54 protein-coding genes are annotated in these 55869 nt (G+C 61.9%); 16 read left to right on the forward strand and 38 right to left on the reverse strand.

Features of this window, described 5'->3' with window-relative positions; translation table 11 throughout:
• The 3 genes from AYB31_RS11395 to AYB31_RS21500 all read left to right on the forward strand — a co-directional run.
• Positions 1-569, forward strand: a 569-nt coding sequence (locus AYB31_RS11395; RefSeq protein ID WP_442961811.1) for a bacteriophage T4 gp5 trimerisation domain-containing protein, incomplete at its 5' end; no start/stop codon positions are given.
• Between the two features lie 56 nt (positions 570-625).
• Positions 626-3802, forward strand: a complete 3177-nt coding sequence (locus AYB31_RS21885; protein WP_068828722.1) for a glycoside hydrolase family 19 protein — start codon at positions 626-628, stop codon at positions 3800-3802.
• The gene (locus AYB31_RS21500) at positions 3799-4674 is read left to right on the forward strand and encodes a tetratricopeptide repeat protein (RefSeq protein ID WP_153020704.1); all 876 of its coding nucleotides are present in this window, start codon (positions 3799-3801) and stop codon (positions 4672-4674) included. The genes AYB31_RS21885 and AYB31_RS21500 overlap by 4 nt, the downstream gene beginning before the upstream one ends.
• 115 nt (positions 4675-4789) lie before the next feature.
• Here the strand turns inward: AYB31_RS21500 and AYB31_RS11405 are convergent, their stop codons facing one another.
• The 22 genes from AYB31_RS11405 to rpmH form a co-directional block, all read right to left on the reverse strand.
• Complete coding sequence (locus AYB31_RS11405; RefSeq protein ID WP_068828724.1) at positions 4790-5020, reverse strand: hypothetical protein; 231 nt, start codon at positions 5018-5020, stop codon at positions 4790-4792.
• A 15-nt stretch (positions 5021-5035) separates the two neighbouring features.
• On the reverse strand, positions 5036-6871 hold the full coding sequence (glmS, locus tag AYB31_RS11410; protein WP_068828726.1) for a glutamine--fructose-6-phosphate transaminase (isomerizing): 1836 nt from the start codon (positions 6869-6871) through the stop codon (positions 5036-5038).
• A gap of 12 nt (positions 6872-6883) precedes the next feature.
• Positions 6884-7654: a DeoR/GlpR family DNA-binding transcription regulator gene (locus AYB31_RS11415; protein ID WP_068828727.1), complete on the reverse strand. Its 771-nt coding sequence runs from the start codon at positions 7652-7654 to the stop codon at positions 6884-6886.
• A 115-nt stretch (positions 7655-7769) separates the two neighbouring features.
• Entirely contained in the window at positions 7770-9134 is a 1365-nt protein-coding gene (gene glmU / locus AYB31_RS11420) for a bifunctional UDP-N-acetylglucosamine diphosphorylase/glucosamine-1-phosphate N-acetyltransferase GlmU (protein WP_068828728.1), read from the reverse strand.
• Positions 9135-9246: 112 nt separating this feature from the next.
• Positions 9247-9672 carry a F0F1 ATP synthase subunit epsilon gene (locus AYB31_RS11425; protein WP_068828730.1) on the reverse strand — a complete coding sequence of 142 codons (426 nt, stop codon included), beginning with the start codon at positions 9670-9672 and terminating at the stop codon, positions 9247-9249.
• A gap of 42 nt (positions 9673-9714) precedes the next feature.
• On the reverse strand, positions 9715-11091 hold the full coding sequence (gene atpD, locus AYB31_RS11430) for a F0F1 ATP synthase subunit beta (RefSeq protein WP_068828732.1): 1377 nt from the start codon (positions 11089-11091) through the stop codon (positions 9715-9717).
• A gap of 30 nt (positions 11092-11121) precedes the next feature.
• Positions 11122-11982, reverse strand: coding sequence for a F0F1 ATP synthase subunit gamma (gene atpG, locus AYB31_RS11435; RefSeq protein ID WP_068828734.1), 861 nt, complete (start codon positions 11980-11982; stop codon positions 11122-11124).
• 50 nt (positions 11983-12032) lie between these two features.
• On the reverse strand, positions 12033-13577 hold the full coding sequence (gene atpA, locus AYB31_RS11440; RefSeq protein WP_068828735.1) for a F0F1 ATP synthase subunit alpha: 1545 nt from the start codon (positions 13575-13577) through the stop codon (positions 12033-12035).
• A gap of 21 nt (positions 13578-13598) precedes the next feature.
• Positions 13599-14135 carry a F0F1 ATP synthase subunit delta gene (locus tag AYB31_RS11445; protein ID WP_068828737.1) on the reverse strand — a complete coding sequence of 179 codons (537 nt, stop codon included), beginning with the start codon at positions 14133-14135 and terminating at the stop codon, positions 13599-13601.
• A 12-nt stretch (positions 14136-14147) separates the two neighbouring features.
• Positions 14148-14618: a F0F1 ATP synthase subunit B gene (locus tag AYB31_RS11450; protein ID WP_068828738.1), complete on the reverse strand. Its 471-nt coding sequence runs from the start codon at positions 14616-14618 to the stop codon at positions 14148-14150.
• A gap of 54 nt (positions 14619-14672) precedes the next feature.
• Entirely contained in the window at positions 14673-14930 is a 258-nt protein-coding gene (gene atpE / locus AYB31_RS11455; RefSeq protein WP_003097235.1) for a F0F1 ATP synthase subunit C, read from the reverse strand.
• Between the two features lie 84 nt (positions 14931-15014).
• Positions 15015-15884, reverse strand: coding sequence for a F0F1 ATP synthase subunit A (gene atpB / locus AYB31_RS11460; RefSeq protein WP_068828740.1), 870 nt, complete (start codon positions 15882-15884; stop codon positions 15015-15017).
• A gap of 16 nt (positions 15885-15900) precedes the next feature.
• On the reverse strand, positions 15901-16308 hold the full coding sequence (locus AYB31_RS11465; protein WP_068828742.1) for a F0F1 ATP synthase subunit I: 408 nt from the start codon (positions 16306-16308) through the stop codon (positions 15901-15903).
• A gap of 152 nt (positions 16309-16460) precedes the next feature.
• Positions 16461-17333, reverse strand: coding sequence for a ParB/RepB/Spo0J family partition protein (locus AYB31_RS11470; protein ID WP_068828744.1), 873 nt, complete (start codon positions 17331-17333; stop codon positions 16461-16463).
• Between the two features lie 8 nt (positions 17334-17341).
• The gene (locus AYB31_RS11475) at positions 17342-18130 is read right to left on the reverse strand and encodes a ParA family protein (protein ID WP_068828746.1); all 789 of its coding nucleotides are present in this window, start codon (positions 18128-18130) and stop codon (positions 17342-17344) included.
• Positions 18131-18143: 13 nt separating this feature from the next.
• Positions 18144-18791, reverse strand: a complete 648-nt coding sequence (gene rsmG / locus AYB31_RS11480) for a 16S rRNA (guanine(527)-N(7))-methyltransferase RsmG (RefSeq protein ID WP_068828748.1) — start codon at positions 18789-18791, stop codon at positions 18144-18146.
• Positions 18791-20683 carry a tRNA uridine-5-carboxymethylaminomethyl(34) synthesis enzyme MnmG gene (gene mnmG / locus AYB31_RS11485; RefSeq protein ID WP_068828750.1) on the reverse strand — a complete coding sequence of 631 codons (1893 nt, stop codon included), beginning with the start codon at positions 20681-20683 and terminating at the stop codon, positions 18791-18793. The genes rsmG and mnmG overlap by 1 nt, the downstream gene beginning before the upstream one ends.
• 463 nt (positions 20684-21146) lie before the next feature.
• Complete coding sequence (gene mnmE / locus AYB31_RS11490; RefSeq protein ID WP_068828751.1) at positions 21147-22514, reverse strand: tRNA uridine-5-carboxymethylaminomethyl(34) synthesis GTPase MnmE; 1368 nt, start codon at positions 22512-22514, stop codon at positions 21147-21149.
• 75 nt (positions 22515-22589) lie between these two features.
• Positions 22590-24260 (reverse strand): membrane protein insertase YidC, encoded by a 1671-nt coding sequence (gene yidC / locus AYB31_RS11495; RefSeq protein ID WP_068828753.1) that lies wholly within the window; start codon positions 24258-24260, stop codon positions 22590-22592.
• 3 nt (positions 24261-24263) lie between these two features.
• A complete protein-coding gene (yidD, locus tag AYB31_RS11500; RefSeq protein WP_068828756.1) occupies positions 24264-24503 on the reverse strand; it encodes a membrane protein insertion efficiency factor YidD in 240 nt (79 codons plus the stop codon).
• Positions 24496-24891: a ribonuclease P protein component gene (gene rnpA, locus AYB31_RS11505; protein ID WP_068828758.1), complete on the reverse strand. Its 396-nt coding sequence runs from the start codon at positions 24889-24891 to the stop codon at positions 24496-24498. The genes yidD and rnpA overlap by 8 nt, the downstream gene beginning before the upstream one ends.
• 13 nt (positions 24892-24904) lie before the next feature.
• Complete coding sequence (gene rpmH / locus AYB31_RS11510; RefSeq protein ID WP_019340723.1) at positions 24905-25039, reverse strand: 50S ribosomal protein L34; 135 nt, start codon at positions 25037-25039, stop codon at positions 24905-24907.
• A 524-nt stretch (positions 25040-25563) separates the two neighbouring features.
• Here rpmH and dnaA point away from each other — a divergent pair.
• Genes dnaA through gyrB form a run of 4 tightly spaced genes read left to right on the forward strand, consistent with a single transcriptional unit; the run spans position 25564 to position 31664 of the window.
• Entirely contained in the window at positions 25564-27003 is a 1440-nt protein-coding gene (dnaA, locus tag AYB31_RS11515) for a chromosomal replication initiator protein DnaA (protein ID WP_068828761.1), read from the forward strand.
• A 29-nt stretch (positions 27004-27032) separates the two neighbouring features.
• Positions 27033-28136 carry a DNA polymerase III subunit beta gene (dnaN, locus tag AYB31_RS11520; protein WP_068828763.1) on the forward strand — a complete coding sequence of 368 codons (1104 nt, stop codon included), beginning with the start codon at positions 27033-27035 and terminating at the stop codon, positions 28134-28136.
• Between the two features lie 7 nt (positions 28137-28143).
• A complete protein-coding gene (recF, locus tag AYB31_RS11525) occupies positions 28144-29244 on the forward strand; it encodes a DNA replication/repair protein RecF (protein ID WP_068828766.1) in 1101 nt (366 codons plus the stop codon).
• A complete protein-coding gene (gene gyrB, locus AYB31_RS11530; protein WP_068828768.1) occupies positions 29241-31664 on the forward strand; it encodes a DNA topoisomerase (ATP-hydrolyzing) subunit B in 2424 nt (807 codons plus the stop codon). Before recF ends, gyrB begins: the two co-directional genes overlap by 4 nt.
• A gap of 378 nt (positions 31665-32042) precedes the next feature.
• Here the strand turns inward: gyrB and AYB31_RS11535 are convergent, their stop codons facing one another.
• From AYB31_RS11535 to glyQ, 10 genes are all read right to left on the reverse strand, one after another.
• Positions 32043-32975 (reverse strand): phosphatidate cytidylyltransferase, encoded by a 933-nt coding sequence (locus AYB31_RS11535; RefSeq protein ID WP_068828770.1) that lies wholly within the window; start codon positions 32973-32975, stop codon positions 32043-32045.
• Between the two features lies 1 nt (position 32976).
• Positions 32977-33600, reverse strand: a complete 624-nt coding sequence (locus AYB31_RS11540; protein ID WP_068828772.1) for a lysophospholipid acyltransferase family protein — start codon at positions 33598-33600, stop codon at positions 32977-32979.
• Between the two features lie 11 nt (positions 33601-33611).
• Positions 33612-34067 carry a hypothetical protein gene (locus AYB31_RS11545; protein WP_068828775.1) on the reverse strand — a complete coding sequence of 152 codons (456 nt, stop codon included), beginning with the start codon at positions 34065-34067 and terminating at the stop codon, positions 33612-33614.
• Positions 34057-35412, reverse strand: coding sequence for a phosphatase PAP2/dual specificity phosphatase family protein (locus AYB31_RS11550; protein WP_153020705.1), 1356 nt, complete (start codon positions 35410-35412; stop codon positions 34057-34059). The genes AYB31_RS11545 and AYB31_RS11550 overlap by 11 nt, the downstream gene beginning before the upstream one ends.
• The gene (locus tag AYB31_RS11555; protein WP_068828777.1) at positions 35412-37163 is read right to left on the reverse strand and encodes a bifunctional alpha/beta hydrolase/class I SAM-dependent methyltransferase; all 1752 of its coding nucleotides are present in this window, start codon (positions 37161-37163) and stop codon (positions 35412-35414) included. Before AYB31_RS11555 ends, AYB31_RS11550 begins: the two co-directional genes overlap by 1 nt.
• A gap of 28 nt (positions 37164-37191) precedes the next feature.
• Entirely contained in the window at positions 37192-37797 is a 606-nt protein-coding gene (locus AYB31_RS11560; RefSeq protein WP_068828779.1) for a CDP-alcohol phosphatidyltransferase family protein, read from the reverse strand.
• Positions 37798-38005: 208 nt separating this feature from the next.
• Positions 38006-38779, reverse strand: a complete 774-nt coding sequence (locus AYB31_RS11565) for a lysophospholipid acyltransferase family protein (protein ID WP_068828781.1) — start codon at positions 38777-38779, stop codon at positions 38006-38008.
• 15 nt (positions 38780-38794) lie between these two features.
• Positions 38795-39325, reverse strand: coding sequence for a D-glycero-beta-D-manno-heptose 1,7-bisphosphate 7-phosphatase (gene gmhB / locus AYB31_RS11570; protein ID WP_068828783.1), 531 nt, complete (start codon positions 39323-39325; stop codon positions 38795-38797).
• A gap of 46 nt (positions 39326-39371) precedes the next feature.
• Positions 39372-41426, reverse strand: coding sequence for a glycine--tRNA ligase subunit beta (gene glyS, locus AYB31_RS11575; RefSeq protein WP_068828785.1), 2055 nt, complete (start codon positions 41424-41426; stop codon positions 39372-39374).
• Complete coding sequence (gene glyQ / locus AYB31_RS11580) at positions 41426-42373, reverse strand: glycine--tRNA ligase subunit alpha (protein ID WP_068829001.1); 948 nt, start codon at positions 42371-42373, stop codon at positions 41426-41428. Before glyQ ends, glyS begins: the two co-directional genes overlap by 1 nt.
• A 165-nt stretch (positions 42374-42538) precedes the next feature.
• On the opposite strand from glyQ, the gene AYB31_RS11585 reads away from it, so the two are divergent.
• The 3 genes from AYB31_RS11585 (at position 42539) to AYB31_RS11595 (ending at position 44389) form a co-directional block, all read left to right on the forward strand.
• A complete protein-coding gene (locus AYB31_RS11585) occupies positions 42539-43090 on the forward strand; it encodes a DNA-3-methyladenine glycosylase I (protein WP_068828787.1) in 552 nt (183 codons plus the stop codon).
• Positions 43091-43177: 87 nt separating this feature from the next.
• Positions 43178-44065, forward strand: a complete 888-nt coding sequence (locus AYB31_RS11590) for a lysophospholipid acyltransferase (protein WP_068829002.1) — start codon at positions 43178-43180, stop codon at positions 44063-44065.
• 57 nt (positions 44066-44122) lie between these two features.
• Complete coding sequence (locus AYB31_RS11595; RefSeq protein ID WP_068828788.1) at positions 44123-44389, forward strand: PilZ domain-containing protein; 267 nt, start codon at positions 44123-44125, stop codon at positions 44387-44389.
• Here AYB31_RS11595 and AYB31_RS11600 read toward each other — a convergent pair.
• From AYB31_RS11600 to def, 5 genes are read right to left on the reverse strand one after another with little or no spacing between them, the layout of a single operon-like run.
• Positions 44386-44727 carry a tetratricopeptide repeat protein gene (locus AYB31_RS11600; RefSeq protein ID WP_068828789.1) on the reverse strand — a complete coding sequence of 114 codons (342 nt, stop codon included), beginning with the start codon at positions 44725-44727 and terminating at the stop codon, positions 44386-44388. The genes AYB31_RS11595 and AYB31_RS11600 overlap by 4 nt on opposite strands.
• Before the next feature lie 24 nt (positions 44728-44751).
• Positions 44752-46125, reverse strand: coding sequence for a Trk system potassium transporter TrkA (gene trkA, locus AYB31_RS11605; protein ID WP_068828792.1), 1374 nt, complete (start codon positions 46123-46125; stop codon positions 44752-44754).
• A gap of 12 nt (positions 46126-46137) precedes the next feature.
• Entirely contained in the window at positions 46138-47451 is a 1314-nt protein-coding gene (gene rsmB, locus AYB31_RS11610; protein ID WP_068828794.1) for a 16S rRNA (cytosine(967)-C(5))-methyltransferase RsmB, read from the reverse strand.
• A 13-nt stretch (positions 47452-47464) separates the two neighbouring features.
• Positions 47465-48394 (reverse strand): methionyl-tRNA formyltransferase, encoded by a 930-nt coding sequence (gene fmt, locus AYB31_RS11615; RefSeq protein ID WP_068828796.1) that lies wholly within the window; start codon positions 48392-48394, stop codon positions 47465-47467.
• 56 nt (positions 48395-48450) lie between these two features.
• The gene (def, locus tag AYB31_RS11620) at positions 48451-48957 is read right to left on the reverse strand and encodes a peptide deformylase (protein ID WP_068828798.1); all 507 of its coding nucleotides are present in this window, start codon (positions 48955-48957) and stop codon (positions 48451-48453) included.
• Positions 48958-49090: 133 nt separating this feature from the next.
• Here def and AYB31_RS11625 point away from each other — a divergent pair, with 133 nt between their 5' ends.
• From AYB31_RS11625 to AYB31_RS11635, 3 genes are all read left to right on the forward strand, one after another.
• Positions 49091-50131, forward strand: coding sequence for a LysM peptidoglycan-binding domain-containing protein (locus AYB31_RS11625; protein ID WP_068828799.1), 1041 nt, complete (start codon positions 49091-49093; stop codon positions 50129-50131).
• Positions 50132-50195: 64 nt separating this feature from the next.
• A complete protein-coding gene (gene dprA, locus AYB31_RS11630) occupies positions 50196-51287 on the forward strand; it encodes a DNA-processing protein DprA (protein ID WP_068828801.1) in 1092 nt (363 codons plus the stop codon).
• Between the two features lie 42 nt (positions 51288-51329).
• A complete protein-coding gene (locus AYB31_RS11635) occupies positions 51330-51887 on the forward strand; it encodes an L-threonylcarbamoyladenylate synthase (protein WP_068828803.1) in 558 nt (185 codons plus the stop codon).
• Between the two features lie 71 nt (positions 51888-51958).
• Here AYB31_RS11635 and AYB31_RS11640 read toward each other — a convergent pair whose 3' ends face one another.
• Positions 51959-52936 (reverse strand): NADPH:quinone reductase, encoded by a 978-nt coding sequence (locus AYB31_RS11640; protein WP_068828806.1) that lies wholly within the window; start codon positions 52934-52936, stop codon positions 51959-51961.
• 118 nt (positions 52937-53054) lie between these two features.
• Between AYB31_RS11640 and hemF the strand changes: the two genes are divergently transcribed.
• Genes hemF through AYB31_RS11655 form a run of 3 tightly spaced genes read left to right on the forward strand, consistent with a single transcriptional unit; the run spans position 53055 to position 55646 of the window.
• On the forward strand, positions 53055-53972 hold the full coding sequence (gene hemF / locus AYB31_RS11645; RefSeq protein ID WP_068828808.1) for an oxygen-dependent coproporphyrinogen oxidase: 918 nt from the start codon (positions 53055-53057) through the stop codon (positions 53970-53972).
• On the forward strand, positions 53969-54790 hold the full coding sequence (gene aroE, locus AYB31_RS11650; RefSeq protein WP_068828809.1) for a shikimate dehydrogenase: 822 nt from the start codon (positions 53969-53971) through the stop codon (positions 54788-54790). The genes hemF and aroE overlap by 4 nt, the downstream gene beginning before the upstream one ends.
• 1 nt (position 54791) lies before the next feature.
• Complete coding sequence (locus AYB31_RS11655) at positions 54792-55646, forward strand: carboxylate/amino acid/amine transporter (RefSeq protein WP_068828811.1); 855 nt, start codon at positions 54792-54794, stop codon at positions 55644-55646.
• The last annotated feature ends 223 nt before the right edge of the window (positions 55647-55869 follow it).

Raw genomic sequence — 55869 nt, forward strand, 5'->3', positions numbered from 1 at the left:
AACTGCGCATCGAAGACCGCAAGGGCCAGGAGCAGATCTATATCCACGCCCAAAAGGACTGGGACGAGAACGTCGAGAACGACCAGAAGATCCGCATCGGCCACGAACGACACGACAGGGTGGAGGCCAACAGCTACACCGAGCTCAAGGCCGAGGAGCACCACACCACCCAGCTTGATCGCAAAGTGGAAGTGAAGGCAGAAGACCACCTGACCATCGCCCAGAACCAGCACATCAAGCTCGGCACCGCCCAGCTGACCAAGGCCGGCCGCGAGATCCACCTCAAGGCCGGGCAGAAAATGGTCATCGAAGCCGGCGTCGAACTCACCCTCAAGGCCGGCGGCAGCTTCATAAAACTCGACCCCGGCGGCATCACCCTGGTCGGCCCCCTGGCCAAACTCAACGCCGGCGGCGCGCCGGGGTCAGGTACCGGGATTGCCCTCAAGCAACCGCTGCAGCCGGGGATGGCGGACAGGGACAAGGCGGGGAATCTGTTGGACGAGGCGGCAGTAAATAGCAGGGAAAACGTTCTTCTATCCCCCCTGCGCATGCTCAACTTCTCCAGCTAAATCAGGACTCGCGCATCACCAGATGCCTCCAAGGAACAGGACAGATTCATATCGCCATGGCAGACAACACACCAATCAAGTGGGCTTATCCCTTCCCAGCCAAACCAACCTCGACTGGCAGCAGCGCTAGCGACACCAGCAACCCTGAGTTGTATTTCCAGGCGCTGGCAAAAGCCAAAGACGGCTTCTATCCGATGGGTGCCAGTGGCTTATGGCATGGCGGCGTGCACTTCGACGAAGGTACGGCTACCTGCCTCGATCAGTCAGAGGTGAAGTGCATTGCCGACGGCGAAGTGGTCGCCTATCGGATCGACGAGCAGTACCCCAGAACTACCTATGGTGAAGGCCCGACAGCAGTACATCTGCCATTCTCGACCGGCTTCGTACTGGTCAAACACCTGCTGAAGTTCCCAGCTCTACCGGTCGAACCGAGCACAGACGAAGCCGCAGTCACCACGCCAACCGCCACACCGGAGCTGACCTTCTACAGCTTGTATATGCACCTGTTGGACTGGGCTGGTTATCAGGCCCAACCCAGCATGAAACGCCCCAGCTTTTGGGGTAATGGCTTGTGCAAGGTAAAAGCCGATGCACCGGACAAGCTGCAGGGACTAAACGTCCGCGCCCACTACAAGGTAGCCCTCGGCCACGCGGATCGATCAGCCTACGAGAATATCCTGGCGACACTGCCTCGCGGCACAATCGTCGAGGCAGAGAGCGGATCTGAAGCCGAGCATGGCAACTGGATAAAACTGGCCAGCATCACGCCGGCTATCGACGGTCTTGAGCCCAGCAACTGCTGGGCTTACAAACCAGAGATGAAAAGTCTGGGCGACAGTCGCTATCTAGTAAGCGAAGGTGCCAAAGACCCTATCGCACCAACGCAGCAGGGGCTCAATGTGCGATCAGCCAGCTCCAAGGGCGACATCATTGCCCTTCTGCCGGTTGGTGCGCAGCTACGCATCAGCTCGGATGGCGCAGCGAGCAAGTACCGCAAACTGGAAGAGATCATCAGCGGCGCCCCTGTACCTGCTCTGTCTGCCGACAGCAGTGGCAAGCTTCCAGGCTATGTCTGGCTGGACTTTCTGGAGACCACCAACGAACCCAAGGCTCATGACGGCAGCGTGGTGGTGCTGGATCAACCGGTAGCCATCAAGGCAGGCGAGCTGATTGGACATATCGGCCAATACCAGAACTTCGACGATGCACGCCCCAGATCGGTGCTGCACCTGCAAACCTTTACCTGCGACGATCTTCCCGCCTTTATCGAGCAGTGCCGCTCTTTAGCAGAGAAGTTGCCAGACGATCAAAAAACCCTGATCAAGGTACATGTCGATACCAAGATGGCCCAGGCGCCTGCAGCGGATAGCACGGTCGCTGCGGAACGGAACGTAAGGCTGTGCAGCGACTCCCCCAAGGAAGGCTGCTGGGCCAAGGTGCAGCAATATGTGGAACTCAAAGCCAAGAAGGCTGGATTCGGTGCTTATGACAGCGCGAAGAACTGCTACCCGATGGATGCCGCCAAGAAGGCCGAGCTGGCCAGCGAGTTTGGCCTTGCCGAGGATGAGCTCCCTGACTCTGCCGAGTTTCTCTTGGAAAGCTACAAGGATGACGGCAGCGACATGCACTCCGGCAAGAGTGGCATCCCGGCAACTCACGTACGGCGCAAAGTCGGACTGCGCCTGAAGACACCGCTTTGGGTACAACGCAGCCAATTGAGCGAAAACGGTCAGCGTGTCAGCACCAGCGGTGAGCTTCCCGCCTGGAAAGACTTCCCTCTGAGTAATGGACTGGACGGTAAATTGTGTGGCTATGAGCGCATTTTGCAGCGCGCATCCTGGAGCAGCCTTGATCATCAACACAAAGCCATAGCCCCCGACAATATTCGCTGGTGGTACGTCAATGTGGCTGACGCCAGTGGTAAGGACATCTCCGGCTGGGCTCCGGAGCTAGACCCAATCATTACGCTGCACTCCCCGTGGGAGTGGGCGGGTTTTACCTCTATCGAGGATCAGCAGCCAATGGACGCACAGCTCGCCCGCCAACTCAATGCCGAAGGCAGCCTCCGTGGCTCGGAGCCTGAGCGCTATCAAGCCAAGATAGACGCCACGGAACGTGGCCCAGTTCTTAGCAAGTTATACGACATCATTGATCTACCAGGTGCCGATAATCGAAAAGACAGGAAATTGACTGCCGATGAAATTCGAACCGCTCTCGGAAAACCTTGGCTCGCTCAGCAGCTTTCGCAGCTAGTGACCAAGTACGAAAGTGAGTGGTTTTGGAATAAAGGTAAATGGAATGCGCTTGATTCATTACTGGCGCCAAACCCAGACCAATCTAACCCTAATTGGGAAGCAGAGAAAAAACGCATTGAAACACTGAGTTGGTGGGAGCAATTAAATAGCAAGCACGCTATAGGCCCTATAAACAAAACCTGGAACATCCATCCAATTGGCATACTGAACAGTTTTTCTAAAGAATCAGCTAACCTTATTACACTTGAAATGCTTAACACGGCGAAACCTAGCACAGATGAAGAATATTATATATCCATACTTCCTTACTTAAACAAGTACGCCAGAGCCTACAACATAGACTCTCCTCTACTAATAGCACACTTCCTCTCTCAGGTCGGCCATGAGAGTGGATTTAAAGTAAAATCAGAAGACCTAAATTATTCTGCAAAAAGAATGAGAGAGGTTTTTGGCTGCAAAAGAAACATAAAAGGATATAACAAAGAAACTGATGAATGCCTTATTCTCCCGCGCCTAAGACCTAAGCTGTGGTCAGAAGAAAGCAAGTATGCTCACAACGCAGAAAATCTTGGAAATTATGTATATGCAGAAAAAAATGGGAATGCTGACGAAGCAAGTGGTGATGGTTACAAATATAGAGGGCGCGGAATAATCCAACTAACCACAAAAAACAATTATATAAGCTATAACAGAATCCATAATGAAAAAAATCCAGAAGACCCTCAAGATTTCATAAACAATCCAGATCTAATAATTGAAAATCTCGAATACGGAATAGAGTCCGCTTTTGTCTGGTGGGACATGAACAAACTAAATATTCAAATAGAGAATTCATACTCCCGGCGAGGCGAAGAAAACATCAAAGAACATGTCGCTGACATTTCTGAAATTGTAAATGGTGGGACCATAGGCTTGCCGGAGAGAGTTAAGTTATTCAATAAAGTAAGAGAAATAGTCAAAAAGGAATTAACACATTGAGATACATATTTCTACTCTTATTTTTTCTCTCATCCAATATAAAAGCCATAGAAATCCAATTAGATCCGAAATTTTTAGAGCGGGAGAAAATTAAACTCAATTATGTAGAAAGCCCAACAGGCGGACATGACTTGAGGGGAGAGCTTGTCTCCCCTAGTGGGAAAATAACAGTCCTACCTGATGACTGCCCCTCAGAAGGAGGAGACCCTCAACTAGGAGAAGTATATACACTAAATTTACCGCATGAATTATTGATAATAAACTGCATATATCAAATAAATCACAGCGGGCTGGGTATAAAGGGAAAGGATTACAAGGCGCTAGTATTTGAAAACAAAGACAAGAAGATATATCAACGCAAGGATATTGAGAAGTTAATTTCTGGCTATGAGGGGTCATCAGAAGACGGAGATTACTATTATTTTTACTACAATGACAAAACACTCGCAACATTAAAAATAATCGAATCATCCGCCAACTCAAACGAAGACTCTCTAATATTAGCGCATAAGGTTATATTAATGAGGCTTAAAAATCATGATTACGGCGCGATAGAGAACTACGCCTCAGTCAATAGAGTTAAAAACCTAATATCAACCCATCCGATAACACTGGAAACATCCGGCGCATACAACGACATCGGATATTCATTATCAGAAATAGGCAAAGAAAAAGAGGCATTAGATTTATTCTATGCAATAGAGAAAATATCTCCAGAAAGAACAGTTTTAATGCTAAACATAGCGGACTCTTTATGGAGAAAGAACGAAAGAAAACAGGCAAAAGAATATTATTTAAAATATAAAAAGAACATGGACAAAACAGGACGAAGTAAACGCATACCTTCGCGCGTTGAGGAAAGAATAAAATAGCAAGACAATAGGAGACGGATCACGCTTTCTGTGCGTAATTTTGGTCCGCCACCTATTTACCAGACGCTGAAAAGCTGACTATCCGAGCATGGTTCAGCGTGGCAAGCAGTAGGGCTCAGAGATGTATCTCTGCGCCTTTGATGCCAAGTAGCCGAAGGTCTTCGATCAAGCTATTAAGGTCGCAAAAAGACTCCACTTGCTCCTGGTCATCGACCAGGAAGAAGCTAGTGCCCACTCCCTTCTTCAACAGCACGATCCATTCCCGGGTATTGGCCGGATTGGCGATGATATGGGTGTCAAAAAGCACACCCTGAGCCTGCTTGCTCTGTATGTCCTCACGTCGCATCAGCTGCCCCCCTGCTTACTCAACCGTCACGCTCTTGGCCAGGTTGCGCGGCTGGTCTACATCCGTGCCCTTGAGCACCGCCACGTAGTACGACAGCAGCTGCAGCGGCAGGGTATAGAGGATCGGCGCCAGTACGTCGTGGATATGCGGCATGGCTACCACGTGGGTGCCTTCGCCGTTGCCCAGGCCGGCCTGTTCGTCGGCAAAGACGATCAGCTGGCCGCCGCGGGCGCGGACTTCCTGCAGGTTGGATTTGAGTTTTTCCAGCAGTTCGTTGTTCGGCGCCACGGTAACTACCGGCATGTCGGCGTCGACCAGGGCCAGCGGGCCGTGCTTGAGCTCGCCGGCCGGGTAGGCTTCGGCGTGGATGTAGGAGATTTCCTTGAGCTTGAGCGCGCCCTCCATGGCCACCGGGAACTGAGCACCACGGCCGAGGAACAGGGTGTGGTGCTTCTCGGCGAACAGTTCGGCGACTTTCTCCACGGTCTTGTCCATGGCCAGTGCTTCGCCGAGGCGAGTCGGCAGGCGGCGCAGTTCCTCCACCAGCTCTGCGGCGACACCGGCTTCCAGTCGACCATTCACCTGACCGAGGGCCAGGGTCAGCAGCAGCAGGCCGACCAGTTGGGTGGTGAAGGCCTTGGTCGAGGCCACACCGATTTCCGGGCCGGCCAGAGTCAGCAGACACAGGTCGGACTCGCGTACCAGCGAGCTGGTGCCGACGTTGCAGATGGCCAGGCTGGCCAGATAACCGGCTTGCTTGGCATTACGCAGGGCGGCCAGGGTGTCGGCGGTCTCACCGGACTGGGAGATGGTGACGAACAGGCTGTCGGGCTGCACGGCGACCTTGCGGTAGCGGAACTCGCTGGCCACTTCGATCTGGCAGGGAATGCCGGTCAACGCCTCCAGCCAGTAACGGGCGACCATGCCGGCGTGGTAGCTGGTGCCGCAGGCAACGATCTGCACGTTGCGCACCTTGGCGAACAGCTCGGCGGCCTGCGGGCCGAAGGCCTGGACCAGCACATGGTCGCTGCCCAGGCGGCCTTCCAGGGTGTGTTGCACGACCTTCGGCTGCTCGTGGATTTCCTTGAGCATGAAGTGACGGTACTCGCCCTTGTCAGCGGCCTCGGCACCTTCGTGGTACTGCACGGCTTCACGCTGCACGGATTGCCCGGCGACATCCCAGATTTGCAGGCTGTCGCGGCGAATTTCGGCGATATCGCCTTCTTCCAGGTAGACAAAACGGTCAGTGACCTGACGTAGGGCGAGCTGGTCGGAGGCAAGGAAGTTCTCGCCCAGACCCAGGCCGATCACCAGTGGGCTGCCGCTGCGGGCGGCGAGGATACGATCCGGCTGCTGGGCGCTGACGACCGCCAGGCCATAGGCACCATGCAGCTCGGGGATGGCAGCCTTGAGTGCGGCGGTAAGGTCACCCAATTCGGCCAGCTTGTGGTGCAGCAGGTGGACGATGGTCTCGGTGTCGGTGTCTGAGGTGAACACATAGCCCAGGCCCTTGAGGCGCTCGCGCAATTCTTCGTGGTTCTCGATGATGCCGTTGTGCACCACGGCCAACTGTTCCGCAGAAAAGTGCGGGTGGGCATTGCGTTCGCTCGGCGCTCCGTGGGTGGCCCAGCGGGTGTGGGCGATACCCAGGTGGCCGGTCAGCGGCTCGCCGGCCAGCGCCTGCTCCAGCTCGGCGACCTTGCCGACACGGCGACGACGCTGCAGTTCGCCGGCCTGGGTAAATACCGCCACGCCGGCGCTGTCATAGCCGCGGTATTCGAGGCGCTTGAGGCCTTCGACCAAGATCGGGGTGATGCTGCGTTCGGCGACGGCGCCAACGATGCCACACATGGCTGTTCTCCTTCAGGGCTGGGCGCTGGCGATGATCAACTGGACCCCGCGCGCACGTATCTGTTCGGCCACCCGGCTATCCAGGCGGTCGTCGGTAATCAGGGTCTGGACGCTGCCCCAGGGCAGTTCCAGGTTGGGAATCTTGCGGCCGACCTTGTCGCTCTCGACCATCACCACCACATCGCGCGCCACTTCGGCCATGACCCGGGACAGGCCGAGCAGCTCGTTGAAAGTGGTGGTCCCGCGCTCCAGGTCGATACCGTCGGCGCCGATGAACAGCTGGTCGAAATCGTAGGAGCGCAGTACCTGCTCGGCCACCTGGCCCTGGAACGACTCCGAATGCGGGTCCCAGGTGCCGCCGGTCATCAACAGCACCGGCTCGTGTTCGATGTCGCGCAGGGCATTGGCCACATTCAGCGAGTTGGTCATCACCACCAGCCCAGGCTTGCGGCCCAACTGCGGAATCATCGCCGCCGTGGTGCTGCCACTGTCGATGATGATGCGTGCATGTTCGCGGATCAGCCCCACTGCGGCGCGGGCGATGGCCTGTTTGATGGGGGAAACGGGTTGTGCCGGTTCGCCGATCAGCTCTTGCGGCATGGGGACCGCACCGCCGTAGCGGCGCAACAGCAGACCGTTGCGCTCCAGCTCGGCCAGGTCCTTACGAATCGTAACTTCGGAGGTGGCGAAGTGCTGCGCCAGGGCATCCACGACCACCTCGCCCTGCTCGGCGAGCAGGGCGAGGATCGCATGACGGCGCTGGGGCGTATTGCGTTTCGACATTTAAGTTTCGATTCGAAAGATAAGTGCACGAATCAAAACCTAATGAAAGCTTTTGGTCAAGCGGCAGATGGACGAAAGGCGGCCAAAGCCGCCTTTCGCTTAAACCGAAGAATTCCTACTTCGGCGCCTTTTGCGGCCGTTTCCAGCTTTCGATATTGCGCTGCTTGGCGCGGCCGACAGCCAGGGTTTTGGCCGGCACATCCTGGGTCACGGTGGAGCCGGCGCCGGTAGTGGCGCCATCACCGAGAGTCAGCGGTGCCACAAGCGAGCTGTTGGAGCCGATGAACACGTCCTCGCCCATTACGGTGCGGGACTTGTTGGCGCCGTCGTAGTTGCAGGTGATGGTGCCTGCGCCGATGTTGGTCCGTGCGCCGATCTCGGCGTCGCCCAGGTAGCTCAGGTGACCGGCCTTGGCACCCTCACCCAGCACCGCGTTCTTCAACTCGACGAAGTTCCCGACATGGGCCTTGGCACCCAGTTTGGCGCCGGGGCGCAGTCGGGCGAACGGGCCGCAGTCGGCGCCCTCGCCCAGCTCGGCACCTTCCAGGTGGCTATTGGCTTTGACGATGGCGCCTTTGCGCAGGGTGCTGTTCTTGATTACGCAGTTGGGGCCGATCTGCACGTTATCTTCGATGACGACCTGGCCTTCGAGAATCACGTTGACGTCAATCAGCACATCGCGACCGACCGTAACCTCGCCACGCAGATCGAAGCGGGCCGGATCGAGCAGGGTCACGCCCTGGACCATCAGGCTGCGCGCGGCGCGCTGCTGGTAGTAGCGCTCCAGCTGAGCCAGCTGGATACGGTCGTTAGCGCCGAGCACTTCCATCTCGTCCTTGGCGGTTTCGGTGGCCACTACCAGGCCGTCGGCCACCGCCATGGCGATCACGTCGGTGAGGTAATACTCGCCCTGGGCGTTGCTGTTGGACAGCCGGCCAAGCCAGTCGCCGAGACGCTTGCCCGGTACGGCGAGGATGCCGGTATTGCCTTCGCGAATGGCGCGCTGGGCCTCGCTGGCGTCCTTGTGTTCGACGATGGCCTGCACCACGCCGGCCTGGTCGCGAATGATGCGGCCGTAACCGGTCGGATCGACCAGATTAACGGTCAACAGGCCGAGCTGAGCGTCGCTGGCCTGTGCCAGCAAGCCTTGCAGGGTCTCGACCCGGGTCAACGGCACATCGCCGTAGAGGATCAGCACCTTGTCCGCCTCGATGTGCGGCAGCGCCTGAGCCACGGCATGGCCGGTACCCAGCTGCTCGGCCTGCAGCACAAAGTCGACGTCATCCGCCGCCAGGCGCTCACGCACCAGTTCCGCGCCATGCCCGATCACCACATGAATCTTGCGGGGAGAAAGCTGACGTGCCGTATCGATGACGTGGCCGAGCATGGACTTGCCGGCGACCGGATGCAGCACCTTGGGCAGGGCCGAACGCATGCGGGTGCCCTGGCCGGCGGCGAGGATGACGATATCGAGGGACATGTGGAGATCCTGAGCAGACACAGGCGCATGAGCACCTGTGGATAAAAACGGCAGAAAAGAAAAAGGGTAGCCAAGGCTACCCTTTCTCCCAACGCTGTTGAAGCCGGAGGCCTTAGCCGCCGAACTTCTTGCGCAGTTGCTGGACGGTGCGCAGCTGGGCTGCAACCTCGGCCAGGTGAGCGGCGGCGGAACCGTAGTCGAACTCCGCGCCTTGCTCGTGCAGAGCCTTCTCGGCGGCCTTGAGGGCCTCCTGGGCTGCAGCTTCGTCGATGTCGGCAGCGCGCTGCACGGTGTCGGCCAGGACCTTCACCATGTTCGGCTGGACTTCGAGGAAGCCACCAGAGATGTAGAACACCTCCGCTTCGCCACCCTGCTTGATCAGACGGATCGGACCCGGCTTGAGGTCGGTGATCAGTGGCGCGTGGCCCGGGGCGATACCGAGATCACCCAGGTTGCCGTGCGCAATCACCATCTCGACCAGACCGGAGAAGATCTCCGCTTCTGCGCTGACGATGTCGCAATGGACTGTCATAGCCATATCTAGCCTCACATGAGCGCCCGTTGCCGGGCGCACAGGGGATTACAGTTTCTTGGCTTTCTCGATTGCTTCGTCGATGCTGCCAACCATGTAGAACGCCTGCTCCGGCAGGTGATCGTAGTCACCTTTCAGAATGCCGCTGAAACCAGCGATGGTGTCCTTCAGGGAAACGTACTTGCCTGGCGAGCCGGTGAAGACTTCGGCCACGAAGAACGGCTGCGACAGGAAGCGCTGGATCTTACGAGCGCGGGCTACCAGTTGCTTGTCGTCTTCGGACAGTTCGTCCATGCCGAGGATCGCGATGATGTCCTTCAGCTCTTTGTAGCGCTGCAGCACGTACTGAACGCCGCGAGCGGTGTCGTAGTGCTCCTGGCCGATGACGTTCGGATCCAGCTGACGGCTGGTGGAGTCCAGCGGGTCAACGGCCGGGTAGATACCCAGGGAAGCGATGTCACGGGACAGAACGACGGTGGCGTCCAAGTGGGCGAAGGTGGTCGCCGGGCTCGGGTCGGTCAGGTCGTCCGCGGGTACGTATACGGCCTGTACCGAGGTGATCGAGCCGTTCTTGGTGGAGGTAATACGCTCCTGCAGAACGCCCATCTCTTCGGCCAGGGTCGGCTGGTAACCTACTGCGGAAGGCATACGGCCCAGCAGTGCGGATACTTCGGTACCGGCGAGGGTGTAACGGTAGATGTTGTCGACGAACAGCAGAACGTCACGACCTTCGTCACGGAACTTCTCGGCCATGGTCAGGCCGGTCAGCGCAACGCGCAGACGGTTGCCTGGCGGCTCGTTCATCTGACCGTAGACCAGGGCCACTTTGTCGAGAACGTTGGAGTCCTTCATCTCGTGGTAGAAGTCGTTACCCTCACGAGTACGCTCACCCACACCAGCGAACACGGAGTAACCGCTGTGTTCCATGGCGATGTTACGGATCAGTTCCATCATGTTTACGGTCTTGCCGACACCGGCACCACCGAACAGACCGACTTTACCGCCCTTGGCGAACGGGCAAACCAGGTCGATTACCTTGATGCCGGTTTCCAGCAGGTCGTTGCCGCCCGCTTGCTCGGCGTAGGACGGCGCAGCGCGGTGGATTTCCCACTGCTCTTCTTCGCCAATCGGGCCAGCTTCGTCGATCGGGTTACCCAGTACGTCCATGATCCGGCCCAGGGTCGCTTTACCGACCGGTACGGAGATGGCCTTGTGGGTGCGGGTGACGTCCAGGCCACGCTTCAGACCTTCGGTCGAGCCCATGGCAATGGAACGAACCACGCCGTCGCCCAGCTGCTGCTGAACTTCTAGGGTGGTCTCGGCGCCAACTACTTTCAGCGCTTCATAGACACTCGGCACTTGATCACGCGGGAATTCCACGTCGATAACGGCGCCGATGATTTGAACGATACGTCCGCTACTCATCTTTGGTTCCTCTGAATATTTGAACCGTTCTTAAACCGCGGCAGCGCCGCCGACGATTTCCGAAATTTCCTGGGTGATCGCTGCCTGACGCGCCTTGTTGTAAATCAGCTGCAGGCCTTTGATCAGATCGCCAGCGTTGTCGGTGGCGTTCTTCATCGCGATCATCCGGGCCGCTTGTTCAGCCGCGTTGTTCTCGACCACCGCCTGGTACACCTGCGACTCCACATAACGCACCATCAGGCCGTCGAGCAGCTGTTTGGCGTCGGGTTCGTACAGGTAATCCCAGTGATGCTTGAGTTCAGCTTCCGGAGTCGCCACCAGCGGAACGAGCTGCTCCACTGTCGGCTTTTGCGTCATGGTATTGATGAACTTGTTCGAGACCACGGACAGACGATCGATGCGACCTTCGAGGTAAGCATCGAGCATCACCTTGACCGAACCGATCAGATCGTTGATCGAGGGTTCTTCGCCCAGGTGGCTGATCGCAGCAACGACATTGCCACCAAAGTTGCGGAAGAACGCCGCACCCTTGCTGCCAATAACGCAGAGATCAATCTCCACGCCTTGCTCGCGATTGCTCGTCATGTCCTTGACCAGAGCCTTGAACAGGTTGGTATTCAGACCACCACACAGACCACGGTCGGAGCTCACCACCACGTAACCGACACGCTTCACTTCACGCTCGATCATGAACGGGTGACGGTATTCCGGGTTGGCGTTGGCCAGATGACCAATCACCTGACGGATACGCTCCGCGTAGGGGCGGCTGGCAGCCATGCGCATTTGTGCTCTGCGCATCTTGCTGACCGCCACCTTTTCCATGGCGCTGGTGATCTTCTGCGTGCTTTTGATGCTCGCAATCTTGCTGCGAATCTCTTTTGCGCCTGCCATGTAACACCTATCAGGTTAGCAAGCGGGGACCTCGCGATCCCCGCTGCGGCTTACCAGGTTTGGGTGGCCTTGAACTTCTCGATACCGGCTTTCAGCTGGCCATCGATGTCGTCATTGAAGTCGCCCTTCTCGTTGATCTTCGCCATCAGAGCGGCGTTCTCACGGTTGAAGTAGGCGATCAGGGCCTGCTCGAAGCTGATGATCTTGGCGACTTCGATGTCGACCAGGAAGCCACGCTCGGCGGCGTACAGCGACAGGGCCATGTCGGCAATCGACATCGGCGCGTACTGCTTCTGCTTCATCAGCTCGGTTACACGCTGACCATGCTCAAGCTGCTTGCGGGTGGCTTCGTCCAGGTCAGAAGCGAACTGGGCGAAAGCCGCCAGTTCACGGTACTGAGCCAGAGCGGTACGGATACCACCGGAGAGCTTCTTGATGATCTTGGTCTGCGCAGCACCACCCACGCGGGATACCGAGATACCGGCGTTGACGGCCGGACGGATACCCGAGTTGAACATGGCCGATTCCAGGAAGATCTGACCGTCGGTGATGGAAATCACGTTGGTCGGAACGAACGCGGAAACGTCGCCAGCCTGGGTTTCGATGATCGGCAGAGCGGTCAGGGAACCGGTCTTGCCAGTCACGGCGCCATTGGTGAACTTCTCGACGTACTCTTCGGAAACGCGGGAAGCGCGCTCCAGCAGACGGCTGTGGAGATAGAACACGTCGCCCGGGTAAGCTTCGCGGCCCGGCGGACGGCGCAGCAGCAGGGAGATCTGGCGGTAGGCTACGGCCTGCTTGGACAGGTCGTCGTACACGATCAGGGCGTCTTCACCGCGGTCGCGGAAGTATTCGCCCATGGTGCAACCGGCGTACGGAGCCAGGAACTGCAGAGCAGCCGACTCGGAAGCGCTAGCAGCAACAACGATGGTGTTGGCCAGGGCGCCAGCTTCTTCCAGCTTGCGCACTACGTTGGCGATGGTCGATTGCTTCTGACCGATGGCTACGTAGACGCAGCGGATGCCGCTGTTCTTCTGGTTGATGATGGCGTCGACGGCCAGGGCAGTCTTACCGATCTGACGGTCACCGATGATCAGCTCGCGCTGGCCACGGCCTACCGGGATCATGGCGTCAACCGACTTGTAACCGGTCTGTACCGGCTGGTCGACCGACTTACGCCAGATCACGCCCGGTGCAACTTTTTCAACGGCGTCGGTGGCCTGAGCATTGATCGGGCCTTTGCCGTCGATCGGGTTACCCAGTGCGTCGACGACGCGACCCAGCAGTTCCGGACCAACCGGGACTTCCAGGATGCGGCCGGTGCACTTGGCACTCATGCCTTCGGCGAGGCTGGTGTATGCACCCAGCACTACGGCACCGACGGAGTCTTGCTCCAGGTTCAGCGCCATACCGTAGACGCCGCCCGGGAACTCGATCATTTCGCCGTACATGACGTCGGCCAGACCGTAGATACGCACGATACCGTCAGAAACGGATACCACGGTACCTTCGTTGCGGGCTTGGGAAGAGACGTCGAGTTTCTCGATACGTCCCTTGATGATTTCACTAATTTCGGAAGGATTGAGTTGCTGCATTGCTCTGCTGCCCCTTCAAACTCAAGATTTCAACGCTTCGGCAAGCTTCGCGATTTTGCCGCGAACCGAGCCATCGATAACCAGGTCGCCTGCGCGGATAACCACACCACCGATAAGGGCGGCGTCTTCCGTCACATGCAGACGCACTTCTCGGCTGAGCCGTGCGTTGAGAACCTTGGCGAGTTTGTCTTGCTGTTCTGTGCTCAATGCAAAGGCACTGGTCACTTCCACGTCCACCGACTTTTCCTGCTCGGCCTTGTACAGGTCGAACTGGGCGGCGATTTCCGGCAACAGGTCGAGACGACCGTTTTCGGCTACCACGGAAATGAAGTTACGTGCCTGGGCGTCGAACTTGTCACCACACACTTCGTTGAAAGTGGTGGCCTTGTCTGTACTCGTCAAACGCGGGGCCTTGAGTACGCGCTGCATGGTGTCGTCTTGCGACACTGCCGCAGCCAGGCCGAGCATGGCTGACCAAGAGGCCAGTTGCTGGTGGGCCTGAGCGTGCTCGAAGGCCGCCTTGGCGTAAGGTCGGGCCAGCGTGGTCAGTTCTGCCATGATCGCCCTCGCTTAGATTTCGGCGGCCAGTTTGTTAACCAGCTCCGCATGCGCGTTTTGATCGATGGATGCACCCAGGATCTTCTCGGCACCGCCGACGGCCAGGGCACCCACTTGGGCACGCAGGGCGTCTTTGACGCTGTTCAGTTCCTGTTCGATCTCGGCCTGAGCCTGAGCCTTCACACGGTCAGCTTCGACACGAGCCTGATCACGGGCTTCGTCGACGATCTGAGTGCCGCGCTTCTTGGCCTGCTCGATGATCTCGGCGGCCTGGGCCTTGGCTTCACGCAGTTGCTGAGCAACTTTCTCGTGGGCCAGCTCCAGATCGCGAGCCGCACGGTTGGCGGCGTCCAGACCTTCAGCGATCTTCTTCTGGCGTTCGCGCAGAGCCGTGATGACCGGAGGCCATACGAACTTCATGCAGAACAGCACGAAAATGAAGAACGCAACGGCCTGTCCAATCAGGGTTGCATTAATGTTCACGCCAACACCTCGCTCGTTCGTTGTTCGTCACACCAATCACTCGAAAGCGAGTGATTAGCCGGCGATTTGACCAACGAAGGGGTTCGCGAAGGTGAAGAACAGGGCGATACCCACACCGATCATGGTCACGGCGTCCAGCAGGCCGGCGACGATGAACATTTTGACCTGCAGCATCGGAACCATTTCCGGCTGGCGAGCAGCGCCTTCCAGGAACTTACCGCCCAGCAGGCCGAAGCCAATGGCAGTACCCAGAGCGCCCAGGCCGATCAGCAGGGCAACAGCAATCGCGGTGAGACCAACTACAGTTTCCATTTTTCCTCCCGACTTTTACGTCGTATTGGTTTAGGGGTTGAAGCGATAAAGCGGTTTTTCGTTACCCCAAGAGGCAAGTGCCTCTTAGTGGTTGTCTTCGTGGGCCATCGACAGGTAGACGATGGTCAACATCATGAAGATGAAGGCCTGCAGGGTGATGATCAGGATGTGGAACACCGCCCACGCCCAGTTCAACGCCACGCCCAGGGTGCTCAGCAGGAACAGGCCGCTGCCGAACATCACGGCGATCAGGATGAAGATCAGTTCGCCGGCATACATGTTGCCGAACAGACGCAGAGCCAGGGAAATCGGCTTGGCGATCAGGGTGACGAACTCGAGCAGGAAGTTGACCGGGATCAGCAGGATCTGCACGGCGATGTTCTTGCTACCAAACGGGTGCAGGGTCAGTTCGCCGAGGAAGCCGCCGATACCCTTGACCTTGATGCTGTAGAAGACGATCAGGGCAAACACCGACAGGGCCATGCCCAGGGTGGCGTTCGGGTCGGTGGTCGGTACCACGCGGAAGAACAGGTGGTCGTTGCCGGTAATGGCAGCGGCGGCCATCGGCAGGAAGTCCACCGGCACCAGGTCCATCAGGTTCATCAGGAAGATCCAGACGAAGATGGTCAGCGCCAGCGGCGCGATCAGGTTGTTACGGCCGTGGAAGGTGTCCTTGACACTGCCGTCAACGAACTCGACCAACACTTCGACGAAGTTCTGCAGAGCGCCCGGCTGGCCGCTGGTAGCGCGCTTGGCGGCCATGCGGAAGATCAGCACGAACAACAGACCGAGCAGGACGGACCAGCCCAGAGTATCGACGTGGAAGGCCCAGAAGCCCATTTCCTTTGCTTCTTGCGCGGTGTGGGCGAAGCCCCAGTTGCCATTCGACAGTTGCCCGAAAGTCAGGTTCTGCAGGTGGTGCTGGATGTAGCCCGAAGCGGTTTGTTCTGCCATGTTTGCCTCAAACGCTCTAAGGTCTCGAAAGTCTTGTTCTCATCAGCAGCGGTGCGAACCAGCCAACGCTCAGCGCCAGCACGAATACGCCGAACAGAGCCGGCGCCTCCAGTGGTTTCACCACTACGAACGTCAGTGCAAACAGCACTGCCGTCAGAATCAGCTTGCCCGCCTCGCCGGCATAAAAAGACCGGACGATGCTTTGGGCTGCCCGGGCACCGCTGAAGCGGAAGGCCTTGTGGGCGAAATACAGATTGGGGATCCAGGCAATCAGTCCCCCGCAGAGTCCCGAGTAGCCACTTACCGCGCCGCGCCAGACATAAAGAAGGGCAGCAGCCAGCAGAATCGTGGCCAGTTGGGCCAGCAACACCGGAAATACCGGCAGACGATGGAAAGGCAGGCGGTTGGGCGTGCGGGCATCCATCTTGCTGTTCCTCTGGGTCGGCACGTTAAATCAACAACTTGGCATACTTTGTGCCGACAAAATGCGCGCAGAGTATAGGGGCGGTTCCCCACCCGTTCAACAGGCCGGTAGTGAATTCCGACCGCCCGCTACATGTGCAAATGTGTCCGGATTTAGCGGATGTGGGCGAGGACGCCCTGCAGTTCGTCCAGGGAACTATATCGAATCACCAGTTGTCCCTTGCCCTTCTGCCCGTGCTTGATCTGCACGGGAGCCCCTAGCTTCTCGGCCAGACGCTGTTCCAGGCGATTGATATCCGGATCGGCCTTGACCTTCTCGGCAGGTTTTTCCTTGCTGTTCAACCACTGACGCACCAGTGCCTCGGTTTGGCGCACGGTGAGGCCGCGTGCGACAACATGTCGCGCGGCTTCGACCTGCTGTTCCAGCGGCAGACCGAGCAGAGCACGGGCATGACCCATCTCCAGGTCACCATGGGACAGCAGGGTCTTGATCTCTTCCGGTAGGGCAATCAGGCGCAGCAGGTTGGTGATGGTCACCCGCGACTTGCCCACGGCATCGGCGACCTGCTGCTGGGTCAGCTCGAACTCCTGCTGCAGACGCTGCAGGGCCACGGCCTCCTCGATCGGATTGAGGTCTTCGCGCTGGATGTTTTCGATCAGCGCCATGGCGATGGCGGCCTCGTCCGGCACTTCGCGAACCATGGCCGGGATCCTGTCCAGACCCGCCTGCTGACTGGCGCGCCAACGGCGCTCGCCGGCGATGATCTCGAAACGCCCCTCACCCAGGGGACGCACGACAATCGGCTGCATCACCCCCTGAGCCTTGATCGAGTTGGCCAGCTCTTCCAGGGCGGCCGGGTCCATGTCACGGCGCGGCTGGTACTTGCCACGCTGGATCAGCTCCAGCGGCAGGTACTGCAGTTCGCGGCTGTCGACCTTGACCGCTTCCTCTTCCAGGGTGGCGGCGGTGTTACCGCCGAGCAGGGCGTCCAGGCCGCGGCCGAGTCCTCGTTTCTTGGTGGCCATGGGATTCCTTATACGGTTGCGGTTTTCGCGGCGGCGCGCTGACGGCGGACCAGTTCGCCGGCCAGGGCCAGGTAGGCGATGGCGCCACGCGATTGCTTGTCGTAGGCGAGCGCCGGCATGCCGAAGCTGGGCGCCTCGGCCAGGCGCACATTGCGCGGGATGACGACGTCGTACAGCTGGTCACCGAAGTGTTCCTTGAGCTGGGCGGAAACGTCGTTGGTCAGGCTGATGCGCGGGTCATACATGGTGCGCAGCAGGCCTTCGATCTTCAGGCTCGGGTTGAGCAGCGAGCCGATGCGCTGGATGCTGTTCATCAGGTCGCTCAACCCTTCCAGCGCGTAGTACTCGCACTGCATGGGGATGATCACGCCGTCGGCAGCGACCAGGGCGTTGACCGTGAGCATGGACAGCGCCGGCGGGCAGTCGATGAGGATGTAGTCGTAGTTCTCGCGGATCGGCGCCAGCGCGTAACGCAGACGGCTCTCCTTCATCTTCATCTCGAGCAGGGCAACTTCGGCGGCGGTCAGGTCGCGGTTGGCCGGCAGCAGCTGGTAACCACCGTGCTCGGAGAACTGCATGGCCTCGCCGACGGTGCTTTCGCCGATCAGCACGTCGTAGATGGAATGCTCCAGGGTCTGCTTATCCACACCACTGCCCATGGTGGCGTTGCCCTGGGGATCGAGGTCGATCAGCAGCACGCGGCGCTTGGTGGCGACCAGCGAGGCGGCCAGGTTGATGCAGGTGGTGGTCTTGCCCACCCCGCCTTTCTGATTGGCGATCGCGAATACCTTGGCCATCTTCTGCTTCCCCTTAGACCGAGCGACGCAGTATCAACAGATGGCGCTGACCTTGGCAACCGGGAACCTTGAGCACTTCGCAGCTTTGCAGACGGAAGTCCGCCGGCAGGGCCTGCAGTTCGTCATCAGGCTGCACGCCCTTCATCGCCAACCAGTGGGTAGCGGTGTCGCCGAGGTGACGGGTCCAGTTGCTGAAGTCTTCCAGCGAGCTGAAGGCCCGCGAGCAGATACCGGTGAAGGGATGTTCCGGCTGAAACTCCTCGACCCTGCTGTGGATAACTTCCAGATTGGCCAGCTTGAGCTCCAGCTTCACCTGAGTGAGGAAGCGGGTCTTCTTGCCATTGGAATCGAGCAGGGTGAAGCGTCGCTCGGGAAACAGGATCGCCAGGGGAATCCCGGGCATGCCGCCACCGCTGCCGACGTCCAGCCAATGGTCGCCGTACTGGGCAACGAAGGGCACCACGGACAGGCTATCGAGCAGGTGGCGCGAAACCATTTCGTCCGGGTTGCGCACGGCCGTTAGGTTATAGGCCTTGTTCCACTTAATCAGCAGAGCCAGGTAGGCCAGCAGTTGCTCGTGCTGCAGGGCAGAGAGCTCGACCCCGAGAGCCTGCGCGCCTTGCGTCAGTTCATCGGCATGGCGGGAAGTCACGACTGACATCAGGCGCTCTGCTCCAGTTTCTGTCCGGCATCGCGCTTCTTCAGGTGAATCAGCAGCAGGGAAATGGCCGCCGGGGTCACTCCGGGAATGCGACCGGCCTGGCCGAGCGTCTCCGGTCGAGTCTGACCGAGCTTGCCCTGGATTTCCTTGGACAGGCCGGAAATGCCGGCGTAGTCCAGATCAGCTGGCAGGCGGGTGTCCTCGCTGGCACGCAGGCGAGCGATCTCTTCCTGTTGACGGTCGATGTAGCCGGCGTACTTGGTCTTGATCTCGACCTGCTCGGCAACCTGGGCATCCACGCTTGGAGCCTCGGTCACTTCGGCCAGGCCGGCGTAGTCGATTTCCGGGCGGGCCAGCAGGTTGAGCAGGTTGTACTCATGGGCCAGCGGCGTGCCGAAGCGCGCGGCGATGGCATCGCCCTGAGGGGTGCCCGGGCGCACCCAGGTGCTCTTCAGGCGCTGTTCTTCCTGGACGATACCCTCGCGCTTGGCCTCGAAGGCTGCCCAGCGCACGTCGTCGATCAGACCCAGCTCGCGGCCCTTGGTCGTCAGGCGCAGGTCGGCGTTGTCCTCACGCAGGATCAGCCGGTACTCGGCGCGCGAGGTGAACATGCGATACGGCTCCTGGGTGCCCAGGGTGATCAGGTCATCGACCAGCACGCCGATGTAGGCCTCATCGCGGCGCGGGCACCAGGCTTCCTTGCCCTGGGCGCGCAGCGCGGCGTTGGCGCCAGCCAGCAGGCCCTGGGCACCGGCTTCTTCGTAGCCGGTGGTGCCGTTGATCTGCCCGGCGAAGAACAGGCCGCCGATAACCTTGGTTTCCAGGCTGTACTTCAGATCGCGCGGGTCGAAGTAGTCGTACTCGATGGCATAGCCAGGCCGCACGATGTGTGCGTTCTCCATGCCGCGGATGGAGCGCACGATCTCCAGCTGCACGTCGAACGGCAGCGAGGTGGAGATGCCGTTGGGATACAGCTCGTGGGTGGTCAGGCCTTCCGGCTCGATGAACACCTGGTGGCTGTCCTTGTCGGCGAAGCGATGGATCTTGTCTTCGATCGACGGGCAGTAGCGCGGGCCGATGCCTTCGATCACGCCCGAATACATCGGCGAGCGATCCAGGTTGCTGGCGATGATTTCGTGAGTGCGCGCGTTGGTGTGGGTCATCCAGCAGCTGATCTGCTTCGGATGCATCGCCTGGTTGCCGAGAAAGGACATCACCGGGGTCGGGGTATCACCCGGTTGCTCGGTCATCTGCGAGAAGTCCACCGAACGGCCGTCGATACGCGGCGGCGTACCGGTCTTCAGGCGACCAACGCGTAAAGGCAGCTCGCGCAGGCGCTTGGCCAGGGCGTTCGAGGGCGGGTCGCCGGCACGGCCGCCGGAATAGTTCTGCAAACCAATGTGGATAAGTCCGCCGAGGAAGGTGCCAGTGGTCAGTACCACGCTGTCGGCCATGAAACGCAGGCCCATCTGGGTGACTACGCCCTTGACCTGGTCCTGTTCGACGATCAGGTCGTCGGCAGACTGCTGGAATATCCACAGGTTGGCCTGGTTCTCAAGGATTTCCCGCACGGCGGCCTTGTACAGCACGCGGTCTGCCTGAGCACGCGTGGCGCGTACTGCCGGACCCTTGCGGCTGTTGAGCACGCGGAACTGGATACCGCCCTTGTCGGTGGCCAGAGCCATGGCGCCGCCGAGAGCATCGATTTCCTTGACCAGGTGGCTCTTGCCAATCCCACCGATAGCCGGGTTGCAGCTCATCTGGCCGAGGGTTTCCACGTTGTGGGTCAGCAGCAGGGTCTTCACGCCCATGCGTGCGGCTGCCAGCGCAGCTTCGGTACCGGCGTGGCCGCCGCCGATCACGATCACGTCAAAACGGGAAGGGAAATCCACCACGCACCTCGTGCCTGTAGAGAAGGGAGAAATAGGAAGGGGCGCAAGTATAGGGATTTAGGCGTGGTGAATGAAGCCTTCTGCACAAAAAATAGCCAGCAGGTCAGTCTTCAGGTTTATAGAGAATAAGAAGAAGAATTTTTATAAAGCCTTATTTTTATGTTTATGAATGGTAAGAGGCTTTTCTGTGGATAACCTGATACAGCCCTTATCCAGCGGGAGCTACAGGGAATGATAAGGCTGTGTTGATCCTGCCACTTTCCCCTGAACAAGCTGATCGCGAGCTGTGGATTAAACATGCTTTTATGCACAGGCCTGCTTATCTTCAGCTTTCAGGCCCAGTTATCGACCGGGCTCAGGCTGGGTTTTCCACAGGGCTTAAGTCGATATTTGGCACGCTTTGGATAACCTCCCGGCAGGGGGAAACCGCCGGAATTGGCAGGCAGGTAGCGCGGAAAGGGGTCTATTTGCCGATACAGAAGCTGGAGAAGATGCGACCGAGCAGATCGTCGGAGCTGAACGCGCCGGTGATTTCCCCCAGTGCCTGCTGGGCTTGGCGCAGGTCTTCGGCCAGCAGCTCACCGGCGCCCTGCAGGGTCAGCTGGGCACGGCCATGCTCCAGGCTGGTTTGCGCCTGACGCAGCGCCTCTAGATGACGACGACGAGCGCTGAAGCCACTCTCGGCGGTCTGCTCGAAGCCCATGCAGGCCTTGAGGTGCTCGCGCAACAGATGGAGCCCGGCGCTGGACTTGGCCGACAGGGCGAGGGTGACGTGACCATCGCTGCAGGTTTCCAGGCTGACCTCTTCGCCAGACAGGTCGGCCTTGTTGCGGATCAGGGTCACTCGTGCCGGATCCGGTCGGCTGTCGAGAAACTCGGGCCACAGGGCGAAGGGATCGGCCGCTTCCGGGGCGGTGGAGTCGACCACCAGCAGCACACGATCGGCCTCGCCTATGGCCTTGAGCGCACGCTCCACACCGATGCGCTCGACCTGGTCGTCGGTAGCGCGCAGACCAGCGGTGTCGACTACATGCAGTGGCATGCCGTCGATGTGGATATGTTCGCGCAGCACGTCGCGGGTGGTCCCGGCGATATCGGTGACGATAGCCGCCTCACGCCCGGCCAGAGCGTTGAGCAGGCTGGATTTGCCGGCGTTGGGCCGGCCGGCGATGACCACGTTCATACCGTCGCGCAGCAGGGCACCTTGTCCGGCCTCGCGCAGCACTGTGGATAAGTATTCGCGCACCTGATCCAGCTGGCTCAGCACATGGCCATCGGCGAGGAAGTCGATCTCCTCTTCGGGGAAGTCGATGGCGGCCTCGACATAGATGCGCAGTTGAATCAGGCGTTCGGTCAGTTCGTGCACGCGGCGAGAGAACTCGCCTTGCAACGAGCGCAGGGCGTTGCGCGCGGCCTGGGTGGAGCTGGCCTCGATCAAGTCGGCGATGGCCTCGGCCTGGGCCAGGTCAAGCTTGTCGTTGAGGAAGGCGCGCTCGCTGAACTCGCCGGGACGGGCTTGGCGCGCGCCCAGCTGCAGGCAGCGCTGCAGCAGCATGTCCAGCACAACTGGGCCGCCATGCCCCTGCAGTTCCAGCACATCCTCGCCAGTGAAGGAGTTCGGGCCGGGGAAAAACAGCAGCAAGCCCTGATCGATCACCTCGCCGTCGGCGTCCTCCCAGGGTCCATAGTGAGCATGCCGCGGCTTCGGCTGCAGGCCACTGAGGCTGATGCCAATGGCACGTGCCTGGGGCCCGGACACCCGCACGATGCCGACTCCGCCACGCCCTTGGGCGGTGGCGACGGCGGCGATGGTTTCACGGGCTGTGCTCATATGCAGGCTCACTTGTGGATAACTGACAGATAGCAAAACGCCCCACGAGGGGGCGTCTTGTGCAGCTTAGCGGGTTCAGGCTTTCGCCGTGGCCGCTTCGATTCTGCGGGTAATGTACCACTGCTGGGCAATGGACAAGCAGTTGTTGACCACCCAGTACAGCACCAGACCGGCAGGGAACCAGAGGAAGAAGAAGGTGAAGATGATCGGCATCAGCTTCATCACCTTGGCTTGCATCGGGTCCGGCGGGGTTGGGTTGAGCTGCTGCTGGATGAACATGGTGGCGCCCATGATGATCGGCAGGAGGAAGAACGGATCCTTGATCGACAGGTCGGTGATCCACAGCAGCCACGGGGCTTGGCGCATCTCCACGCTTTCCAGCAGGGTCCAGTACAGGGCCAGGAACACTGGCATCTGCACCAGAATCGGCAGACAGCCACCCAGCGGATTGATCTTCTCTTTCTTGTACAGCTCCATCATGGCCTGGGACATCTTCTGGCGGTCGTCGCCATGCTGTTCCTTCAGTGCCTGCAGCTTGGGCGATACGGCGCGCATGCGCGCCATCGACTTGTAGCTGGCGGCGGACAGCGGGAAGAAGGCCAGTTTGATGATGATGGTCAGGACGATGATCGACCAGCCCCAGTTACCCAGCAGGCTGTGGATATGTTGCAACAACCAGAAGATCGGCTGGGCAATGAACCAGAGGATGCCGTAGTCCACGGTCAGCTCCAGGCCTGGGGACAGAGCCTTGAGGTGATCCTGGATTTTCGGGCCGGCGTACAGGGTGGCGCCGGTCTCGACACTGGCACCGCTGGCGACGCTCAGCTGCGGGCCGGTGAAACCGATGATGTAGTTGCCCTGGCCATCCTTGCGGGTCTGTACGGTATTGGTGCTGTCCTTGGAGGGAACCCAGGCGGTCACGAAATAGTGCTGCAGCCAGGCAACCCAGCCGCCCTGCACGGTCTCGCGCAGGCTCTTCTCGTCCATGTCGCCCATCTTCACCTTTTTATAAGGCTCGTTGGCGGTCCACATGGCTGCACCCAGATAGGTGGCGGTGCCGGTGGCGGTGGTGGACGAGGGGTCGGCGCTGTTGTCGCGTTTGAGCTGGGCGTAGAAATTACCGCTCCAGGCTTGGCCGCTCTGGTTGTCGATCTTGTAGGTGACGCCCAGGTCATACTGGCCGCGCTCGAAGGTGAAACGCTTGACGTAGTTGACGCCGCTTTCGGCATAGGTCAACTCGACTACCAGTTGATCCTGGCCGTCGGCCAGGGTGTAAGAGCGCTGAGCGCTGTTCCACAGGGCACGGCCACTGGACTTGTCCGGCGCGTTGCTGCCGATCAGACCGCTCTGTGCCAGATAGATACGCTCGCCACCGTTGTCGAACAGCTGGAAAGGCACTTCCGGACGATCCTGACGGCGCGGGTATTTCGGCAGAGTCAGCTGAACGATGTCGCCGCCCTTGGGATCGATGGCCAGATCGAGCACGTCGGTTCTTACCCGAATCAGCTCGTCGCTGACAGCCACGGGAGCCGCCAGTTGCGTGTTGGCTTCGCCTGTGGCGGTGGGCACGTCATCGCCTGCGTTGCTGGCGATCGGGGTATCCGCCAGGGCAGCTGGGGTGCCTCCGACCGTGGCGCTGGCACTGGCCGGAAGTGCGGCCTGGCCGTAGTCCTCGTTCCACTGCAACACCATCAGATAGGACACGATGGCCAGTGCGACGAGCAGGATCGAGCGTTGGATATCCATGGATTACTCGGTCAGCGAAGGAGAGGGAGAAAGAGCTGGAACCGGGTCATAGCCACCGGGATTCCAGGGATGGCAGCGGCTCAGGCGACGGATGCCAAGCCAGCCACCACGCAGCAAGCCATGAGTTTCGATGGCTTCCTGGGTGTAGCAGGAACAGCTGGGATAGAAGCGGCAGTGACTGGCCATCAAAGGGCTGATGGCATAGCGGTAGAACTGGATCGGGAGGATTGCCAGTTTACGCATGAGGGCTGTCGCTTACCCCGGGAGGTGAGGCTTCGTTACGCTGTCGAGCAAGGCGTTTCCAGAGTTTGCCGAATTGCTGATGCAGTTCGGGGTTTTCCAGATCGCCAAGCCCCTTGCGTGCTACCACGACAATGTCCAGACCGCCTAGCAACGCCTGATTGAGTCGGAACGAGTCCCTGATCAGGCGCTTGAGACGGTTGCGCTCAACGGAGAGCTTGACGCTTTTCTTGCCGATCACCAGCCCGAGTCGAGGATGATCCAGCTCGTTGGCGCGAGCGAGGAGCAGGACATTCTTGCCTGGTGCCTTGCCGCTAGGTGAGTCGAAGACCGATTTGAATTGCCGGGGGGTCAGCAGACGCTTTTCCCGGCCGAAGCCTTGACTCACCACCCGTTCCGGCTAATTAGACGGCGAGACGCTTGCGGCCCTTGGCGCGACGACGCGACAGGACGGCACGGCCGTTCTTGGTGGCCATGCGAGCGCGGAAACCATGGGTGCGAGCGCGCTTGAGGGTGCTGGGTTGGAAAGTGCGTTTCATGGTGATTTACCTGGGTGGTCCATACGGGCCGGAATGGCCCCCGTTTAAAGAGACCGGCGATTCTAGTGAAAGCGAGGGCCAAGGTCAATTTCCAACCAGCTTCCAATGAAGAAAGAAGATAAAAGGAAAGAAATTCTTTAAGAGCTTGATGTATTAACTGCTCTTAAGGGGGCCCTCGCCTGTGGGTAACCCCTCTCAGCGCCGGTCAGCCGGTGCTTGCAGCGAGGCATAAGCTTGTCGGTAAGTCGTGTGTGTCTTGTGCGGCACTGGTGCATGGGCTGTGGATCGACGCAGCTTTTACCCACAGAGGTGTTTGTCACCAGGATTCTCCCCGGCTTTTCCACTGGGCTCTGGTTACCTTTATCCACAGCTTTTGGCGTTACCTTGGGTAATCCTGGAAACATGAATAAATCATTGATTTTACTTGGCTGAAATTCCCTATTCGTGTGGATAACTCGATCCGCCCTGGCTACAATGCAGGCTGTTTTTTGCATCGCCGACCGTAGCGATTTCAGGGGATATCCGTGTCCGTAGAACTTTGGCAGCAGTGTGTTGAGCTGCTTCGCGACGAGTTGCCTGCCCAACAATTCAATACCTGGATCCGCCCCTTGCAGGTGGAGTCCGCGGGAGACGAACTGCGCGTCTATGCGCCCAATCGCTTCGTCCTCGACTGGGTCAACGAAAAGTACATGATGCGCCTGCTGGAGCTACTGGCAGAGCGTGCCAATGGCCTGGCACCTGCCCTATCACTGCTGATTGGCAGTAAGCGCAATCCGGCTCCGCCCAAGGCTCCAGTCGTAACCGCACCTGTGCCCCCTTCAATTAATAGTGGCAGCGCAGCGGTTGTCGCAGAGCGCGCTCCCGCGAGTGAACCGGCGCCACCTCCCCCTGCCATCACTCGCCCGACTGAGCGGACCGTTCAGGTCGAGGGTGCGCTCAAGCACACCAGTTACCTGAACCGTACTTTCACCTTCGAGAACTTCGTCGAGGGTAAGTCCAACCAGATGGCGCGCGCCGCCGCCTGGCAGGTGGCGGACAACCTCAAGCATGGTTACAACCCGCTGTTCCTTTATGGTGGCGTCGGCCTGGGCAAGACTCACCTGATGCATGCCGTAGGCAACCACCTGCTGAAGAAGAACCCGAATGCCAAGGTGGTGTACCTGCATTCCGAGCGCTTCGTCGCCGACATGGTCAAGGCGTTGCAGCTCAACGCGATCAATGAATTCAAGCGCTTCTATCGTTCGGTGGATGCGTTGCTGATCGACGATATCCAGTTCTTCGCCAAGAAGGAGCGCTCCCAGGAGGAGTTCTTCCATACCTTCAATGCCCTGCTCGAAGGTGGCCAGCAGGTGATTCTCACCAGCGACCGCTACCCCAAGGAAATCGATGGTCTGGAAGAGCGCCTGAAGTCGCGCTTCGGCTGGGGGCTGACCGTGGCGGTCGAACCGCCTGAGCTGGAAACCCGCGTGGCCATCCTGATGAAGAAGGCCGAGCAGACCAAGGTGGATCTGCCCCATGACGCGGCGTTTTTCATTGCTCAGCGCATTCGCTCCAACGTGCGCGAATTGGAAGGTGCGCTCAAGCGGGTGATCGCTCACTCGCACTTCACCAACCAGCCGATCAGCATCGAGTTGATCCGCGAGTCGCTCAAGGACCTGCTGGCCCTGCAGGACAAGCTGGTCAGCGTGGATAACATCCAGCGCACTGTGGCCGAGTATTACAAGATCAAGATCGCCGATCTGCTCTCCAAACGTCGCTCCCGCTCGGTCGCTCGACCACGCCAGGTGGCGATGGCGCTGTCCAAGGAACTGACCAACCACAGCCTGCCGGAAATCGGCGATGCATTTGGCGGAAGAGACCACACCACAGTACTGCACGCCTGTCGTAAGATTGCTGAACTGCGGGAAGCCGACGCGGATATCCGCGAGGACTACAAGAACCTGCTGCGCACCCTGACCACTTGATCGCAGCCCACAAGGCAAGGGATGAGACCATGCATTTCACCATTCAACGCGAAGCCCTGTTGAAACCCCTGCAACTGGTCGCCGGCGTCGTCGAACGCCGTCAGACCTTGCCGGTCCTGTCGAACGTGTTGCTGGTGGTCGAAGGCCAGCAGCTGTCGCTGACCGGTACCGACCTGGAAGTCGAGCTGGTCGGTCGTGTGACGCTGGAAGACAGCGCCGAACCCGGCGAGATCACTGTCCCGGCACGCAAGCTGATGGATATCTGCAAGAGCTTGCCGAGCGATGTGATGATCGACATCCGCCTCGACGAGCAGAAGCTGGTGGTCAAGGCCGGGCGTAGCCGCTTCACCCTGTCGACTCTGCCCGCCAATGATTTCCCGACAGTGGAAGAAGGCCCAGGTTCGCTGACGTTCAATCTGGTGCAGAGCAAGTTGCGCCGGCTGATCGAGCGCACCAGTTTCGCCATGGCTCAGCAGGACGTACGCTACTACCTCAACGGCATGTTGCTGGAAGTGCAGACTGGCGTGCTGCGAGCGGTCGCCACCGACGGTCACCGTCTGGCCATGTGTGCCATGCAGGCCGGCATCGAGCAGGTCGAGAAGCATCAGGTCATCGTGCCGCGCAAGGGTATCCTCGAGCTGGCTCGCCTGCTCACCGAGCAGGATGGCGAAGTGGCCATCGTCCTCGGTCAGAACCATATCCGCGCCACCACCGGCGAGTTCACCTTTACTTCCAAGCTGGTGGACGGCAAGTTCCCTGACTACGAGCGCGTGCTGCCACGCGGTGGCGACAAGCTGGTCGTCGGTGATCGCCAGGCCCTGCGTGAGGCCTTCAGCCGCACCGCCATCCTGTCCAACGAGAAGTACCGTGGTATTCGCCTGCAGCTGGCCAGTGGCCTGTTGAAAATCCAGGCCAATAACCCGGAGCAGGAAGAGGCGGAAGAAGAAGTCGTAGTCGATTACAACGGCGGCTCCCTGGAGATCGGCTTCAACGTCAGCTACCTGTTGGACGTGCTGGGCGTGATGACCACCGAGCAGGTTCGTCTGATCCTCTCCGACGCCAATAGCAGTGCCCTGGTGCAGGAAGCCGACAACGACGACTCTTCTTACGTCGTTATGCCGATGCGCCTGTAATAGCTGAATGTCCCTCTCCCGCGTCACCGTCACCGCGGTGCGAAATCTGCACCCGGTGACGCTCTCTCCCTCCCCCCGCATCAACATCCTTCACGGCGCCAATGGCAGCGGCAAGACCAGTCTCCTGGAGGCTGTGCATCTGCTTGGCCTTGCCCGCTCCTTTCGCAGCAACAAGCTACTGCCGATGATCCAGTACGAGCAGCCGGCTTGTACGGTGTTCGGTCAGGTGCAGCGACAGGATGGCAATCTCAGTAGCCTCGGTATTTCCCGTGATCGGCAGGGCGAGTTGCAGATCCGCATCGATGGACAGAATGCGCGCAGCACTGCGCAGTTGGCAGAACTCTTACCGCTGCAGGTTATCAATCCGGACAGCTTCCGCTTGCTCGAGGGTGCGCCAAAAGTGCGCAGACAGTTTCTCGACTGGGGAGTGTTCCACGTGGAACAACGCTTTTTGCCGGCCTGGCAGCGCCTGCAGAAGGCCCTGCGGCAGCGAAACTCGTGGCTGCGGCATGGTACACTTGACGCCGCTTCGCAGGCGGCCTGGGACCGTGAACTATGCCTGGCCAGCGATGAGTTAGACGGCTATCGCAGGGCCTATATCCAGGCGCTGAAGCCTGTTTTTGAGCAGGTGTTGAGTGAGTTGGTGGAGCTGGAAGGTTTGACCCTCAGTTACTACCGAGGCTGGGACAAGGACAGGCCGCTTTCCGAAGTACTGGCTTCTACCCTGCCCCGCGATCAGCAATTGGGTCATACCCAGGCCGGGCCGCAACGCGCCGATCTGCGCTTGCGTCTGGGGGCACACAACGCCGCGGAGATACTCTCTCGCGGTCAGCAGAAGCTGGTGGTTTGCGCTTTACGCATTGCCCAGGGGCATCTGCTGAATCAGGCCAAGCATGGCCAATGTATTTATCTGGTGGACGACTTGCCATCGGAGCTGGATGAGCGACATCGACAGGCTCTGTGCCGACTGCTGGACGATTTGCAGTGCCAGGTGTTCATCACCTGTGTCGACCAAGAATTTTTGAAGGATGGCTGGCGCACGGACACGCCGGTCGCCATGTTCCACGTGGAACATGGAGTGATCACCGCATCGGGAGTGAACGCATGAGCGACGAAAACAAAACGTACGACTCCTCGAGTATCAAGGTACTCAAAGGTCTGGATGCCGTACGCAAGCGCCCGGGCATGTACATCGGCGATACCGATGACGGCACCGGTCTGCACCACATGGTGTTCGAGGTGGTGGACAACTCCATCGACGAAGCGTTGGCCGGTTACTGCTCCGAGATCAGCATCACCATCCATCCTGATGAATCCATCACCGTGCGCGACAACGGCCGCGGTATTCCGGTGGATATGCACAAGGAAGAAGGCGTATCCGCAGCCGAGGTCATCATGACCGTGCTGCACGCCGGCGGTAAGTTCGACGACAACAGCTACAAGGTCTCCGGCGGTCTGCACGGTGTGGGCGTTTCGGTAGTTAACGCCCTGTCCAAGGAACTGATCCTGACCATTCGCCGTAGCGGCAAGGTCTGGGAACAGACCTATGTGCACGGTGTACCCCAGGCTCCCCTGGCGGCCGTGGGCGACAGTGAAGGCACCGGTACGCAGATTCACTTCAAGCCGTCGGACGACACCTTCAAGAATATTCACTTCAGCTGGGACATCCTGGCCAAGCGTCTGCGCGAGCTGTCCTTCCTCAACTCCGGTGTTGGCATCGTCCTCAAGGACGAGCGCAGTGGCAAGGAGGAGCTGTTCAAGTACGAAGGTGGTCTGAAGGCGTTCGTCGAATACCTGAACACCAACAAGACCATCGTCAACCAGGTTTTCCACTTCAATATCCAGCGCGAAGAAGACGGCGTTGGCGTGGAAGTGGCGCTGCAGTGGAACGACAGCTTCAACGAGAACATCCTCTGCTTCACCAACAACATTCCGCAGCGTGACGGCGGCACCCATCTGGCGGGCTTCCGCTCTGCCCTCACCCGCCACCTGAACAACTACATCGAACAGGAAGGCCTGGCGAAGAAATTCAAGATCGCCACCACCGGTGACGACGCCCGCGAAGGTTTGACCGCAATCATCTCGGTCAAGGTTCCGGACCCGAAGTTCAGCTCGCAGACCAAGGACAAGCTGGTATCGAGCGAGGTGAAGACCGCAGTCGAACAGGAGATGGGCAAGTACTTCTCCGACTTCCTGCTGGAAAACCCCAACGAAGCCAAGGCTGTGGTCGGCAAGATGATCGACGCCGCCCGTGCTCGTGAAGCCGCGCGCAAGGCTCGCGAGATGACCCGTCGCAAGGGTGCCCTGGATATCGCCGGCCTACCCGGCAAGCTGGCCGACTGCCAGGAAAAAGACCCCGCGCTGTCCGAACTCTACATAGTGGAAGGGGACTCCGCGGGCGGCTCTGCCAAACAGGGCCGTAACCGCAAGACCCAGGCGATCCTGCCGCTCAAGGGCAAGATCCTCAACGTCGAGAAGGCGCGTTTCGACAAGATGCTTTCCTCCCAGGAGGTGGGCACCCTGATCACCGCACTGGGCTGTGGTATCGGCCGCGATGAGTACAACATCGACAAGCTGCGCTACCACAACATCATCATCATGACCGACGCCGACGTCGACGGTTCGCACATCCGTACCCTGCTGCTGACCTTCTTCTTCCGCCAGCTGCCGGAGCTGGTCGAGCGCGGTTACATTTATATCGCCCAACCCCCGTTGTACAAGGTGAAGAAAGGCAAGCAGGAGCAGTACATCAAGGACGACGAGGCCATGGACGAGTACATGACCCAGTCGGCCCTGGAAGATGCCAGCCTGCACGTCAATGAGAATGCGCCCGGCCTGTCCGGTGAAGCGCTGGAACGTCTGGTCAACGACTATCGCAGCGTGATGAAGACTCTCGATCGTCTGTCCCGGGTCTACCCGAAGGAGCTCACCGAGCACTTCGTCTACCTGCCCAGCGTTTCGTTGGAGCAGATGGCGGACCAGAGTGCCATGCAGAGCTGGCTGGAAAGCTTCCAGGCGCGCCTGAAAGGCGCCGAGAAGTCTGGCCAGACCTACAGTGCCAGCCTGCGTGAAGACCGTGAGCGCCACCTGTGGCTGCCAGAAGTCGAAGTGATGGCCCACGGCCTGTCCACCTATATCACCTTCAACCGCGACTTCTTTGCCAGCAACGACTACAAGTCGGTCACCACCCTCGGTCACCAGCTCAATAGTCTGTTGGAAGACGGCGCCTACGTGCAGCGTGGCGAGCGCAAGAAAGCGGTCAGCACCTTCAAGGATGCCCTGGGCTGGTTGATGACCGAGAGCACCAAGCGTCACAGTATCCAGCGCTATAAGGGGCTGGGCGAAATGAACCCGGAGCAGCTGTGGGAAACCACCATGGATCCGAACGTGCGCCGCATGCTCAAGGTCACCATCGAGGACGCCATCGCTGCGGACCAGATCTTCAATACCCTCATGGGCGATGCCGTGGAGCCGCGCCGCGACTTCATCGAGAGCAACGCCCTGGCGGTGTCCAACCTGGATTTCTAAGCGCTTTCGGTTGAATCCCGGCGCGCCGGGGTGACGTATCCAACCCCGGCCCCGTGCCGGGGTTTTTATTGCACTCAGTTCAGCAGTGCTCAGATCTAGCCTGCATTCATCGTTAAGGCACTTAGCGACTATAGCGAAAGGCTTACACGCCGAGACGAGATACGACTCTGTTACCTGCGTCGGAGCATGGGTAATCTAAACGCACTTACCGGAGGCAGGATGCCCCGGGTCAAGGAAGACAGACCGCGCCAGGATGGCAAACGACAGGATGTCGGAAGGTCATAAAAAACCCGCCTCGGCGGGTTTTTTGTTGTCTGTCATTCCTTGGCGGGCAACAAAAATGGTTCAGCCATTCTGTTGCCCGCAGGACCGTGAGCTTCAGGCCCACCAGTAACGCACGAAGTGGAAGAAGATCGGCGCGGCGAAGCACACCGAGTCCATGCGATCGAGCATACCGCCGTGGCCTTCGATCATGTGCCCCCAGTCCTTCACGCCCCTATCCCGTTTGATCGCCGACATCACCAGGCCACCGGCGAAGCCGAGCAGGTTGACGGTAAGCGCCATCAGCGCGGCCTGCCAGAAACTGAACGGGGTGATCCAGCAGAGCAGCGCGCCGACCAGGCTGGCCAGGGCCACGCCGCCGACAAAGCCTTCCACCGTCTTCGATGGCGACAGCTTGGGGGCGATCTTGCGTTTGCCGAACAGCTTGCCACAGACGTACTGCAGCACATCGGACAGCTGCACAACGATGATCAGCCAGGCGATCAGCAGCAGGTTGCGACCCTCGTAGCCGGGAATATCCAGGGTCAGCAGCGCCGGCACGGCGGAGACGCAGTAGACGGCAATCATCAGACCCCACTGCACTTTCGAGGCGCGCTCGAGAAAGCGCGTGGTATCGCCGCCCAGGGAGGCGAGAATCGGCAGTAGCAGGAACAGGTAGACCGGAATGAAGATGGCGAACAGACCGTACCAGTCCAGGGCGATCAGCAGGTACTGCATTGGCAGGGCGAAGTAGAAGGCTGCGACCAGCGCCGGGTAGTCGCTGCGCCGAGTCGGCGTCAGAGTGAGGAACTCGCGCAGGGCGTAGAAGGACACGAAGTAGAACAGCAGGATCACGCCGTTGTTGCCGAACAGGAAGGCGATGCCGATCACCAGCACCATGGCCCACCAGGCATCGATACGCGCGTTGAGGTTGTCGAGCACGGCGTTCGGTTCAGTGCCGGCACGGCGGCGCAGGATGCGGGCGATCAGGGTCGCCAGCAGGAGAACGGCGCCGATACCGGCGAACAGCAGCAGGGTATTACGATCCATCTCAGACTTCCTCCGGTGCCAGGGCCAGCAGGGCGTTGCGTGCTCGTTCGAGGAATGCGCTCTTGGCTTCGCCCTCGACAGGTTCCAGCGGCGCACCAAAACTCAGGGTGCACAGCAGAGGCAAGGGCAGTGCCCTGCCCTTGGGCATCACGCGGTTGAGGTTGGCGATCCACACCGGGATCAGTTCGACCTGGGGGTGGGCCTGAGCCAGGTGGTAGAGGCCGCTCTTGAAGGGCAGCAAGGGTTCGTCGCCGAGGTTGCGTGTGCCCTCGGGGAAGATGATCAGCGAATCGCCCTGCCCCAGTGCATCTAGCATCGGCTGCAGTGGACTGACATTCGGGTCGCTGCGATCGCGGTCGACCAGTACGCCGTTGAAGACCTGGTTGATTAGAAAGCTGCGCAGGCCCGCCTTCTGCCAGTAGTCGGCGCCGGCCACGGGGCGCGTGCGCTGGCGTAGCTCTGCCGGCAGCGAGGCCCACAGCAGGACGAAGTCGCCGTGGCTGCTGTGGTTGGCGTAGTAGAGGCGTTGCACGGGCTGTGCCGTGCTGCCCAGCCAGAGGGCGCGGGCACCGGTGAGCAACCGGGCGGCCGAGGTGATGGCGAAAGCGGTGAGGTCGGCGAGCATGGATGACTCCTTTATCCAGCCAGGGAAAGCCAGGGCATGACGAGAATGATGGCCAGGGCGAGCAGCAGCTGCGCGACCAGCCAGGCGGCTTGCAGGCGCAACAGACGCAGCGCGCCATGGCTGCGTTGGTTACCGTCGCGCGGGCTGCTGGGCTTGGCTTGCAGGCCCAGGGTGAGCAGGGCCTGGTCCAGATCGGCTGTCCGCTGCGGCAGCTCGGTACTGGTGTCAGCCAGGTGCTGGAACAGTTCAGCATCCAGCGCCACGCGCAGGGCCCAGTACTTCTGCGCCAGGCCGAGCATCAGGAGCAGGCCGCAAAGCAGGCTGGCGGTAGCGCTTTGTGTTGCACCAAGCAGTGCTGCCAGGCCATAGGCCAGGGCCAGCAGGGTAAGCCCGGTGGACAGGCGATCCAGATTGCGCCCGCGCCGCAGCAGGCTGGCGACCAGGGCAAGTTGCGTCTCAGTGACCATGGATCACCTCCAGCTCGTTGCGTGGCGAATGGCTGTCCGGCAGCAGCGCTTGCAGGATCTGGCACTGTTCCAGGGACAGGACGACGCGCGGCCGCGCCGCGCGAATACGCTCGATGGCCTGCGTCACGCTGCTGGCTTGCCCACTGAGCAGCAGCCAGGCGGCCACGGCGGTGGCACTGCGCGAATAACCGAGGGCGCAGCAGACCAGCAGAGGGCCGGCGTGGCGCAGTTCCTCGATGGCGGCGGCGGCTTCGCGGCAGGCCTGCGCATCGGCCGGCACCAGGTCGAGACGCGGCAGGCTGCGGTAGTTCAGGTCTGCGTTGCAGAACGGCAGCTCGGCGCACAGGTCGAGTACGCTGGCGAATGGCTGCGCCTGCGCCGTGCTCGGGATGCGCCCGAGCCAGATGCCCTCCACCACCTGATCGGCCTGCGGATGTTTACGCGTCCATAGCCGCGAGTTGCACCAGGCTGCGAGCAGGTAGGGCGCGAACAGCCATTGGCTGGCCATGCCGAGGCGGCCATCTGCACGTTTCTGAAAGCCCGCGGCACCGACCAGGGTGTAGTTCAGCACGACCAGCAGCAACGCGGCGCAGGGCCACAGCAGCCATAGCCAGGTGCCGCCCAGATTGACCGCCAGCGCGGCAAACAGGGCACTGCCCAGGCCGTAGCGCAGGGCCAGGCGCCAGCGCTTGAGCTGACGGGCCGGGCGCAGCTGCTGCAGCGGGCTACGCCCTTCGATGGGCCACAGCCAGACGCACAGCCAGCCGGCCAGCGCACCGGTCGGCACGTCGATGAAGTGGTGCTGCCAGGTGGTCAGCACCGACAGGCCGATCAGCGCCATCCAGCCGTGCAGCAGGCCGCGCAGGAGCGGGCCATGAGTATGCCGGGCGAACATCGTCCAGATCACCACCAGCAGGGCGATATGCAGCGAAGGGGCCTGGTTGAAGGGCTTGTCGAAGCCCATCAGCAAATCGAACATCCAGCCGAAGAAACCGCTCAGTTCCGGGCGCTCGAAGGTGAAGCGCAGCGGCCAGAGCAGGAAGCAGGCGACGCAGATGAGTTGTGTGCTGAGCAGGCGCAGGGCGTGGCGATCCATCTCCTGGCGCGTTGCCGGCACTAGGAAGGACAGGCCGTAGAGCAGGTCGATCGACCAGTAGGGCACGATGCTCCAGGGCCACAGCGGCATCGCGCTTTCCCAGGCGAACACCAGGCTGCCGACATCGTCGCGCTGGGTGGTCAGCCAGTTGGCGAAGCCGTAGCTGGCGAAGAACAGCGGGCCGAGCAGCAGCAGCCAGAGTACCCCGCGTTTCCACAGCCCGGTTTCACGTGGAACAGAGGCGTCCATCAGGAAACCCGCTGCGCCAGGCTGACGCTGAAGATGCCCCATTCGTCGATACGTTGTTCCAGCTTGCGGAAGCCGGCTGCGGCCACCAGCTGGTCCATTTCCGCCTGGCTGCGGCGGCGCATCACCCAGGGCTGACCTTCGCGGTGGCTGGTCAGGGCGCGGGCGATCAGTTCCAGCTGCGGGTGCCAGGGTTGGCCGGTGTAGACCAGGTAGCCGCCCTCCTCGACCGCTGCGGCCAGGCCGGCCAGCGAGTCGCCGACCATCTGGTTGCTGCCGAACAGCTCGTACAACCCGGAGACCACCGCCAGCGTCGGCTTGGGGTCGAGGCTGGCCAGGTCGGCCTTGTCGAAGGCATCGCCTTTGACGAAGCGGGCGATGTCGCCCAGGCCCTTCTGCTCGATCAACGCGCTGCCATCGCGCATGTTGATCTCGCTGTAGTCGCGCAGCAGGATGGCGTCCGGCTTCTGCTCCAGGCCTTCGAGCGATTCGAGGATATAGCGGCCATGGCCGGCGGCGATATCGACGATACGCACGCCCTTGCCCGCCTCGCGCAGCTTGCGCATGGCCAGGCGCAGCAGCTCCTCGGCATGCACCTTGCGCTGGCGGATGCCGCGCCAGCCGATGGAGTTCAGGTAGTTCTGGTCGATCAGCCGGCCCAGCGCGGATTTGCCGCTGGGTTGGTTGCGGTAGACATAGTCCAGGGTGCTGCCCGAGTCGAAGCCGGTGGCGAAGCCCAGCTTGACGCCGTCGGACAGCCCATTGCCGAGCTTGAGGCCGGCACGGGTGGCGCGCCAGTACAGGTCGCCGAGCGAATTTTTCGGCAGCGGCGCGGCCAGCTCCTCGGCCTCGGCGCAGCTCCAGCCGCTGCGGTCGGCATCCAGCAGCGACGGTCGTTCGGCCGGATGGGCGAAGCATTCCAGGATGAAGCGTTGTGCGCGCTTCAGTGCATGGGCGCGGTCGCGCTCGCCGAGGGTGTCGTGGAAGAAGCCGGGGAGGATGTGCTTCTCCTTGCGCAGGCTGCCCAGGCGCTCGAAGAACTGTTCCTGCGGCTTGCGGTGCACCACGAAGTCGGCACCGGAGATCAGCAGCTGGGTGGGAATCTGGATCGCCTGGGCGTCGGCCACCACGCGGTCGGCAGCTTCATACAGGCCGAGCAGCATGTTCACCGAAATCGGCCGGCTGATCAGCGGGTCGTTCTCGAAGGAGGCGATGCGCTCCGGGTCGTGGCTGAGGAAGCGTGCCTTGACGTAGCTGTTGACGAAGAAGTTGCCGCGCCAGGCGCGCATCAGCTTGAGGCCGGGGCGGGCGAATGGCACGTAGAGCTTGACCTTGAATGCCGGCGAGGCGAGCACCAGGCAGCGGATTTGCGGTGCGTAGTCGTGGGCCCAGGTACTGACGACGACCGCGCCGACGCTCTGCGCCAGCACGGCCATGTCCTGCTCGGCGATGGCGTGCTTGGTTTGGATGTGGTCGATGAAGGTCTGCACATCGCGCACGCTGGTGGCGAAACTCGGGCTGTCGCCACGTTCGCCGGGCGACTGGCCGTGGCCGCGGGCATCCCAGGCGAAGAAGTCGTAGCCGGGCAGGTCCAGCTCGTCGACCAGGTGGGCCATGCGTCCACCGTGCTCGTGACCACGGTGGAACATCACCACGGCGCGGCGCGGGCCAGTGCTGTCGCTGGCCGGCCAGTGGCGGTAGAACAGCTCGACGCCGTCGTGGGTGGTGAAGCTGTGGTTGAGTGAGTCGCGCATCGGGAATGTCCTTATTCCGGGTGGGGTTCTATGCGGCCTCGGTCAGACCGTGGCGAACGCGATTGATCAGGGTGAGCAGCAGTAGCAGCAGAATCAGCGCCAGCAAGGCGTTGATCCACAGTGCAGGTAGCAGGCCGCTGGCGACACCAGCACCCAGCACGCCGAAGCAGAAGGCGCGGTCGCTCTTGCCCATCGGGCCGTCGTAGCGCCGCGAGGCACCGACCATGGGGCCGAGTACGCCGGCGTATTCGCTGATCACCGCGAGTACCACCACCAGCACCACCAGGGCTGGCGAGACGCCGGCCAGCAGGGCGAAGGGCAGGTACAGGGCGCTGTCGGCGATCACGTCGCACAGTTCGTTGAGATAGGCACCGAGTTTGGACTGCTGGCCGAATTCGCGGGCGAGCATGCCGTCCACGGCATTCAGCGCCATGCGCAGCAGCATCCACAGGGGGATCAGAGCAAACAGCCAGGTACTGGCGGGAAAGGCGGCCAGCAGGGCGCCGAGCAGTACGGAGAGGATGGCGGCGGCCAGGGTCACCTGATTGGCGGTGACGCCGCGCGCGTGCAGGCGGGTGACGCCGGGGCGCAGCAGGCTCTGGAAACGTGGCTTGAGCTGATAGATGGATGGCATGGTGCGAAAAGTCCCTTTCACATGATGCGAGCTAGCTTAACCCCTTTACCGGCGCGGTGTTCCGCTAAGTCTGTGCGCCGCTACGCGAAAAACTTATGCCCTGCAGCCTGTTTGCTTACCAGTAAAAATAAGTTCTTTAAAATCAAAGCCTTGAAAGCTTATATGGCACCCTGATGGCTTTTCCTGCACAGCTTATCCACAGCTGCCTTCAAACCACTCCTGACGCGTCTACGCCGCTGACTTGCGGTGCTACACCGCTGATCTGCTGCTGGGCCTGGCACACCCAGTTGAAGGCGCGTTCGTTGAGTTCGGCGATGGCGCGCGGGCCCTGCCCTTCGGCGTGCATGAGCGGACCGATCACCACCTGGATGGTGCCGGGGAACTTGGCCCAACCGTTTTTCGGCCAGAACTCACCGGCGTTGTGGGCAATCGGCAGTACCGGCAGGTTGGCATTCACTGCCAGGGCGGCGCCGCCGCGGGAGAACTTGCCGATCTGGCCTGGCGGGATGCGCGTGCCTTCCGGGAACACCAGCACCCAGGCGCCCTGCTCCAGGCGCTCGTGGCCCTGCTTGGCCAGTTGTTTGAGTGCGGCCTTGGGGTTGCTGCGGTCGATGGCGATGGGCTTGAGCATGGCCATGGCCCAGCCGAAGAACGGCACGTACAGCAGCTCGCGCTTGACCACTTGCGACAGTGGCTCGAAGAAGGCGGAGAGGAAGAATGTTTCCCAGGTGCTCTGGTGCTTGGCCAGGATCACGCAGGGCTGCTGCGGGATGTTTTCCAGGCCATGCACCTCATAGCGGATGCCGACCACCACCTTGGCCAACCAGGTGGCGCAGCGGCACCAGGCCTGGATGACGAAACGGTAGCGGGCGCGAAACGGCAGCAGCGGCGCGATAAACACGCAGAGGATGCACCAGAAGAAGGAGCTGGAAGACAGCAGCAGGTAGAAAAGGAAGGTTCTGATGGCCTGCACTGTCGTCATGGGAGCTCGTGTTCTCTAGAGAAGTAGCTGATCGGCGATCGCCGCCAGATCATCGAATACCAAGGTTCCCGCTGGCAATGGTTTGGCCAGCGTACGCTCGCCCTTACCGGTTTTTACCAACACGGGCTGGCAATGGACGGCCAGGGCGGCGTCGAGGTCACCCCTGCTGTCGCCGACGAACCAGATATCTGCCAACGGCGTGGCGTAGTGCGCGGCGATCTGCTGCAACATACCCGGTTTTGGCTTGCGGCAGGCACAGCCGTCATCTGGGCCGTGCGGACAATGCACGATCAGGCCGACTTCGCCGCCCTGCTCTGCCACCAGTTGCCGCAGTCGTGCGTGCATCGATTCCAGGGTGGTTTCGTCATAGTAGCCGCGGGCCAGGCCGGACTGGTTGGTGGCCACGGCCACGGTCCAGCCTGCCTTGCTCAGGCGGGCGATGGCCTCAATCGAGCCGGGAATGGGAATCCACTCGTCGAGCGACTTGATGTAGGCATCGGAGTCTTCGTTGATGACGCCGTCGCGGTCGAGAATCAGCAGCTTCATATGATCACCAGAGCGACCGGGCGGCATTGCACCGCCCGGTGAAGCATCAGCCGAGTACCGAGATATCCGCCACGCCGAGGAACAGACCACGCAGCTGCGCCAGCAGGGCGTAGCGGTTGGCGCGCACGTCGGCATCTTCGGCGTTGACCAGTACCGCCTCGAAGAAGGCGTCTACCGGCTCGCGCAGGGTCGCCAGGCGCTCCAGTGCTTCGCGGTAGCTGCGTGCGGCGGCTAGCGGTTGTACGGCCTGGGCGGCCTGCTGGATCGCCGAATACAGGCTGAACTCGGCTGGGTTGTCGAAGTAGTGAGCTTCGGCGCTTGCCGCGATCTTGCCGTCGTACTTGCTCAGCAGGTTCGACACACGCTTGTTGGCGGCAGCCAGGGCGGCGGCCTCCGGTAGCTGGCGGAAGGCCTGCACGGCCTGCACGCGCTGGTCGAAGTCCAGCGGCGCGGTCGGGCCGAGGGCACGTACGGCCTGATACACGGCCACATCCACGCCCTCGTCTTCGTAGCGCGCGCGCAGGCGGTCGAAGATGAAGTCCAGCACCTGGGATGCCAGGCCCTCGGCCTTGATCTTGTCGGCGTACTGGTCGATGGCGAAGGTCACGGCGGCGGCCAGGTCCAGGTCCAGCTGCTTCTCGATGAGGATGCGCAGCACGCCAAGCGCGGCGCGGCGCAGGGCGTAGGGGTCCTTGGAGCCGGTCGGCAGCATGCCGATGCCGAAGATGCCGACCAGGGTGTCGAGCTTGTCGGCCACGGCCACGGCGGCACCGGTGAGGGTGCTCGGCAGCTCGGCGCCGGCGCCGCGCGGCATGTACTGCTCGTTCAGCGCCTGAGCCACGTCCTCGGCTTCACCGTCATGCTTGGCGTAGTAGTAGCCGGCGATGCCCTGCATCTCCGGGAACTCGCCGACCATCTCGCTGGCCAGGTCGCACTTGGACAGGATGCCGGCGCGGGCTGCGCGGCTGGCGTCGCCGCCGATACGCTCGGCGATGAAGCCGGCCAGGGCGGAGACGCGCTTGGCCTTGTCGTAGACGCTGCCGAGCTGGGCCTGGAACACCACGTTGGCCAGGCGCTCGTTGCGCTGCTCCAGCGGCTGACGCTTATCCTGCTTGAAGAAGAACTCGGCGTCGGTCAGGCGTGGGCGCACCACCTTCTCGTTGCCGGCGATGATCTGTGCCGGATCGTTCGACTCGATGTTGGCCACGGTGATGAAGCGTGGCAGCAGCTTGCCGTTGCCGTCGACCAGGCAGAAGTACTTCTGGTTGTCCTGCATGGTGGTGATCAGGGCTTCCTGCGGCACTTCGAGGAAGCGTTCCTCGAAGGAGCAGACCAGCGGCACCGGCCATTCGACCAGGGCGCTGACTTCATCCAGCAGGGCCGGCGGCACGATGGCGCTGCCCTGCTCCGCGGCGGCCAGTTCGGCGACACGCTGGCTGATCAGCGCGCGGCGCTCGGCGAAGTCGGCGACCACGAAGGCACCGCGCAGGTTCTCGGCGTAATGTGCCGGGCTCTCGATGGCGACCTCGTAGTTGGCGTGGAAGCGATGCCCGCGCGACATGCGGCCGGCCTTCTGGGCGAGGATCTCGCAGTCGACCACCTGATGGCCGAACAGCATGACCAGCCACTGGGTCGGGCGCACGAACTCGGTCTTGCGCGCGCCCCAGCGCATGCGCTTGGGGATCGGCAGGTCGTTCAGCGAGCTTTCGACGATGCCCGGCAACAGGCTGGTGGCCGCCTGGCCGGCGATGCTCTGGCTGAACTTCAGCTTGGGCCCGCTCTGGTCGATCTGGCTCAGCTCGACGCCACATTTCTTGGCGAAGCCCAGCGCTGCCTGGGTCGGTTTGCCTTCGGCGTCGAACGCGGCCTGCACGGGCGGGCCGTCGAGATTGACGGTGCGATCCGGCTGCTGCGCGGCGAGCTGTTCGACCAGCACGGCGAGGCGGCGCGGCGCGGCATAGATACGCGCCTTGCTGTAGCTCAGGCCGGCGCTCTTGAGGCCTTTTTCGATGCCGGCGAGGAAGGCGTCACCAAGGCTTTTCAGCGCTTTCGGTGGCAGCTCTTCGGTGCCCAGTTCAACCAGAAAATCCTGAGCGCTCATTATTCGGCCTCCTTCAACTGAGCCAGCACTTCGTCACGCAACTCCGGCGTGGCCATCGGGAAGCCGAGCTTGGCGCGGGCCAGCAGGTAGCTCTGGGCGATGTTTCGCGACAGCGTGCGCACGCGCAGGATGTACTGCTGGCGCGCGGTCACCGAGATAGCGCGGCGGGCGTCGAGCAGGTTGAAGCTATGCGAGGCCTTGATCACCATTTCGTAGGCCGGCAGCGGCAGCTGCAGGTCCATCAGGCGGTTGGCTTCGGCCTCGTAGAAGTCGAACAGGTCGAACAGCTTGTCGACGTTGGCGTGCTCGAAGTTGAAGGTGGACTGCTCCACTTCGTTCTGGTGGAACACGTCGCCGTAGGTGACCTTGCCGAACGGGCCGTCGGAGTAGACCAGGTCATACACCGAGTCGACGCCCTGCAGGTACATGGCCAGACGCTCGAGGCCGTAGGTGATCTCGCCGGTGACCGGGTAGCACTCGACGCCGCCAACCTGCTGGAAGTAGGTGAACTGGGTGACTTCCATGCCGTTCAGCCAGACTTCCCAGCCCAGGCCCCAGGCGCCAAGGGTCGGCGATTCCCAGTTGTCCTCGACGAAGCGGATGTCGTGCACCAGGGTGTCGACGCCAATGCGGCGCAGCGACTCCAGGTACAGGTCCTGGATGTTGTCCGGGTTCGGCTTGAGCACCACCTGGAACTGGTAGTAGTGCTGCAGGCGGTTGGGGTTCTCGCCGTAGCGGCCGTCGGCCGGGCGGCGCGAGGGCTGTACGTAGGCGGCGTTCCAGGTCTCCGGACCGATGGCGCGCAGGAAGGTGGCGGTGTGGAAGGTACCGGCACCCATTTCCATGTCGTAGGGTTGCAGGATCACGCAGCCTTGCTCGGCCCAGTAGCTTTGCAGGGCGAGGATCAGGCCTTGGAAGGTGCTCACGTCGGGCGTTGTCTGGCTCACGAATTTCACCGGTATCGAGGCATTTGCATAAAGCCGCGCAGTATACCCGATCATCCACGCCAGCGAGGCGGCGCTCAGGCGCGCCGTTGAGTGACAGATAGCTGTATTTACATACAGTGTTTATTGGCTATAGTTCGGTTTCCGCCATCACTCGGTTTCAGGCCCATGACCCGCTGCTTCTGGTGTAACGACGACCCCCTGTACATCGCCTACCACGACGAGGAATGGGGTGTGCCTTCGCGCGACCCGCAACACCTGTTCGAGATGCTCTTGCTGGAGGGTGCCCAGGCCGGCTTGTCGTGGATCACCGTGCTGAAGAAGCGCGAGCGCTACCGCGAAGTATTGTTTGGCTTTGACGCCGAGCGCCTGGCGCGCATGACGGACGCCGAGATCGAAGAGCGCATGCGGGACCCCGGCATCATCCGCAACCGCCTCAAGCTGCAGGCCGCGCGCAAGAACGCCCAGGCCTGGCTCAGGCTGGACGACCCGGTGGCCCTGCTCTGGTCGTTCGTCGGTGGCGCACCGAAGATCAACCACTTCAGCGCTCGCGGCGACGTGCCGGCGGTAACCGCCGAGGCCGAGGCCATGAGCAAGGCCCTGAAGAAGCTGGGCTTCACCTTCGTCGGCCCGACCATCTGCTACGCCTATATGCAGGCCACCGGCATGGTCATGGACCACACTACCGACTGCCACCGCTATCGCCACCTGGCCCACTGAGCCGGACAGGCTTTCGTCGCGCCCGGCCTGCAGCAGGCGAGCACAGCCGCTACAATGCTCGCCCCTTTCATGCTCGGGAGTTTCCAGGTGGAAAAGCTCAAAGGCGCCCTGGTGGTCGGTTTCCTTCGTCTGTTCGCGTTGCTGCCCTGGCGCGCGGTGCAGGCGGTGGGCAATGCCATCGGCTGGCTGATGTGGAAGCTGCCCAACGGTTCGCGCGAAGTGGTGCGCATCAACCTCGCCAAGTGCTTCCCCGAGCTGGGCGCAGCCGAGCGTGAAGCGCTGGTTGGGCAGAGTCTCAAGGACATCAGCAAGACGCTGACCGAGAGCGCCTGCGCCTGGATCTGGCCGGCGCAAAAATCCCTCAAGCTGGTGCGTGAGGTCGAAGGCCTGGAGGTGCTGCAACAGGCCCTGGCCAGTGGCAAGGGCGTGGTCGGCATCACCAGCCACCTGGGCAACTGGGAAGTGCTCAATCACTTCTACTGCAACCAGTGCAAACCCATCATCTTCTACCGCCCGCCGAAGCTGAAGGCGGTGGACGAGCTGCTGCAGAAGCAGCGTGTGCAGATGGGCAACCGCGTGGCCCCCTCGACCAAGGAAGGCATCCTCAGCGTCATCAAGGAAGTGCGCAAGGGCGGCGCCGTGGGCATTCCGGCCGACCCCGAGCCGAGCCGTTCCAGTGGGGTGTTCGTGCCCTTTCTCGGCACCATGGCGCTGACCAGCAAGTTCGTGCCGGGCATGCTCACCGGCGGCAAGGCAGTCGGCGTTTTCCTGCATGCCGTGCGCCTGGCCGATGGCAGCGGCTACAAGGTGATCCTCGAGGCTGCGCCGGAAGGCATGTACAGCGAGAACATCGAAGAAGGCGTGGCGGCCATGAGCCGGGTGGTCGAGCGCTACGTGCGCGCCTACCCCAGCCAGTACATGTGGAGCATGAAGCGTTTCAAGAAGCGCCCGGATGGCGAGCAGAAGTGGTATTGATACCGCGCCTGATAGCTATTAACGTCTGAGCATTCTCGCCACAGATCAAGGACCGGCATGGACAACAAGCGCGATCACGTGCGTACAACGCTCAAGGTCCAGCTGCGCATCGACCATCCGGTCCATGGGCGGATGCTGGTCACCACCCGCGACATTTCCGACAGCGGCGTGTTCGTGGTGATCGATGATGCGCAGAATCTGCTGCAGATCGGCGAAGTGGTCAGTGGCCAGGTACAGGGCCTGCCGATCGAGGCCCCGGTCGTGCAGATGGAAGTTGTGCGTTTCGAGCCCAGCGGTGTGGCTCTGGCCTTCATGCGCGACTAGTCGCCCCCGCTCTCCTGCTGCGCCACGTGTTTCTCCAGGCGCCGCAGGAACACCGTCATTTCCTTTTCCGTCTGCTTGTCACCCCGTTTGCGCGCCACTTCCAGGCCGTTGTGCCAGGCCTGGCGCGCTTCTTCGAGCATGCCCTGGCGCTGGCAGGCATGCCCCAGCAGCTTCCACGCCGCTGAATAGTTGGGGTCGAAGCCGAGGCACTTCTGCAGATGCTCTGCTGCCGCTTCGGGCTGGTCGGCATCCAGGTAGCTCTTGCCCAGGCCGAAACGCAGTAGGGCGTTGTCCACGCCCTTGGCCAGCAGTTTTTCCAGCGAGTCCGGCGTCGTCATGGCAGGCAGCCTCGGCAGCGCGGCTTAGAAGAAGGTAAGGCCGACCTGGAACAGACGCTCCACGTCGCGAATGTACTTCTTGTCGACCAGGAACAGGATCACATGGTCGCCTGACTCGATGATGGTGTCGTCGTGGGCGATCAGCACTTCCTCGTCGCGGATCACTGCGCCGATGGTGGTGCCTGGTGGCAGGGCGATGTCCTCGATCATGCGACCGATCACCTTGCTCGACTTGGCGTCGCCATGGGCGATGGCCTCGATGGCCTCGGCCGCGCCACGGCGCAGGCTGTGCACGCTCTCGATGTCACCGCGGCGCACGTGGGTCAGCAGGGTTCCGATGGTGGCCAGCTGCGGGCTGATGGCGATATCGATCTCGCCGCCCTGCACCAGATCGACGTAGGCCGGGTTGTTGATGATGGTCATCACCTTGCGTGCGCCGAGGCGTTTGGCCAGCAAGGACGACATGATGTTGGCCTCGTCGTCGTTGGTCAGGGCCAGGAAGATGTCGGCATCGTTGATGTTCTCTTCCACCAGCAGGTCGCGGTCCGAGGCGCTGCCCTGCAGTACCACGGTGCTTTCCAGGTTCTCCGAGAGGTAGCGGCAACGGGCCGGGTTCATCTCGATGATCTTCACCTGGTAGCGGCTCTCGATTGCTTCGGCCAGGCGTTCGCCGATGTGTCCGCCGCCGGCGATGACGATGCGCTTGTAGCTGTCCTCGAGGCGGCGCAGCTCACTCATTACCGCGCGGATATGTGCCTTGGCGGCGATGAAGAACACCTCGTCGTCGGCCTCGATCACCGTGTCGCCCTTGGGCATGATCGGCCGGTTGCGGCGGAAGATGGCCGCTACCCGGGTGTCGACATTGGGCATGTGCTCGCGCAGTTGTTTGAGCTGCTGGCCGACCAGCGGGCCGCCGTAGTAGGCCTTGACTGCCACCAGCTGGGCCTTGCCTTCGGCGAAGTCGATGACCTGCAGGGCGCCGGGGTGTTCGATCAGGCGCTTGATGTAGTTGGTCACTACCTGCTCGGGGCTGATCAGTACGTCGACCGGGATGGCCTCGTTGTCGAACAGGCCGGTGCGGGTCAGGTAGGCCGACTCGCGCACCCGGGCGATCTTGGTCGGGGTGTGGAACAGGGTGTAGGCGACCTGGCAGGCGATCATGTTGACTTCGTCGCTGTTGGTCACCGCCACCAGCATGTCGGCGTCGTCGGCCCCGGCCTGGCGCAGCACGGTGGGAAAGGAACCGCGACCGACCACGGTGCGGATATCCAGGCGGTCGCCGAGGTCGCGCAGGCGGTCGCCGTCGGTGTCGACCACGGTGATGTCGTTGGCCTCGCCGGCGAGGTGTTCGGCCAGTGTTCCGCCGACCTGGCCGGCGCCGAGAATGATGATCTTCATCGGGTTCCTTCCTCAGCCGCGGGGAGTCGCGGCGATCTTTATCAGCTTGGCATAGTAGAAGCCGTCGTGGCCGTCTACCTGCGGCAACAGTTGGCGGCCATGGGCCTGCTTGAGGCCGAACGGGCCGGCGATATCCAGCTCGCGTGCGCCCGGCGTGCGGGCGAGGAACGCGGCGATGTTGTCCGAGTTCTCCTGTGGCAGCACCGAGCAGGTGGCGTAGAGCAGCACGCCGCCGACTTCAAGGGTTGGCCACAGGGCATCCAGCAGCTCGCCCTGCAGCTGGGCCAGGGCGGCGATGTCGTCGGCCTGGCGGGTCAGCTTGATGTCCGGGTGACGGCGGATCACGCCGGAGGCCGAGCAAGGCGCGTCGAGCAGGATGCGCTGGAACGGCTTGCCGTCCCACCAGCTGGCTACATCGCGGCCGTCGGCAGCGATCAGGGTGGCTTCGAGCTGCAGGCGGTCGAGGTTTTCCTGCACTCGGGCCAGGCGACCGGGCTCCAGATCGAGGGCGATCACCTCGGCCAACTGTGACTGCGCTTCCAGCAGGTGGCAGGTCTTGCCGCCGGGGGCGGCGCAGGCATCCAGTACACGCTGGCCCGGGGCCAGGTCGAGCAGGTCGGCGGCGAGCTGGGCGGCTTCGTCCTGCACGCTGACACGGCCTGCGGCGAAGCCTGGCAGAGTCTTTACATCGCAGGGGGTGAGCAGGCGGATGCCGTCTTGGCTGTAGCTGCAGGGTTCGGCTTCGATGCCGGCGCTGCGCAGCTCGGCGAGATAGTCATCGCGGCTGCCATGGCGGCGATTGACCCGCAGAATCAGTGGTGGATGTTCGTTGTTGGCGGCGCAGATGACTTGCCAGTATTCGGGCCAGTCGGCCTTCAAGCGTTTCTGCAGCCAGCGCGGGTGGGCGGTGTGCAGCACCGGGTCGCGCTCCAGCTCGGCGAAGAGCGCTGTGTGGTCGCGCTGGGCGTTGCGCAGCACGGCGTTGAGCAGGCCCTTGAGTGAGCTTTTCTTCAGCTTGTCGACGCAGGCCACTGTCTCGCCGATGGCGGCATGGGCCGGGATGCGGGTATGCAGCAGCTGGTACAGGCCGATCAGCAGCAGCGCCTCGACGTCGCGGTCGGCGGCCTTGAAGGGTTTCTGCAGCAGTTTATCGGCGAGCAGCTGCAAACGTGGCTGCCAGCGCGCGGTACCGAAGGCCAGGTCCTGAGCCAGGCCGCGGTCACGGACTTCGACCCGCTCCAGCAGTGGCGGCAGGCTGCTGCCCAATGAGGCCTTGCCGTTGAGGACTGCGGCGAGGGCGCGGGCGGCGGCCAGACGTGGGTTCATTGGCGCCCCCGATTCATGACAGCACCAGGCCGGGGGCGAACTGTTCGCGGCGGCTGTTGTACAGGTCGGTGAAGGACAGCGGCTTGCCGCCCGGCAGCTGCAGACGAGTCAGGCGCAGGGCACCCTGGCCACAGGCGACGGTCAGACCGGTCTTGTCGGCGGCGAGTATGGTGCCGGGTTGGCCACTGCCCTCACCCAGCTGGGCGGCGTGGACCTTCAGCGCGTCACCATTCAGGCTGCTATGGCAGATTGGCCAGGGATTGAAGGCTCGCACCAGGCGCTCCAGTTCGATGGCCGGGCGGCTCCAGTCCAGGCGCGCCTCGTCCTTGTTCAGCTTGTGCGCGTAGGTGGCCAGGCTGTCGTCCTGCACCTCGCCGTGCAGTTCGCCGGCAGCCAGCTTGCCGACGGCTTCCACCACAGCGGCCGAGCCCAACGTGGCGAGGCGATCATGCAGGCTGCCGCCGGTGTCTTCGGCGCTGATGGTGGTGGTCACCTTGAGCAGCATCGGCCCGGTATCCAGTCCGGCTTCCATCTGCATCACGGTGACGCCGCTGCTGGCATCGCCGGCCTCGACGGCGCGCTGGATCGGCGCCGCGCCGCGCCAGCGCGGCAGCAGCGAGGCGTGGCTGTTGATGCAGCCCAGGCGCGGGGCGTCGAGTACTACCTGCGGCAGGATCAGGCCGTAGGCCACCACCACCATCAGGTCGGGCTGTAGGGCGGCCAGCTCGGCTTGGGCGGCCGGATCGCGCAGGGTCTGCGGCTGGTACACCGGCAGGCCATGCTGCAGCGCCAGTTGTTTGACCGGGCTGGGCATCAGCTTCTGTCCGCGCCCGGCCGGGCGATCGGGTTGGGTGTAGACCGCCACCACCTGACGCCCGGCATCGAGCAGGGCCTGCAGGTGCTGGGCGGCGAATTCCGGAGTGCCGGCAAAGACGATACGCATGGGTTTCTCACTGCAAACAAAAAGGCTTGCCGGAGCAAGCCTTTGGAGGTTCGGGGTCAAGCTTGCTGGCGGTGCTGTTTTTCCAGCTTCTTCTTGATCCGGTCGCGCTTGAGGCTGGACAGGTAGTCGACGAAGAGTTTGCCGTTGAGGTGATCGCACTCGTGCTGGATGCACACGGCGAGCAGGCCCTCGGCGATCAGCTCATAGTGCGTGCCGTCGCGCTCCTGGGCCTTGATCCGCACTTTTTGCGGGCGGTCTACATTTTCATAGAAGCCGGGTACCGACAGGCAGCCTTCCTGGTACTGGTCCATGTCCTCGGTCAGCGACTCGAACTCGGGGTTGATGAACACCCGCGGTTCGGACTGATCTTCGGAAAGGTCCATCACCACCACGCGCTTGTGCACGTTGACTTGGGTCGCAGCCAGGCCGATGCCCGGGGCGGCGTACATGGTCTCGAACATGTCGTCGACCAGCTTCGAGAGAGCGTCGTCGAAAACGGTCACCGGCTTGGCGATGGTACGCAGGCGCGGATCGGGGAATTCGAGGATGTTGAGAATCGCCATAGCTGTTTGTGATGCACTTGTGGAATAAAGTAAAAAACCGCTGCTAAGATGATGAGCAGCTTTGAAAAACGGCTCGAAAGCCGCTACTTCTGCGGCTTACAGGCGCTGGCCACATAATAAAGGGATTCACCGCATGAGGAAATCACTACTCGCCCTGCTGCTGGTCGCCGCTGGCGGCCTGAGCCTGTCGGGCACGGCCCTGGCAGACGTCCAGCTCAAGCAAGGTCACCCGGAGCGTTACACGGTCGTCAAGGGCGACACCTTGTGGGACATCTCCGGCAAGTTCCTCAGCCAACCCTGGAAGTGGCCGGAACTGTGGCACGCCAACCCGCAGATCGAGAACCCCCATCTGATCTACCCGGGCGACACCCTGAGCCTGGTGTACATCGATGGCCAGCCGCGCCTGATGCTCAATCGCGGGGCCTCGCGGGGCACCATCAAGCTGTCGCCCCAGGTGCGCAGTACACCGATGGCTGAAGCCATTCCGACCATCCCGCTGGAGGCCATCAACAGCTTCCTGCTGAGCAACCGTATCGTCGATACGCCGGAAGATTTTGCCGGGCGGCCCTACATCGTTGCCGGCAATGCCGAGCGTATTGTCAGTGGCGCGGGTGACCGTATCTACGCTCGTGGTGAATTTACCCAGGAGGAGCCGGCTTACGGCATCTTCCGTCAGGGCAAGACCTATACCGATCCGGAAACCAATGAGTTTCTCGGTATCAATGCCGACGATATCGGTAGCGGTGATCTGGTTGCCGAGGAAGGCGACATCGCCACCTTCATGCTGACCCGCACCACCCAGGAAGTCCGCCCGGGTGATCGCCTGTTCCCCACCGAAGAGCGTGCGGTCAACTCGACATTCGTACCGAGCGAGCCTGCTACCGAAGTGGATGGCGTCATCCTCGACGTGCCGCGCGGGGTGAACCGCATTGGTCAATACGACGTGGTGACTATCAGCAAGGGCAAGGTTGACGGCCTGTCTGAAGGTAACGTACTGGCCGTGTACAAGACCGGCGAGACCGTGCGTGACCGCATCACTGGCGAACAGGTGAAGATCCCTGACGAGCGTTCCGGCCTGCTGATGGTGTTCCGTGCCTACGAGAAGCTCAGTTACGGCCTGGTGCTCTACGCCACGCGCGATCTGGCGCTGATGGACAAGGTGAAGAACCCGTAACACCCCAAACCCCCGCCACTGGCGGGGGTTTTGCTTTCTGCGACAACGATCAGGGACGATCGACATGAGTAGCCTTATTTCTCCCTCCGAACTGGAGGCGCGTCTGCGCCTGCACTGCCTGCCGGAGCTGGGCCCGCGCCGCTTTCGCCGTTTGCTGGAGGCCTTCGGTTCGGCCTCTGCGGCGATCAGCGCGCCCGCTCCGGCCTGGCGCTCTCTGGGTCTTCCCGCTGCCTGTGCCGAACCTCGGCGCAGTGCCGACATCCGTGAGCGCGCGGCAGCCGCCTTGCGTTGGCTGGAGCAGCCTGGGCAGTCCCTGCTGATGTGGGACGATCTTAACTACCCGGGCCTGCTGGCCGAGTTGAGCGACGCCCCGCCGCTGCTGTTCGTCGCCGGTGACCCCGCTTTACTCGAGCGACCGCAACTGGCCATGGTCGGTAGCCGGCGCGCCTCGCGCCCCGGGCTGGATACCGCGCAGGCCTTTGCCCGCAGCCTGGCGGGCGGTGGCTTCGTGATCACCAGTGGTCTGGCGCTGGGTATCGATGGCGCGGCCCATAACGGTGCTCTGGATATTGGCGGCGGCACGGTGGCGGTATTGGGTACCGGCCTGCAGCATCTGTATCCGGCGCGGCATGTCGGGCTCGCTGCGCGGATCGTCGAGCAGGGTGGCGCGCTGGTTTCCGAGTTGCCGCTGGACAGCCCGCCGCAGGCGAGCAATTTTCCGCGGCGTAATCGCATCATCAGTGGCTTATCGCTCGGCGTGTTGGTGGTGGAGGCCAGCCCTTCCAGCGGCTCGCTGATCACCGCACGTCTGGCCGTCGAGCAAGGCCGCGAGGTGTACGCGATTCCCGGCTCCATCCATCATCCGGGTGCGCGCGGCTGCCATCAGCTGATCCGCGAAGGTGCCACTCTGGTGGAGAGCGTCGAGGACATCCTCCAGGCCTTGCGCGGTTGGCAGCGCCTGGCGCCAAGTACAGCGGCGGCGTCGGTCGATGACCACCCGCTGTTACAGCAGTTGCGCGCCGCACCGCAGACCAGCGAGGGCCTGGCCCTGGCCTGTGGCCTGGAGCTGGCGGCGACACTGGCGGCGCTGACCGAGCTCGAGCTGGAAGGTCTGGTGGCTTGCGAAGGTGGGCGCTGGGTACACCGGGTCGTCTGAGCTGGGTACACTCGCCGCCAGTCATAGCGTTCGGGGGCGAGCATGCACAGCAGTTGGCAGATACAGCGGGTAGCACGGGTGGTGCGGCAGGGTGGGGTGATCGCTTATCCGACCGAGGCCGTCTGGGGGGTAGGGTGCGATCCCTGGAACGAGGCGGCGGTGGAGCGCCTGTTGGCACTCAAGGATCGTCCGGTGCACAAAGGGCTGATCCTGGTGGCCGACAGCATCGAGCAGTTCGACTTCCTTCTGGATGATCTGCCCGAGCGTTGGATCGACCGTCTGGCCAGCACCTGGCCGGGGCCCAATACCTGGCTGGTACCGCATCAGAATCGTCTGCCCGAGTGGATCAGCGGCATGCATGACAGCGTCGCGCTGCGCGTCAGCGATCATCCGCTGGTGCGTGACCTCTGTGCCCTGGTCGGGCCGCTGGTATCCACTTCGGCCAACCCGGCTGGGCGCCCTTCGGCGCGCTCGCGTCTGCGCGTCGAGCAGTATTTCCACGGCCAGCTGGATGCCGTGCTGGGTGGTGCCTTGGGCGGGCGGCGTAACCCCAGCCTGATCCGCGATCTGCGCACGGGCGATGTGATTCGCCCGTCCTGATGCCGTTACAGGTGCGGGCGCTGCTCAGTCCAGCCAGGCGCTGAGTAGCGCTCGCGCCTGCAGTCTTCGTCTCAGGGCAGCAGAGTGGTCGAGCCGGTGGTCTGCCGTCCGGCCAAGGCGATCTGCGCCCGGGCAGTATCAGCCAGCGGGTAGCGCTGGCCGATCTCGACCTTGATCTGGCCGCTCTCGACCAGGGCAAACAGTTCGTCGGCCATGGCCTGCAGCTTCTCGGCGCTGTTGGCATAGGCGAACAGCGTCGGCCGGGTCACGTAGATCGCGCCCTTCTGCGCCAGGATGCCGAGGTTGACCCCCGTCACCGCGCCCGAGGCATTGCCGAAGCTGACCAGCAGCCCACGAGGCGCCACACAGTCCAGCGAACGCTCCCAGGTGTCCTTGCCCACCGAGTCGTAGACCACAGGGCACTTGGCCCCTTCGGTCAGCTCCAGCACGCGTTGCACCACATCCTCGTGGCTGTAGTCGATGGTCGCCCAGGCGCCATTGGCCTTGGCCAGTTCGGCTTTCTCCTTCGAACTCACGGTGCCGATCAGCTGGACGCCCAGCGCCCTGGCCCACTGGCAGGCGAACAGACCGACGCCGCCGGCGGCGGCGTGCCAGAGAATGGTCTGTCCGGCCTCGACCTGATACGTCTGGCGCAGCAGGTACTGCACGGTGAGGCCCTTGAGCATCATGGCGGCGGCTTGCTCGAAGCTGATCGAGTCCGGCAGCTTGACCAGGTGCTGTGCCGGCAACACGTGCACCTCGCTGCAGGCACCCAGCGGCCCGGTGGCGTAGGCCACGCGGTCGCCAACCTTGAGGTGGCTCACTGCGCTGCCGACCGCTTCTACCTCGCCGGCGGCCTCGGTGCCGAGACCCGACGGTAGCGCCGGCGGCTGATATAGGCCACTGCGGTAGTAGGTGTCGATGAAGTTCAGGCCGATGGCGCGATTGCGCACGCGCACTTCGTCTGGGCCCGGCTCGGCAGGCTGGAAGTCGACATAGTCGAGGACTTCGGGTCCGCCGTGGCGGCTGATCTGAATACGTTTGGCCATGACTCGGGCTCCAGGGGCAAAGCGCCCATGCAACGCCTCGAACTGATCGCCGTCAAGCCAGCAGCAGATACGACGATGGTATGCTTGCGCCCTCTTTTGCCCCGTCCGGACCCATGCCGTGAGTGAACGTACCCAGGCCGTGAAGGCCTACCTGCTCGACCTGCAGGACCGTATCTGCGCCGCCCTCGAAGCCGAGGATGGCGGCAGCTTCTTCGAAGACAGCTGGCAGCGCCCGGCCGGTGGCGGTGGTCGCACCCGAGTGATCGAGAACGGCGCGCTGATCGAGAAAGGCGGGGTCAATTTCTCCCATGTGTTCGGTGACAACCTGCCGCCGTCGGCCAGCGCCCACCGTCCGGAACTGGCCGGACGCGGCTTCGAGGCCATGGGCGTGTCGCTGGTCATCCACCCGCACAACCCGCATATCCCCACCTCCCACGCCAACGTGCGCTTCTTCAGCGCCGAGAAGGCTGGCGAGGAAGCCGTGTGGTGGTTCGGCGGCGGTTTCGACCTGACGCCCTACTACGCCAATGAAGAGGATTGCGTGCACTGGCACCAGGTCGCCCGCGACGCCTGCGCGCCGTTTGGCGCCGAGGTGTACCCGAAGTACAAGGAGTGGTGTGACCGCTACTTCCACCTCAAGCACCGCAACGAACCGCGTGGCATCGGTGGCCTGTTCTTCGACGATCTCAACCAGTGGGACTTCGATACCAGCTTCGCCTTCCTGCGCGCCATCGGCGATGCCTATATCGAGGCCTACCTGCCGATCATCCAGCGCCGCAAGGCCATGCCTTTCACCGAGCAGCAGCGCGAATTCCAGGCCTTCCGCCGTGGTCGCTACGTCGAGTTCAACCTGGTGTTCGACCGCGGCACCCTGTTCGGCCTGCAGTCCGGCGGGCGCACCGAGTCGATCCTCATGTCCCTGCCGCCGCATGTGCGCTGGGGCTATGACTGGAAACCGGCGCCGGGTAGCGAAGAGGCACGCCTGACCGAGTACTTCCTGCAGGACCGCGACTGGCTTGCGGAGGCCGGCCTGTGAGCGACCGCTATGGCGTATTCGGCAACCCCATCGGCCACAGCAAATCACCGCTGATCCATCGCCTGTTCGCCGAGCAGACCGGCCAGGACCTGTCCTACGAGGCCCTGTTGGCGCCGCTGGATGATTTCCCCGGCTACGCACGTGCCTTTTTCACCGAGGGCCGCGGCGGCAACGTCACCGTGCCGTTCAAGGAGCAGGCCTATCGCTTGGCCGACGAGCTGAGCGAGCGTGCCCGCCGTGCCGGCGCGGTGAACACCCTGAAGAAGCTCGATGATGGCCGTCTGCTCGGCGATAACACCGATGGCGCCGGCCTGGTACGTGACCTGACGGTAAATGCCGGGCTCGACCTGGCGGGCAAGCACATCCTTGTGCTCGGCGCCGGCGGCGCTGTGCGTGGTGTGCTGGAGCCGCTGCTGGCCGAACGGCCACAGAGCCTGACCATCGCCAACCGTACGCTGGAGAAGGCCGAGCAGCTGGCGCATGAATTCGCCGATCTGGGGCCGGTTGCCGCCAGCGGGTTCGACTGGCTCAGCGCGCCGGTCGACCTGATCATCAATGGCACCTCCGCCAGCCTGGCCGGCGAGCTGCCACCGCTCGACCCGAGTCTCATCCAGGCCGGCCACACCGTCTGCTACGACATGATGTACGGCAAGGAGCTGACCGCGTTCAATCGTTGGGCCGCCGAGCATGGCGCGCTGCGCTGCCTCGACGGGCTGGGCATGCTGGTGGAGCAGGCCGCGGAGGCTTTCTTCGTCTGGCGCGGGGTGCGCCCGGACAGCGCACCAGTGCTGGCGGAGCTGCGTGCACAGCTGAGCTGACATGCCCTACCTGCTGGTCGTCACCGCGCTCTGGGCCTTCTCTTTCAGCCTGATCGGCGAGTACCTGGCCGGGCGGGTCGACAGCGACTTCGCCGTGCTGGCGCGGGTGCTGATCGCCGCCCTGGTGTTCCTGCCCTTCACGCTCTGGCGCGGCCTGCCGCGGCGCATGCTGGCCGGCTTCTGGCTGGCCGGGGCGTTGCAGTTCGGCATCACCTATCTGTGCCTGTACCGCAGCTTCCAGGTGCTGACGGTGCCCGAGGTGCTGCTGTTCACCGTGCTCACGCCAATCTACGTGACCCTGCTCGACGATGCCCTGGCGCGGCGTTTCAGCCCCTGGGCACTGGTTGCCGCGCTGGTCGCCGTGGGCGGCGGGGTGATCATCCGTTTCGATCGGCTGGAGGGCGATTACCTGCTCGGCTTCGTCCTGCTGCAGATCGCCAACGCCACCTTCGCCGCCGGCCAGGTGCTCTGTCGCCGCCTGCTCCTGTACTACCAGCCGACGCAGCCACTGCACCGCTTCTTCGGCCATTTCTTCCTCGGCGCACTGGTCCTGGTGCTGCCGTCCTTCCTGCTGTTCGGTAACCCGGACAAGTTGCCGCAGACCGTCGTGCAATGGGGAGTGCTGGCCTGGATGGGGCTGTTCGCTACGGCGCTGGGGCTGTTCTGGTGGGTCAAGGGCAGTACGCGGGTGGACGCCGGTACCCTGGCGATCATGAACGAGCTGCACGTACCGGCCGGCCTGCTGGTCAACCTGCTGATCTGGAACCGCGACTTCGACCTGCCACGCCTGGCCGCTGGCGGCGCGGTGATTCTCGCCGCGATGTGGCTGAACCAGCGCGGGCGCCAGCCGGGCTGATAGCGGAGTGCTCCGTACGGCCACTTCCTCGCCGAGTCGACGCAAGCTGCGGGCCTGATCCTGTCGTGGCAGTTGGCCTGCTAAGGCGGCAGGCGTCGCTTGCCGGCCATGGCATATTCGCCAAATTCGGAGATATTTCGGCTTTGGTCTAGTCCAGGAAAGATTTTCTTCACGAGCCCGCTATATTCCCCCGTCAGTCTGCAACATTACTGTTATGCGGGCT

This window comes from Pseudomonas sp. BMS12, assembly GCF_001592875.1.
Taxonomy (GTDB): domain Bacteria; phylum Pseudomonadota; class Gammaproteobacteria; order Pseudomonadales; family Pseudomonadaceae; genus Aquipseudomonas.

What these genes read in the sequence shown, in the direction of transcription:
- AYB31_RS11655 (WP_068828811.1), top strand. Translation starts at nt 54,792, where the DNA reads ATGCCCTACCTGCTGGTCGTCACCGCGCTCTGGGCCTTCTCTTTCAGC.
- recF (WP_068828766.1), top strand. Translation starts at nt 28,144, where the DNA reads ATGTCCCTCTCCCGCGTCACCGTCACCGCGGTGCGAAATCTGCACCCG.
- AYB31_RS11425 (WP_068828730.1), bottom strand. Translation starts at nt 9,672, where the DNA reads ATGGCTATGACAGTCCATTGCGACATCGTCAGCGCAGAAGCGGAGATC.
- def (WP_068828798.1), bottom strand. Translation starts at nt 48,957, where the DNA reads ATGGCGATTCTCAACATCCTCGAATTCCCCGATCCGCGCCTGCGTACC.
- AYB31_RS11560 (WP_068828779.1), bottom strand. Translation starts at nt 37,797, where the DNA reads ATGCCATCCATCTATCAGCTCAAGCCACGTTTCCAGAGCCTGCTGCGC.
- AYB31_RS21885 (WP_068828722.1), top strand. Translation starts at nt 626, where the DNA reads ATGGCAGACAACACACCAATCAAGTGGGCTTATCCCTTCCCAGCCAAA.
- rsmG (WP_068828748.1), bottom strand. Translation starts at nt 18,791, where the DNA reads ATGTCAGTCGTGACTTCCCGCCATGCCGATGAACTGACGCAAGGCGCG.
- AYB31_RS11415 (WP_068828727.1), bottom strand. Translation starts at nt 7,654, where the DNA reads ATGTCGAAACGCAATACGCCCCAGCGCCGTCATGCGATCCTCGCCCTG.
- dprA (WP_068828801.1), top strand. Translation starts at nt 50,196, where the DNA reads ATGAGTAGCCTTATTTCTCCCTCCGAACTGGAGGCGCGTCTGCGCCTG.
- AYB31_RS11595 (WP_068828788.1), top strand. Translation starts at nt 44,123, where the DNA reads ATGGACAACAAGCGCGATCACGTGCGTACAACGCTCAAGGTCCAGCTG.
- yidC (WP_068828753.1), bottom strand. Translation starts at nt 24,260, where the DNA reads ATGGATATCCAACGCTCGATCCTGCTCGTCGCACTGGCCATCGTGTCC.
- AYB31_RS11625 (WP_068828799.1), top strand. Translation starts at nt 49,091, where the DNA reads ATGAGGAAATCACTACTCGCCCTGCTGCTGGTCGCCGCTGGCGGCCTG.
- gmhB (WP_068828783.1), bottom strand. Translation starts at nt 39,325, where the DNA reads ATGAAGCTGCTGATTCTCGACCGCGACGGCGTCATCAACGAAGACTCC.
- mnmE (WP_068828751.1), bottom strand. Translation starts at nt 22,514, where the DNA reads ATGAGCACAGCCCGTGAAACCATCGCCGCCGTCGCCACCGCCCAAGGG.
- atpB (WP_068828740.1), bottom strand. Translation starts at nt 15,884, where the DNA reads ATGGCAGAACAAACCGCTTCGGGCTACATCCAGCACCACCTGCAGAAC.
- AYB31_RS11475 (WP_068828746.1), bottom strand. Translation starts at nt 18,130, where the DNA reads ATGGCCAAGGTATTCGCGATCGCCAATCAGAAAGGCGGGGTGGGCAAG.
- AYB31_RS11540 (WP_068828772.1), bottom strand. Translation starts at nt 33,600, where the DNA reads ATGCTCGCCGACCTCACCGCTTTCGCCATCACCTCGGCCGCCCGGTTG.
- dnaN (WP_068828763.1), top strand. Translation starts at nt 27,033, where the DNA reads ATGCATTTCACCATTCAACGCGAAGCCCTGTTGAAACCCCTGCAACTG.
- fmt (WP_068828796.1), bottom strand. Translation starts at nt 48,394, where the DNA reads ATGCGTATCGTCTTTGCCGGCACTCCGGAATTCGCCGCCCAGCACCTG.
- atpG (WP_068828734.1), bottom strand. Translation starts at nt 11,982, where the DNA reads ATGGCAGGCGCAAAAGAGATTCGCAGCAAGATTGCGAGCATCAAAAGC.
- glmS (WP_068828726.1), bottom strand. Translation starts at nt 6,871, where the DNA reads ATGTGTGGCATCGTTGGCGCCGTCGCCGAACGCAGCATCACCCCGATC.
- trkA (WP_068828792.1), bottom strand. Translation starts at nt 46,125, where the DNA reads ATGAAGATCATCATTCTCGGCGCCGGCCAGGTCGGCGGAACACTGGCC.
- AYB31_RS11535 (WP_068828770.1), bottom strand. Translation starts at nt 32,975, where the DNA reads ATGGATCGTAATACCCTGCTGCTGTTCGCCGGTATCGGCGCCGTTCTC.
- AYB31_RS11465 (WP_068828742.1), bottom strand. Translation starts at nt 16,308, where the DNA reads ATGGATGCCCGCACGCCCAACCGCCTGCCTTTCCATCGTCTGCCGGTA.
- AYB31_RS11545 (WP_068828775.1), bottom strand. Translation starts at nt 34,067, where the DNA reads ATGGTCACTGAGACGCAACTTGCCCTGGTCGCCAGCCTGCTGCGGCGC.
- atpA (WP_068828735.1), bottom strand. Translation starts at nt 13,577, where the DNA reads ATGCAGCAACTCAATCCTTCCGAAATTAGTGAAATCATCAAGGGACGT.
- AYB31_RS11585 (WP_068828787.1), top strand. Translation starts at nt 42,539, where the DNA reads ATGACCCGCTGCTTCTGGTGTAACGACGACCCCCTGTACATCGCCTAC.
- glmU (WP_068828728.1), bottom strand. Translation starts at nt 9,134, where the DNA reads ATGTCCCTCGATATCGTCATCCTCGCCGCCGGCCAGGGCACCCGCATG.
- glyS (WP_068828785.1), bottom strand. Translation starts at nt 41,426, where the DNA reads ATGAGCGCTCAGGATTTTCTGGTTGAACTGGGCACCGAAGAGCTGCCA.
- AYB31_RS11445 (WP_068828737.1), bottom strand. Translation starts at nt 14,135, where the DNA reads ATGGCAGAACTGACCACGCTGGCCCGACCTTACGCCAAGGCGGCCTTC.
- rsmB (WP_068828794.1), bottom strand. Translation starts at nt 47,451, where the DNA reads ATGAACCCACGTCTGGCCGCCGCCCGCGCCCTCGCCGCAGTCCTCAAC.
- AYB31_RS11555 (WP_068828777.1), bottom strand. Translation starts at nt 37,163, where the DNA reads ATGCGCGACTCACTCAACCACAGCTTCACCACCCACGACGGCGTCGAG.
- AYB31_RS11600 (WP_068828789.1), bottom strand. Translation starts at nt 44,727, where the DNA reads ATGACGACGCCGGACTCGCTGGAAAAACTGCTGGCCAAGGGCGTGGAC.
- atpE (WP_003097235.1), bottom strand. Translation starts at nt 14,930, where the DNA reads ATGGAAACTGTAGTTGGTCTCACCGCGATTGCTGTTGCCCTGCTGATC.
- AYB31_RS11635 (WP_068828803.1), top strand. Translation starts at nt 51,330, where the DNA reads ATGCACAGCAGTTGGCAGATACAGCGGGTAGCACGGGTGGTGCGGCAG.
- yidD (WP_068828756.1), bottom strand. Translation starts at nt 24,503, where the DNA reads ATGCGTAAACTGGCAATCCTCCCGATCCAGTTCTACCGCTATGCCATC.
- AYB31_RS11470 (WP_068828744.1), bottom strand. Translation starts at nt 17,333, where the DNA reads ATGGCCACCAAGAAACGAGGACTCGGCCGCGGCCTGGACGCCCTGCTC.
- AYB31_RS11640 (WP_068828806.1), bottom strand. Translation starts at nt 52,936, where the DNA reads ATGGCCAAACGTATTCAGATCAGCCGCCACGGCGGACCCGAAGTCCTC.
- AYB31_RS11550 (WP_153020705.1), bottom strand. Translation starts at nt 35,412, where the DNA reads ATGGACGCCTCTGTTCCACGTGAAACCGGGCTGTGGAAACGCGGGGTA.
- AYB31_RS11405 (WP_068828724.1), bottom strand. Translation starts at nt 5,020, where the DNA reads ATGCGACGTGAGGACATACAGAGCAAGCAGGCTCAGGGTGTGCTTTTT.
- atpD (WP_068828732.1), bottom strand. Translation starts at nt 11,091, where the DNA reads ATGAGTAGCGGACGTATCGTTCAAATCATCGGCGCCGTTATCGACGTG.
- AYB31_RS11565 (WP_068828781.1), bottom strand. Translation starts at nt 38,779, where the DNA reads ATGACGACAGTGCAGGCCATCAGAACCTTCCTTTTCTACCTGCTGCTG.
- gyrB (WP_068828768.1), top strand. Translation starts at nt 29,241, where the DNA reads ATGAGCGACGAAAACAAAACGTACGACTCCTCGAGTATCAAGGTACTC.
- rpmH (WP_019340723.1), bottom strand. Translation starts at nt 25,039, where the DNA reads ATGAAACGCACTTTCCAACCCAGCACCCTCAAGCGCGCTCGCACCCAT.